65 protein-coding genes (1 of these 65 cut by a window edge) are annotated in these 52,255 nt (G+C 67.2%); 41 read left to right on the forward strand and 24 right to left on the reverse strand.

Translation table 11 applies throughout. The annotated features are described in order from the left end of the window. Positions 1–236: 236 nt before the first annotated feature. The 8 genes from ACSVC7_RS16600 to ACSVC7_RS16635 form a co-directional block, all read right to left on the reverse strand. A complete protein-coding gene (locus ACSVC7_RS16600) occupies positions 237–617 on the reverse strand; it encodes a hypothetical protein (protein WP_448205301.1) in 381 nt (126 codons plus the stop codon). Between the two features lie 14 nt (positions 618–631). Further along, positions 632–1,288 (reverse strand): TraB/TrbI/VirB10 family type IV secretion system protein, encoded by a 657-nt coding sequence (locus tag ACSVC7_RS16605; RefSeq protein ID WP_448205302.1) that lies wholly within the window; start codon positions 1,286–1,288, stop codon positions 632–634. An 85-nt stretch (positions 1,289–1,373) separates the two neighbouring features. Beyond that, positions 1,374–1,979, reverse strand: a complete 606-nt coding sequence (locus tag ACSVC7_RS16610) for a hypothetical protein (RefSeq protein ID WP_448205303.1) — start codon at positions 1,977–1,979, stop codon at positions 1,374–1,376. Positions 1,980–2,050: 71 nt separating this feature from the next. After that, complete coding sequence (locus ACSVC7_RS16615) at positions 2,051–2,350, reverse strand: hypothetical protein (protein WP_448205304.1); 300 nt, start codon at positions 2,348–2,350, stop codon at positions 2,051–2,053. Further along, a complete protein-coding gene (locus ACSVC7_RS16620; RefSeq protein WP_448205305.1) occupies positions 2,347–2,991 on the reverse strand; it encodes a hypothetical protein in 645 nt (214 codons plus the stop codon). Before ACSVC7_RS16620 ends, ACSVC7_RS16615 begins: the two co-directional genes overlap by 4 nt. A 10-nt stretch (positions 2,992–3,001) precedes the next feature. Next, on the reverse strand, positions 3,002–3,988 hold the full coding sequence (locus ACSVC7_RS16625) for a hypothetical protein (RefSeq protein WP_448205306.1): 987 nt from the start codon (positions 3,986–3,988) through the stop codon (positions 3,002–3,004). Positions 3,989–4,132: 144 nt separating this feature from the next. After that, on the reverse strand, positions 4,133–4,846 hold the full coding sequence (locus ACSVC7_RS16630; RefSeq protein ID WP_448205307.1) for a hypothetical protein: 714 nt from the start codon (positions 4,844–4,846) through the stop codon (positions 4,133–4,135). 322 nt (positions 4,847–5,168) lie between these two features. Further along, positions 5,169–5,429 (reverse strand): helix-turn-helix domain-containing protein, encoded by a 261-nt coding sequence (locus ACSVC7_RS16635; protein ID WP_448205308.1) that lies wholly within the window; start codon positions 5,427–5,429, stop codon positions 5,169–5,171. A gap of 160 nt (positions 5,430–5,589) precedes the next feature. Here ACSVC7_RS16635 and ACSVC7_RS16640 point away from each other — a divergent pair, with 160 nt between their 5' ends. The 7 genes from ACSVC7_RS16640 to ACSVC7_RS16670 all read left to right on the forward strand — a co-directional run bounded on the left by ACSVC7_RS16640 (position 5,590) and on the right by ACSVC7_RS16670 (position 13,084). After that, positions 5,590–5,985 (forward strand): hypothetical protein, encoded by a 396-nt coding sequence (locus ACSVC7_RS16640; RefSeq protein WP_448205309.1) that lies wholly within the window; start codon positions 5,590–5,592, stop codon positions 5,983–5,985. A 566-nt stretch (positions 5,986–6,551) separates the two neighbouring features. Then, positions 6,552–8,390, forward strand: a complete 1,839-nt coding sequence (locus tag ACSVC7_RS16645; RefSeq protein WP_448205310.1) for a helicase HerA domain-containing protein — start codon at positions 6,552–6,554, stop codon at positions 8,388–8,390. Beyond that, complete coding sequence (locus tag ACSVC7_RS16650) at positions 8,384–8,776, forward strand: hypothetical protein (protein ID WP_448205311.1); 393 nt, start codon at positions 8,384–8,386, stop codon at positions 8,774–8,776. Before ACSVC7_RS16645 ends, ACSVC7_RS16650 begins: the two co-directional genes overlap by 7 nt. A 400-nt stretch (positions 8,777–9,176) precedes the next feature. Next, positions 9,177–9,308 carry a hypothetical protein gene (locus tag ACSVC7_RS16655; RefSeq protein ID WP_448205312.1) on the forward strand — a complete coding sequence of 44 codons (132 nt, stop codon included), beginning with the start codon at positions 9,177–9,179 and terminating at the stop codon, positions 9,306–9,308. A gap of 121 nt (positions 9,309–9,429) precedes the next feature. After that, positions 9,430–9,963 (forward strand): hypothetical protein, encoded by a 534-nt coding sequence (locus ACSVC7_RS16660; protein ID WP_448205313.1) that lies wholly within the window; start codon positions 9,430–9,432, stop codon positions 9,961–9,963. Then, positions 9,960–10,904, forward strand: a complete 945-nt coding sequence (locus ACSVC7_RS16665) for an ATP-binding protein (RefSeq protein WP_448205314.1) — start codon at positions 9,960–9,962, stop codon at positions 10,902–10,904. The genes ACSVC7_RS16660 and ACSVC7_RS16665 overlap by 4 nt, the downstream gene beginning before the upstream one ends. Next, complete coding sequence (locus tag ACSVC7_RS16670; protein WP_483508428.1) at positions 10,901–13,084, forward strand: helix-turn-helix domain-containing protein; 2,184 nt, start codon at positions 10,901–10,903, stop codon at positions 13,082–13,084. Before ACSVC7_RS16665 ends, ACSVC7_RS16670 begins: the two co-directional genes overlap by 4 nt. A 71-nt stretch (positions 13,085–13,155) precedes the next feature. On the opposite strand, the gene ACSVC7_RS16675 is transcribed toward ACSVC7_RS16670, so the two are convergent. Both ACSVC7_RS16675 and ACSVC7_RS16680 read right to left on the reverse strand, forming a co-directional pair. Continuing rightward, positions 13,156–13,521 (reverse strand): S1 family serine peptidase, encoded by a 366-nt coding sequence (locus ACSVC7_RS16675; protein WP_448205316.1) that lies wholly within the window; start codon positions 13,519–13,521, stop codon positions 13,156–13,158. A 411-nt stretch (positions 13,522–13,932) separates the two neighbouring features. Continuing rightward, complete coding sequence (locus tag ACSVC7_RS16680) at positions 13,933–14,136, reverse strand: hypothetical protein (RefSeq protein ID WP_448205317.1); 204 nt, start codon at positions 14,134–14,136, stop codon at positions 13,933–13,935. An 81-nt stretch (positions 14,137–14,217) separates the two neighbouring features. Between ACSVC7_RS16680 and ACSVC7_RS16685 the strand changes: the two genes are divergently transcribed. Further along, on the forward strand, positions 14,218–15,312 hold the full coding sequence (locus tag ACSVC7_RS16685; RefSeq protein WP_448205318.1) for a hypothetical protein: 1,095 nt from the start codon (positions 14,218–14,220) through the stop codon (positions 15,310–15,312). Between the two features lie 70 nt (positions 15,313–15,382). On the opposite strand, the gene ACSVC7_RS16690 is transcribed toward ACSVC7_RS16685, so the two are convergent. The 6 genes from ACSVC7_RS16690 to ACSVC7_RS16715 all read right to left on the reverse strand — a co-directional run bounded on the left by ACSVC7_RS16690 (position 15,383) and on the right by ACSVC7_RS16715 (position 19,254). After that, positions 15,383–15,736 carry a hypothetical protein gene (locus tag ACSVC7_RS16690; RefSeq protein WP_448205319.1) on the reverse strand — a complete coding sequence of 118 codons (354 nt, stop codon included), beginning with the start codon at positions 15,734–15,736 and terminating at the stop codon, positions 15,383–15,385. Between the two features lie 213 nt (positions 15,737–15,949). After that, the gene (locus ACSVC7_RS16695; protein ID WP_448205320.1) at positions 15,950–16,678 is read right to left on the reverse strand and encodes a hypothetical protein; all 729 of its coding nucleotides are present in this window, start codon (positions 16,676–16,678) and stop codon (positions 15,950–15,952) included. A gap of 40 nt (positions 16,679–16,718) precedes the next feature. After that, on the reverse strand, positions 16,719–17,153 hold the full coding sequence (locus ACSVC7_RS16700; protein WP_448205321.1) for a hypothetical protein: 435 nt from the start codon (positions 17,151–17,153) through the stop codon (positions 16,719–16,721). A gap of 66 nt (positions 17,154–17,219) precedes the next feature. Beyond that, positions 17,220–17,507: a hypothetical protein gene (locus ACSVC7_RS16705; protein WP_448205322.1), complete on the reverse strand. Its 288-nt coding sequence runs from the start codon at positions 17,505–17,507 to the stop codon at positions 17,220–17,222. A gap of 395 nt (positions 17,508–17,902) precedes the next feature. After that, positions 17,903–18,109, reverse strand: a complete 207-nt coding sequence (locus ACSVC7_RS16710; protein WP_448205323.1) for a hypothetical protein — start codon at positions 18,107–18,109, stop codon at positions 17,903–17,905. Between the two features lie 425 nt (positions 18,110–18,534). Then, complete coding sequence (locus ACSVC7_RS16715) at positions 18,535–19,254, reverse strand: hypothetical protein (protein ID WP_448205324.1); 720 nt, start codon at positions 19,252–19,254, stop codon at positions 18,535–18,537. 552 nt (positions 19,255–19,806) lie between these two features. Between ACSVC7_RS16715 and ACSVC7_RS16720 the strand changes: the two genes are divergently transcribed. From ACSVC7_RS16720 to ACSVC7_RS16775, 12 genes are all read left to right on the forward strand, one after another. Then, positions 19,807–21,480, forward strand: coding sequence for a hypothetical protein (locus ACSVC7_RS16720; protein WP_448205325.1), 1,674 nt, complete (start codon positions 19,807–19,809; stop codon positions 21,478–21,480). A 131-nt stretch (positions 21,481–21,611) separates the two neighbouring features. Continuing rightward, positions 21,612–22,292: a hypothetical protein gene (locus ACSVC7_RS16725; RefSeq protein WP_448205326.1), complete on the forward strand. Its 681-nt coding sequence runs from the start codon at positions 21,612–21,614 to the stop codon at positions 22,290–22,292. Positions 22,293–22,604: 312 nt separating this feature from the next. Next, the gene (locus tag ACSVC7_RS16730; RefSeq protein ID WP_448205327.1) at positions 22,605–22,937 is read left to right on the forward strand and encodes a hypothetical protein; all 333 of its coding nucleotides are present in this window, start codon (positions 22,605–22,607) and stop codon (positions 22,935–22,937) included. A gap of 27 nt (positions 22,938–22,964) precedes the next feature. Continuing rightward, positions 22,965–23,207 carry a hypothetical protein gene (locus tag ACSVC7_RS16735; protein ID WP_448205328.1) on the forward strand — a complete coding sequence of 81 codons (243 nt, stop codon included), beginning with the start codon at positions 22,965–22,967 and terminating at the stop codon, positions 23,205–23,207. Further along, positions 23,197–25,092 (forward strand): helix-turn-helix domain-containing protein, encoded by a 1,896-nt coding sequence (locus tag ACSVC7_RS16740; RefSeq protein ID WP_448205329.1) that lies wholly within the window; start codon positions 23,197–23,199, stop codon positions 25,090–25,092. The genes ACSVC7_RS16735 and ACSVC7_RS16740 overlap by 11 nt, the downstream gene beginning before the upstream one ends. Beyond that, the gene (locus ACSVC7_RS16745) at positions 25,089–25,319 is read left to right on the forward strand and encodes a hypothetical protein (protein ID WP_448205330.1); all 231 of its coding nucleotides are present in this window, start codon (positions 25,089–25,091) and stop codon (positions 25,317–25,319) included. The genes ACSVC7_RS16740 and ACSVC7_RS16745 overlap by 4 nt, the downstream gene beginning before the upstream one ends. A gap of 351 nt (positions 25,320–25,670) precedes the next feature. Further along, the gene (locus tag ACSVC7_RS16750; RefSeq protein ID WP_448205331.1) at positions 25,671–26,159 is read left to right on the forward strand and encodes a hypothetical protein; all 489 of its coding nucleotides are present in this window, start codon (positions 25,671–25,673) and stop codon (positions 26,157–26,159) included. Positions 26,160–26,163: 4 nt separating this feature from the next. Beyond that, positions 26,164–26,433 carry a hypothetical protein gene (locus tag ACSVC7_RS16755; RefSeq protein ID WP_448205332.1) on the forward strand — a complete coding sequence of 90 codons (270 nt, stop codon included), beginning with the start codon at positions 26,164–26,166 and terminating at the stop codon, positions 26,431–26,433. Next, the gene (locus tag ACSVC7_RS16760; RefSeq protein ID WP_448205333.1) at positions 26,430–26,990 is read left to right on the forward strand and encodes a hypothetical protein; all 561 of its coding nucleotides are present in this window, start codon (positions 26,430–26,432) and stop codon (positions 26,988–26,990) included. Before ACSVC7_RS16755 ends, ACSVC7_RS16760 begins: the two co-directional genes overlap by 4 nt. Before the next feature lie 100 nt (positions 26,991–27,090). After that, the gene (locus ACSVC7_RS16765; protein ID WP_448205334.1) at positions 27,091–27,489 is read left to right on the forward strand and encodes a hypothetical protein; all 399 of its coding nucleotides are present in this window, start codon (positions 27,091–27,093) and stop codon (positions 27,487–27,489) included. A gap of 149 nt (positions 27,490–27,638) precedes the next feature. Further along, entirely contained in the window at positions 27,639–28,178 is a 540-nt protein-coding gene (locus ACSVC7_RS16770) for a ribbon-helix-helix domain-containing protein (RefSeq protein WP_448205335.1), read from the forward strand. A gap of 43 nt (positions 28,179–28,221) precedes the next feature. Continuing rightward, positions 28,222–29,010 carry a hypothetical protein gene (locus tag ACSVC7_RS16775; RefSeq protein ID WP_448205336.1) on the forward strand — a complete coding sequence of 263 codons (789 nt, stop codon included), beginning with the start codon at positions 28,222–28,224 and terminating at the stop codon, positions 29,008–29,010. Positions 29,011–29,044: 34 nt separating this feature from the next. Here the strand turns inward: ACSVC7_RS16775 and ACSVC7_RS16780 are convergent, their stop codons facing one another. Next, positions 29,045–30,805 carry a hypothetical protein gene (locus tag ACSVC7_RS16780; RefSeq protein WP_448205337.1) on the reverse strand — a complete coding sequence of 587 codons (1,761 nt, stop codon included), beginning with the start codon at positions 30,803–30,805 and terminating at the stop codon, positions 29,045–29,047. A 344-nt stretch (positions 30,806–31,149) separates the two neighbouring features. Here ACSVC7_RS16780 and ACSVC7_RS16785 point away from each other — a divergent pair, with 344 nt between their 5' ends. The 6 genes from ACSVC7_RS16785 (at position 31,150) to ACSVC7_RS16810 (ending at position 35,239) form a co-directional block, all read left to right on the forward strand. Then, the gene (locus tag ACSVC7_RS16785) at positions 31,150–32,079 is read left to right on the forward strand and encodes a hypothetical protein (protein WP_448205338.1); all 930 of its coding nucleotides are present in this window, start codon (positions 31,150–31,152) and stop codon (positions 32,077–32,079) included. After that, positions 32,079–32,471, forward strand: coding sequence for a DUF4314 domain-containing protein (locus ACSVC7_RS16790; RefSeq protein ID WP_448205339.1), 393 nt, complete (start codon positions 32,079–32,081; stop codon positions 32,469–32,471). Before ACSVC7_RS16785 ends, ACSVC7_RS16790 begins: the two co-directional genes overlap by 1 nt. A gap of 98 nt (positions 32,472–32,569) precedes the next feature. After that, complete coding sequence (locus tag ACSVC7_RS16795) at positions 32,570–32,848, forward strand: hypothetical protein (protein ID WP_448205340.1); 279 nt, start codon at positions 32,570–32,572, stop codon at positions 32,846–32,848. Between the two features lie 76 nt (positions 32,849–32,924). Further along, positions 32,925–33,347, forward strand: a complete 423-nt coding sequence (locus ACSVC7_RS16800; protein ID WP_448205341.1) for a hypothetical protein — start codon at positions 32,925–32,927, stop codon at positions 33,345–33,347. Between the two features lie 127 nt (positions 33,348–33,474). Next, positions 33,475–33,966 carry a hypothetical protein gene (locus tag ACSVC7_RS16805; RefSeq protein WP_448205342.1) on the forward strand — a complete coding sequence of 164 codons (492 nt, stop codon included), beginning with the start codon at positions 33,475–33,477 and terminating at the stop codon, positions 33,964–33,966. A gap of 61 nt (positions 33,967–34,027) precedes the next feature. Further along, a complete protein-coding gene (locus ACSVC7_RS16810) occupies positions 34,028–35,239 on the forward strand; it encodes a DNA methyltransferase (protein ID WP_448205343.1) in 1,212 nt (403 codons plus the stop codon). Positions 35,240–35,248: 9 nt separating this feature from the next. Here the strand turns inward: ACSVC7_RS16810 and ACSVC7_RS16815 are convergent, their stop codons facing one another. Both ACSVC7_RS16815 and ACSVC7_RS16820 read right to left on the reverse strand, forming a co-directional pair. After that, the gene (locus tag ACSVC7_RS16815) at positions 35,249–35,518 is read right to left on the reverse strand and encodes a hypothetical protein (RefSeq protein WP_448205344.1); all 270 of its coding nucleotides are present in this window, start codon (positions 35,516–35,518) and stop codon (positions 35,249–35,251) included. After that, positions 35,506–35,712: a hypothetical protein gene (locus tag ACSVC7_RS16820; protein WP_448205345.1), complete on the reverse strand. Its 207-nt coding sequence runs from the start codon at positions 35,710–35,712 to the stop codon at positions 35,506–35,508. The genes ACSVC7_RS16815 and ACSVC7_RS16820 overlap by 13 nt, the downstream gene beginning before the upstream one ends. Before the next feature lie 486 nt (positions 35,713–36,198). Here ACSVC7_RS16820 and ACSVC7_RS16825 point away from each other — a divergent pair, with 486 nt between their 5' ends. Genes ACSVC7_RS16825 through ACSVC7_RS16835 form a run of 3 tightly spaced genes read left to right on the forward strand, consistent with a single transcriptional unit; the run spans position 36,199 to position 39,621 of the window. Beyond that, positions 36,199–37,773, forward strand: a complete 1,575-nt coding sequence (locus ACSVC7_RS16825) for a DNA cytosine methyltransferase (RefSeq protein WP_483508435.1) — start codon at positions 36,199–36,201, stop codon at positions 37,771–37,773. Next, complete coding sequence (locus ACSVC7_RS16830) at positions 37,686–38,675, forward strand: DNA cytosine methyltransferase (protein ID WP_448205347.1); 990 nt, start codon at positions 37,686–37,688, stop codon at positions 38,673–38,675. The genes ACSVC7_RS16825 and ACSVC7_RS16830 overlap by 88 nt, the downstream gene beginning before the upstream one ends. 37 nt (positions 38,676–38,712) lie before the next feature. After that, positions 38,713–39,621 (forward strand): hypothetical protein, encoded by a 909-nt coding sequence (locus ACSVC7_RS16835; RefSeq protein ID WP_448205348.1) that lies wholly within the window; start codon positions 38,713–38,715, stop codon positions 39,619–39,621. A 38-nt stretch (positions 39,622–39,659) separates the two neighbouring features. Here ACSVC7_RS16835 and ACSVC7_RS16840 read toward each other — a convergent pair whose 3' ends face one another. From ACSVC7_RS16840 to ACSVC7_RS16855, 4 genes are all read right to left on the reverse strand, one after another. Then, positions 39,660–40,571 carry a TIR domain-containing protein gene (locus tag ACSVC7_RS16840; RefSeq protein WP_448205349.1) on the reverse strand — a complete coding sequence of 304 codons (912 nt, stop codon included), beginning with the start codon at positions 40,569–40,571 and terminating at the stop codon, positions 39,660–39,662. Further along, positions 40,568–41,431 (reverse strand): E2 domain-containing protein, encoded by an 864-nt coding sequence (locus ACSVC7_RS16845; RefSeq protein ID WP_448205350.1) that lies wholly within the window; start codon positions 41,429–41,431, stop codon positions 40,568–40,570. Before ACSVC7_RS16845 ends, ACSVC7_RS16840 begins: the two co-directional genes overlap by 4 nt. Beyond that, on the reverse strand, positions 41,428–42,930 hold the full coding sequence (locus ACSVC7_RS16850) for an adenylate/guanylate cyclase domain-containing protein (RefSeq protein WP_483508437.1): 1,503 nt from the start codon (positions 42,928–42,930) through the stop codon (positions 41,428–41,430). Before ACSVC7_RS16850 ends, ACSVC7_RS16845 begins: the two co-directional genes overlap by 4 nt. 488 nt (positions 42,931–43,418) lie before the next feature. After that, the gene (locus ACSVC7_RS16855; RefSeq protein WP_448205352.1) at positions 43,419–43,640 is read right to left on the reverse strand and encodes a hypothetical protein; all 222 of its coding nucleotides are present in this window, start codon (positions 43,638–43,640) and stop codon (positions 43,419–43,421) included. A gap of 110 nt (positions 43,641–43,750) precedes the next feature. Between ACSVC7_RS16855 and ACSVC7_RS16860 the strand changes: the two genes are divergently transcribed. Together ACSVC7_RS16860 and ACSVC7_RS16865 are read left to right on the forward strand one after the other, a co-directional pair. Then, on the forward strand, positions 43,751–43,975 hold the full coding sequence (locus ACSVC7_RS16860; RefSeq protein WP_448205353.1) for a hypothetical protein: 225 nt from the start codon (positions 43,751–43,753) through the stop codon (positions 43,973–43,975). 124 nt (positions 43,976–44,099) lie between these two features. Beyond that, the gene (locus ACSVC7_RS16865) at positions 44,100–44,447 is read left to right on the forward strand and encodes a hypothetical protein (RefSeq protein WP_448205354.1); all 348 of its coding nucleotides are present in this window, start codon (positions 44,100–44,102) and stop codon (positions 44,445–44,447) included. Between the two features lie 240 nt (positions 44,448–44,687). Here ACSVC7_RS16865 and ACSVC7_RS16870 read toward each other — a convergent pair whose 3' ends face one another. Then, the gene (locus ACSVC7_RS16870; protein WP_448205355.1) at positions 44,688–45,797 is read right to left on the reverse strand and encodes an ATP-dependent Clp protease proteolytic subunit; all 1,110 of its coding nucleotides are present in this window, start codon (positions 45,795–45,797) and stop codon (positions 44,688–44,690) included. Positions 45,798–46,198: 401 nt separating this feature from the next. Here ACSVC7_RS16870 and ACSVC7_RS16875 point away from each other — a divergent pair, with 401 nt between their 5' ends. The 10 genes from ACSVC7_RS16875 to ACSVC7_RS16920 all read left to right on the forward strand — a co-directional run. Next, positions 46,199–46,567 carry a hypothetical protein gene (locus tag ACSVC7_RS16875; RefSeq protein ID WP_483508440.1) on the forward strand — a complete coding sequence of 123 codons (369 nt, stop codon included), beginning with the start codon at positions 46,199–46,201 and terminating at the stop codon, positions 46,565–46,567. After that, entirely contained in the window at positions 46,567–47,100 is a 534-nt protein-coding gene (locus tag ACSVC7_RS16880) for a hypothetical protein (RefSeq protein ID WP_448205357.1), read from the forward strand. The genes ACSVC7_RS16875 and ACSVC7_RS16880 overlap by 1 nt, the downstream gene beginning before the upstream one ends. Beyond that, positions 47,100–47,528, forward strand: a complete 429-nt coding sequence (locus tag ACSVC7_RS16885) for a hypothetical protein (RefSeq protein ID WP_448205358.1) — start codon at positions 47,100–47,102, stop codon at positions 47,526–47,528. The genes ACSVC7_RS16880 and ACSVC7_RS16885 overlap by 1 nt, the downstream gene beginning before the upstream one ends. A gap of 304 nt (positions 47,529–47,832) precedes the next feature. Next, positions 47,833–48,138 (forward strand): DUF7688 family protein, encoded by a 306-nt coding sequence (locus ACSVC7_RS16890; protein WP_448205359.1) that lies wholly within the window; start codon positions 47,833–47,835, stop codon positions 48,136–48,138. A 78-nt stretch (positions 48,139–48,216) separates the two neighbouring features. Next, the gene (locus ACSVC7_RS16895; RefSeq protein WP_448205360.1) at positions 48,217–48,876 is read left to right on the forward strand and encodes a hypothetical protein; all 660 of its coding nucleotides are present in this window, start codon (positions 48,217–48,219) and stop codon (positions 48,874–48,876) included. 37 nt (positions 48,877–48,913) lie between these two features. After that, entirely contained in the window at positions 48,914–49,414 is a 501-nt protein-coding gene (locus ACSVC7_RS16900) for a hypothetical protein (protein ID WP_448205361.1), read from the forward strand. Between the two features lie 53 nt (positions 49,415–49,467). After that, entirely contained in the window at positions 49,468–50,061 is a 594-nt protein-coding gene (locus ACSVC7_RS16905) for a hypothetical protein (RefSeq protein ID WP_448205362.1), read from the forward strand. Between the two features lie 62 nt (positions 50,062–50,123). After that, positions 50,124–50,807: a hypothetical protein gene (locus ACSVC7_RS16910; RefSeq protein WP_448205363.1), complete on the forward strand. Its 684-nt coding sequence runs from the start codon at positions 50,124–50,126 to the stop codon at positions 50,805–50,807. Continuing rightward, the gene (locus ACSVC7_RS16915) at positions 50,800–51,681 is read left to right on the forward strand and encodes a Mom family adenine methylcarbamoylation protein (RefSeq protein WP_448205364.1); all 882 of its coding nucleotides are present in this window, start codon (positions 50,800–50,802) and stop codon (positions 51,679–51,681) included. Before ACSVC7_RS16910 ends, ACSVC7_RS16915 begins: the two co-directional genes overlap by 8 nt. A 204-nt stretch (positions 51,682–51,885) precedes the next feature. After that, positions 51,886–52,255, forward strand: the 5' portion of a protein-coding gene (locus ACSVC7_RS16920) for a hypothetical protein (protein ID WP_448205365.1). The gene runs 593 nt beyond the window's last position; 370 of the gene's 963 nt are visible here — the first part of the coding sequence; it begins with the start codon at positions 51,886–51,888; the stop codon falls past the right edge of the window.

The raw sequence follows: 52,255 nt of genomic DNA on the forward strand, positions 1-52,255 counted from the left end.
GACGATTCCCCGAGACGCGCAAGGAAGCTTCCCCGGTATGAGACTAATTTACGCAGTATGACGGTATTTTATCCGGCATGAAGCTATATTCTGCGCAGACATCTGGATGCAGGCGATGGCGCGTTCGGCGGGGTGCAGGGCGCTCAGCATAGTGGGTACTCCAACCGGTGATGCGCCAAGCTTAAGCGGGGCCGCTTATCGCGTCAAATCATAAGCGGCCCCGCTTATTGGGTGAGTCAGTCTGTCGCAGGCGCTGCCGCAAGCTCCAGCCGGCTGGCGCGTTCACGAAGGTGCGCCGCGTCAAGTCGGCACACCTCGACGGTGGCCCGGACCGAGTGCGGCCAGAGAACCCAGACCAGCAGCAACGTGATCGCCATGCCCACATGGCGCGGGAGGTACTCCACGCTTTCGGCTACAAGCGGCAGGATGGCCGCAGCGAGCGCGATGCCAAGCAGGAGGCGTAGTTTCCTGACGTCCCCCCCAAACTTGGCGCGCAGACGTTCGTAGCGGCGATTTCCCAGCGGGAAGAAGCGGCTCATATGGTCCGCATGACCATCCAAATCGTCGGCCGTTTTCCGGCACTTGGCGATCTCTGCCGCGGTGTCCCGTACGGACATTGCGAGCCTCCCTTCTAGAAGTCGGCCTTTGGCAGGGTGCGGTCGGAGCCGGTCAGCACCTCAAGCCGGCGCTTGGCGTTGGCGATGGTGGCACGCCAGTCACCGCCGGTGAGGGCGGCCTGCCGTTCGCCGCCGGTCCATCCGGGGAGCGTCGTGGTCCGCGTCACGATGAGGTCCACCCTCGCCCCGGCGGGCAGCTCCACGGAGCGCGGCGACGACGGGTTGCCACGCATGCCGCTCTTGCCGTCGACGCCCGTCGCGAAGCCCGACAGATTGGCGTCGACCACCTCGCCGTCGGACTTCGCGCAGGTGATCGACTGGGCCTGCATATAGACGCGGCGTTGCTCGACGTTGCCGAACCCGGCCAGGATCACGTTGCAGTCCAGCAGGTCCAGCGGACCAGCGACGACCTTAGCCGCGACCGGCAACGGGTTCGTCCTGTCGGCATCGGAGGTCTCGACGGCGTGCTGCAGGACGACCGGGAGCAGGGTGCCGGCGGGGAGGGTGACGCCCTTGGCCGGCTTCTCGGCGTTCGTTGCCGCCCAGGACGGCGGGACAACGTTGCTCAACCCAGCGGCGACCGCTATCTGGCCGGGCTCGGTGGCGGCGGTCGACGCGCAGCCGCAGAGAGCGAGCAGGGCGGCGACGGTGGCAACTTTGCGTAAGGACATCAGGCCATCTTCCTTGCGAATGGAGGTTGTAGTCGTTGGGGCTGCTTTGCGTTCTGCGACGGCGGTACGGGCCTTCGCGCCCCTGTCATTTTTGTTTGGTGCCCCCGCCGCCTTTCCCGCTGGCGTTTTCGCTCCAGGGGTCCTCGATCGTGTCGAGCCGAGTGGTCGCGCCGGAGCCCGCCGGCAACGCGGGAGACTTGTCGTCCAGGACGATGACCTCCTGAATCCGGTTGCCGGCGAACAGGTCGTAGGCATCGCTGACCGCAATGCGCGTTGCCGCCGTCGTCACCAGCGTCTGTCCCGAGACGACGATTTCCTCACACTGCTTGACGCTGACTTCACCGAAATGGTCGCCGAGTTGGACGCACAGCGTGGGTGCGCTGGTCACCCCAGCCACGAGGAGTCGGGCTTCGACACCGTTATCGAGAAGCAGCTGGATCTGCGAAACCGTACCGGCCGCCGGGGCTCGGAGTGCCACCGTCTGGCGATCCTGGGACATGACCACGGTGGCGGCGGCGTCCGCGACCACCGAGCGGACGTGCTTGCCCATCGGAGCGGTGATGGTCACCGGCTTGCCCGGCGCGGCAATCACGGTCTGCGCGTTGGCGACGGCCGGACCGGTCACGAGCAGCAACGCGAGCGCGGTTCCGAAACAGTAGCGGCCACCCTTTGGCCGGAGCGAATGCGGCATCGTCAGTTCCCCTATGGTTTGTCCCCCGCGTGTCGGCGCGGTGGTTTCACGGCCTGAGAAGGTTTCCGCCCCTACGCCGACGGCATCGCGCCGGCGCCGGCCACCATGAGGCCGATGCCAGCCAGGGCGATCAGATTGGCGGTCCGCGACTGGTCCGGCCATCGCAGCCAGACCGCCCCGCCGGCGCTCGTGACCACGGCGCCGGCGGCCAGCAGCCCGGTCACCAGCGACTGCCCGAAGGGCAGGGTGAGCCCGGCGATGAAGGCGCCGGTCAGGCCGAGCAGCAGGAGGAGCGAGGCCGGCAGCAGGGCGCTCGCGGTCGGCGTGGCGGGGGAAAGCCCCCGGCTTGCGGAACGCAGCAGGCTTTTCATCGGGACGGCCCCTCGGCGATGGAGCTGGTGTTTCCGCAGGACGTCACGAGCGCCTGCAGCGTGCGCGCCTCGCGCGGATCGACGGCCAGGTCGTACTTGCGCTTGACCGCGAGGTAGCGCTCGACGTAGGCGCAGCGCGCGGCGTTGTTGGACGGCTGCCAGCCTGCGATGTCCTTGCCGCCCTTGGCGTCGATCACCCGCTTCGCGACCACGGCCACGTTGTAGGTGTCGTTGTAGGCGGCTTTCTTCGCGGCCGGCGACCACCGCCAACCGCCCGACCCGTGCATTTCCTGAATGGACACGATGTGGTCGATGTCGATGTCGGCCGGGTTGGTGAGCGAGGCCCCGGTGTAGGGGTCGGTCCAGCGGCCGGCGATCACCGTGCACCGGTCCGGACTGAACACGGCCGGGACCTCGCTGGTCTGCGCGAGAAGCTGATCCCGCATGCTGGAGCATTTCGAGAGCTGCTCCCAGCCGCCCCAGGCGCCGCTGTTGTAGCCGTCCCGGTGCTCGGCCTCGACGCGCGGCAGCCAGCCCGGCGCGGCCGTCGGCGCACGGCTCGACCATTGTTGCGCGTCCGCGGCGGACGCGATGCCCATCAGCGACAGAGCAGCCGCCAGGGCGGCGATGGCGCGCGGCATGGTGGACCTCCTAAAGCGGTGGCAGGTACGGCCGGTCGGTCTCCGGCGCGATCTCGTAATCGACCAGGCGCTCGCCCGAGCGGCCCTCGCCGGCCAAGGCGAACAGGCGCCCCTTGACCGCGACGATGCGCGAGAAGGCCCAGCGCGAGGCATAGGTGACGTAGCCGTCGGCGGTGAGGCAGCGCAGCAGCTCGCGCTCCAGCGGGTGCAGGAACTGCTCCTTGCACGGGCGCACGGCGCTGTCGCCGCGCTTGGTCGGCGGGTTGTGGTCGACGCACAGGACGAAGTCACGCGGCGACGGCGTGGACCAGGCGGCCGGGAACCCCAGGATGGCGTCGCGGCGGGCATCGGCGGGCGCCTCGAGGATGCGGCCGAACACCAGCGTCACGTAGAGGTGTTCCGGATCGCGGTAGGGCAGGGGAGATCCGATCCGGCTCAGCCGGTAGGTCGGGATGTTGCCCTCGCAGGCATCCACGCACTCGACGGACCGGTTCACCCGCCGGGCGAAGGCCTGCAGTTGCCCCAGGATGTAGTGCTGAACCGCCGCCTTCGCGGCGCGCGGGGTCGGCTGGGCGCTTCCGAGCGCGTCCTTGGGCAGATTGATCAGGGTCGTCCGATCCGGAGCCGCATCGGGCGCGGTCAGGCCGTCGAGCAGGCGTAGCGAACCTTCGAGTAGCGTCGCGGCGCCGACCCCGCCAGGGCTGAGCGGGTTCTGGCCGAGCGCCGCCGCCCCGGTCACCCCGGCGACGGTGGCGACGCCGGACGGCCCGCTGCCGCTGCGCCGGGCCTCCGCGCCGTCGTGCCGGGCGAGCAGAACGGCCCGTTCGCCCGGCGCCAGGAGGAAGCGGGCCATGTACTCGGCGCCCTGGAGGTCCTGTTCGCTGGCGACGGCCCGCACCAGCGGCGGTCCCTCGCCCACGATCATGCTTTGACACGCACCGAGCAGGCTCGCGCCGAGCGCGGCCATGATGAGGGATGCCGGTCGGAAGAATTTCATGGGTCTGCCCGCTCCAAGCCTGTCCTGGTCGGCGGGGCGCAACCGCCACTCCGACCTTGGGACTATCGCAAAGCCAGCGCGCGAAATCCCCCGCTCCAGATGCCCGCTACGGTAAGCTTTCCCGGCCAAATCCGCGCCAGACCGTTACATGACCCCGGCGAGCGCGCGGAGGTCCGCGTCGAGCGGCACCGACCAGCGCGGGGCCAGCCGTCCCAGGTGCCCGGTCGGCGCCCAGGCCGGGTCGTCGCGGCGGTCGGGCGGATCGCCGAGCGGGGTCAGCACCAGCTTGCCGCCGTGCCACAGCTCGTCGAGGATGTCGCGCAGAGTTGCCGCCACGGTCCGGCCCGGCGCGGCCAGACGCAGGCGCCGCGACACGTCACGCAGCACCACGCAGCCGTACGTCGTCGCGGTCGGGGTGGTCAGGAAGGGCTGGTCCCAGTGCACCGGCTTGATCGTCACGTCGCCCCACAGCGGGCCGTCCGGCAGATGCACGTCGCAGACCACGCGCTGCACCGTGAGGGTAAAGCGTCCCGGATCGCCCCAGCGCGGCTCGACGCCATCGGCGCGGCGCCAGCGGTCCAGCATCTGGCGTTTGCCGCCACCTTCCACCAGCTGGCCATAGCAGCCGCCGTTCAGATCGATCGCCAGATCGTCGAGGCGCTTGAGGGCGATACGCATGTCGCTGGTCGATCCGGCGAGCATGGCCTTGTGCAGATCGTCCCGCAGATCGTCGGCGCGGCTCAACAGGCGTTCGGTGTGCTGCATGGTCATGGCGGTAATTTGCTCCGCAGTCGGGCCTTCGCTGGCGGACAGGGGCAAGCGCGAGAACAGCGAGTATTGGCGGGCTGACCCAGACATGATGCCTCCTCCGTGTTGCGGAGAGTGTAGTGGGCGGCCTTTGATGCTCGCTAGTTTTTATGTCACTGCCCTTTTCTTTTAAGTTTTGGATCGATTTATCTTCCGTTGTCTTATCCGTATTGTCTTTGGCGGGCGGTGTTTGGATGACGTTCTCCGTGGATCGCCAGCGTCACGAATGAACACGCTCTATACGCTCGGGACCGGATCGTGCGCTGGGCGTGCTGCCCGCGTGCTCGCATTGGCTGCCGCCCAAGTGAGCCGCGCCCTGGCCAGGCTGTCGCCGAATGGTGTGGGGTTGCCCCGTGCCAGTTGCCGGAGCCGGCTACCGGTGGGCCTTCTTCGGTTTCGGTCGCACGAGAACGCCGATCCGGCCATCCCGTCTGGACACGAACTCAATGCTTTCGTCTACAAGCGCGTCGGTGATCGCTGTTTCGCTGTCGGCCGATACGGGCGGCGTGCCCTTTTCGAAGGCCTTCAATGTGCGAACACTCAAATGAGCCAGCTCGGCGAGCTGGTCCTGGGTCAGATCGAGCAGCGCTCGGGCGGCGCGGCAGAGAGTCGGGGTGAGGGTGGTCTGCGGCATTCCGCGAGCATACGCGCAGTCGCACTTTTTGTGCAACTTTCCCATTGACCGCTCGCGCTTTTTGTGCGAGTGTACCGCCCTGAGAAGAGATGCGCGGGCTCCGCACCACAAGCTTCGACCCAGCATCTCCTCCCCGAAACCGTCTCCCAGGACTTCCCTCATGGCCCTTAATCCCACGCTCGACGCCGACCTGATCCGCCTGCTGAACGGGATCGACGCACACCTGACGAAGGTCACCTCGCCGTCGTCAGCGCCCGTGCCGGCGCTTCTCGCGGACACCCGCCTGATGCGCGACCGTCTGGTACGTGCCACCGAGCCGGACACGAACCGCAGCATCGACACGTGGCACAAGAACCTGTTCGAACGGCTGGCCAGCATCCGCGAGCGCATTGTCCGGTCCGGCGACTCGTTTTACGAGGCCGACGACACTGTGGACAGCGCCCTCATGGTGGTCGAACTGTTGAAAGCGCGAAACGACGCCGCCGCCCTGCTGGGCGTGATCGACACCATGATCGCCAACTATCTCCCCGACGATCCGTCCGAGGCGGCCGCGTGATAAAGCCCGCCTTACCCCGCGTCGAGCGCGAGCCTCCTGCGACCCCCCCCCCCAGGGCTTGGCGCTCGGCTGCAGCTGAGGCTTGCACGACCGGCTCTGGAATATGCCCGTGACGGCCGCTGGCACAACCTGTGCTCATGGTCTGATCGTGCGGGCGAGTCGCCGATCTGGCCTTGGCTGCACCGCACTATCGGAGCCGGGATCGCCGCAACAAAAGGGTGGGTGGAGATTGACGACACATGGGTCCGGCTCATGCCGGAAGGTCGTGCCGTTCTGGATCACCTCATCACGAAATGAGTGCCGCCATGGACCGACGCATCGCGTTGCTCGCCGATCTGCTGAGCGAGATCATCACCGAAGAGGTTGCTCAGTAGCTTGGGGATGGAACCGGCAAGGCCGAGGAATACCGGCGTAGGCTGGACGAGATCATGTCGTTCAACGACGACCTATAACCGGCAATACTTCTCCGGGCGGTGCAGAGCGCCACCGGAACCGCTACGCCCCGCCGGGAGGCATTGTGTCCCGGTTCACCGAAGCCCCTCGCCCCTCCAGGCCGCGAGCCTTGGGTGATCCTCGTTGATTTCCGCCAAATCGAAAGACGCCATATGATCGTTCGCTGGACAGAAGCGCGTCGTAAGCTGCTCCGCGATCTCTGGCTTGTTGACACCCCCCGTCGTGAGATTGCCGCTGCCATTGGCGCTGGGTGCACGCCCGATGCCGTCGATGCCCAGGCGCGACTCATGAAGCTGCCAACCCGTGCAGAACTGCGCGCCGGCGACCGTGGTCGGGCCGTGCCTGCGGAATCCGCCGGTCGGACGTCCCCGAAAGATCAACAGTCCGCCCGCTCGGGCAAGCCTGCACCGGTTCAAACCATATCCGATCTGGACCCGCAGCGAATCTTCCGCCCTACCGATCCAGACTTTCCGACAACGCCCGCCATCCAGGAGCGCCTGCGCATGGAGGGGCGGGTTGTTTTCGAGCCACCGCCCGCGGAACGCAAAGCGGACGCGCTTCGATCTGCAAGCGCCGTTTCTGTGGCAGCACGTCTTCCGATCAGCGTGGGCGTCGCGTCCATCGCTTCTGAGGCCGTGTTACTCACCGACGACACGCGAAATGAAGGACTGAGCGGAGGCGAAACTGGGACCGTTTACGATCACCGTGCCGCAGAAGCGCCGGTGCACGCCACAGCGGCGGACAAAGCTGCTCCCGTCCAGACGATCGAGGCGACCAAACCGCAGGCCACCACGACAGGTTCCTTGGAACTGGGGTGTGATGCTGATGGGCGGAAGGTCACGATCGACCTTCCAGAGTTGATCGCCGGACGTCTCCTGGTGACGGGCAACTCCGGCGCCGGGAAGAGCTGGCTCTTGCGCCGTTTGCTCGAGCAGACTTGGGGCCTTGTCCAGCAGGTGGTGGTAGATCCCGAGGGAGAGTTCGTCACCCTCGCCGAAGGCCTAGGCCATGTGGTCATGGCGCCGCGGCGGGACGCTGCTACCGGTTACCTGTTCGACGCAGGACTGCGTTTGCGCGAGCACCGCGTGTCTGCCGTCCTGGACCTCTCGGAGCTTGACCGAAACGATCAGGTCGACGCCGCCGCCTCACTTTTGAACGGCTTGCTCATGGCACCGCGTGAGCATTGGCATGCAGTGCTCGTCGCCGTGGACGAGGCGCATCTCTTCGCGCCGCACGGACCAACGGGTGACGTCGATGACGACGTGCGAAAGGCAAGTCTGGCGGCCATGGCCGACCTCATGGCCCGCGGGCGAAAGCGTGGACTGTGTGGTATCCCGGCGACCCAGCGCTTGGCTCGGCTGGCGAAAGTCGTTGCTGCCGAACCGACCAATTTCCTCGTAGGGCGCACGCTTCTCGACCTCGATGTCGCGCGGGCGGCTGAACTGCTCGGCTGGGAGCGCAAATCCGCCGAACGGCTGCGCGACCTTCGGCCAGGCAGTTTCGTGGCCTTTGGTCCGTCGCTGGCGGTACGCGCCACGGTGGTGAGGATTGGTGAAGTATCGACCACGCACCTCGGTGCGACCCCCGCCTTGACCCCACCGCCCGCCTGCCCGCCGGATAAGGCCCTTGAGTTGGTGCTTCCACCCCCCACCAAAGGGGCGGAGCCAGCTGGCTCGCTCGATCCCGCACCCACCAGCCTCGTCCATCTCAGCGTGCAAAGGCTGCCCTCAGACGCGGCCCTTGCCGCCGCTGGACCATCGGTCCGCGAGCGCTTTGACATCCTCCGGCCATTGCTCGAGCGCGAGACTGCTCCCGCCACACTGGTCGACAAGCAGGCTGCTATAGCCGGCGTCGCTGCCTCGACAATCCAGCGATGGCTCCGCCAGTATCGGCAGCGTGGCCTCGATGCCCTGACGGATCACCGACGCCGAGCCCCGGCCCCACCATGCTGACCGCCTCGTGGTTCAGCTATGCGGGTCCCGGCCGGATCGGCTTCTCCCGGTCGGCGCCACCACGAGTGCAGCCAGGATATACCATTTACGCGCCCTTAGTGCCCGGCCCGTGGTTCAAGGCCGTCGATTACGACACCTACCGCCGCCGCTACTACAACCAACTGCGGGCGCTCGACGCTCGGCGTGTGTGGGAGGACCTGCACCAGTTCGCCGCCGGCGCCGAGCCAGTGCTGCTCTGCTGGGAGCAGGCCGGCGCCGGTCGATGGTGTCACTGGGCGATGGTCGCCGCGTGGCTTGGTGACCGGCTCGGCGTGCCCATTGAGGAAGTCGGGCATCCTGGGCGGGTCGGCCGCCACCATCCGCTGTTGCGTCCACAGCGCGCCTGACCGGTGGTGTCTGTGGTTCCGCTGGTACGGCAAGCGAACGGGGCGCATGGCCTGCATCCGGATGCTCTCCGGCTTGAGAGCATCAGGGAATGCTATCACGGCTCTTGACCGGGAAGGGGGCGGCCCTTTTGCGCGCCGCAGAGTTCCCTTCGGCCAGAGAAGGTCCTGGTCCTGTCTGTGAGCCGTAGGCAAATCGCGTAGGCCCGCGCGGATAGGAAGAGGGCAGGGGGTCTTGCAAGCTTCACCGGGCAGGCGCCAGTCGCGCTTTTTGCGCAAGTTCTCGGTTGATCGCTCTCACTTTTTGTGCGAGTGTACCGTTGCAGCAAGCAAGCCGGTTCCGCCCGTCCGCAGCAACATAATGGCCGGCCCAACACTTCCCATCTCATCACTGGAGGGGTCCATGAACCCGTTCTTCATTGGTTTTATCACCGGCGGCGCCGCGGTCGGCCTCGCGCTCCTCACCGTCATCTTTCGCCAGGCCGATGGGTGGAAGCGGACGGCGCGCGCCGACGAGGATTGCATCGGGCGCTGATGCGGCGGGGCCGCTCCAGGGTGGGGCGGCCCGCACCCGGCGGAATTGCCACATCTACCACCCGCTCTGAGCGGGACGCCGAAATGGCACGACACTGAGGAAATTCGCCAAAGAGGCATCAATGAGCGATGAGAGGTTGTTTGCGCCGGGAGATCCTGATTACCCGGCGACGCCCGCGCTGCGCGATCGCCTCGCGCGTATGGGAAAGTTGGCTCCGCCGTCGAATGCGTCGGGCCGGGCGCCCGGAGACCGTCAGGGGGCGACTGGCGCCGCTGTGCCCCACGCGGACAATCCGCGAAGTTTCACGCCCGCTGACAAGGCGTTGATCCGGAAGGTGCACGGCTATATGTCCGCCGAGCAGTTGCTATCGCTGCTCAACGATCGCTTGGTGAGCGACCGCGGTACCGGGGTGCAGCGTTATACCATGCAGCAGCTGTATGCCGAAATCGCCGATGTCGCGGGTGCTGCCCCTACTGATGGAGGGTACGACTGGGCGGGTCTGCGCAAGCTTCTCGCCGCGGCGCGCGCTTCCGGTGTCCTGGACCAGGTCGACGAGCAGATCATCGAGGATTTCGCCGTCGTGTTCTCCCTCAACGCAAAGCAGCTACTGACCCTGAAGGACATCGTTCTTGGGGCGAAGGAGGAACGGCCATGAGCCACAGCGTTATTCGGCGTGAGGAGATGCTGGGGGCGTTTCTCGATCTGGGCGGTGCTCCGCTCGACCTGGCGGAATACGCCACCACCGGACTGCGCATCGTCACCGTGGGGCCGAGCGGCATCGGCAAGACCAACGCGGGCCTCCTTGTGGCCGAACAGCTGTCCGAACAGGGCTGGGTCAGCGTCCTCGTGGACCCGGAAGGCGAAATCGAATCCCTGTACGGAGAGGCGGTCGACGGTCCGGAGCGTCTGCGCGAAACACTGATCCGCCGCGACCGGCAGATCGTCGTCGTGTCCGCCAAGGATGCCACCGAGTTCATTCCCTACGGCCGCACGATTCTCGAGGTCGCCGACGAACATCGTAAACCGGTATTCCTGATGGTCGACGAGGGTCAGGTTTTCAGTGCGCCGCGTAAGCGGAGGGAGGATGTCGGCGAGGCCTCCGACATCATCAACGAGATCGCCGGCCGTGGCCGCAAGCGGGCTCTGGACCTGTTTCTCACCGCGCACCGCTTCACCGGGTCGTTGCACCGCGCGATCTTCGGGCTGAAGAACCTGTCGCTGATCGGCTGCCAAGAGGACCCGACCGCCTGGGCCGCGCTCGCCCCGCAGTTCCGGGCTTCGCGCATCGACTACAATGACCTCGCCGCCCTGGCGCCGGGCGAGTTCATCTGCTTCAGCCGGCGTGGCGTCGAGAAGGTCCGGATGCCAATGGCGGCAGCCTTGAAGGCGGTCGCGGCGGCGGCAAAAACCGCCAAGCCGTCGCTGCCGGCGACTTTCAGCCAGTGGGACCGCGCCATGCGCGACATCCCGACTCACCGACTTAAGGCGCTGACGGATCCCGTCGTTCATCTGCTTGGCGCCATCGCCGGGCTACCGCCCCAGCAGATGCTGTCCGGTGCGCGTGCCCTTCGCGACGAACTCGAAGTTCGGCCATGACGGATCGTGCGCGCCTGGCCACCCGCGCTTCAACCGCCGACGAAGGCGGTTGGGAGCGGTTCGTACTGGCCCACGGATGGCGGGCGCCGCTTTACCAGCTCGCGGCCGTCGTCGGCCGACCGGCTGAAGACGTTGAGCGTGTGCGTCGAACCGGCGCCTGCGCCCGTCTGGCGCATCCCAAGGGGTTTGTCGAACTCTTCACGCTCTGGCATGGCCGCCCGCCGGCAGAGGCGGACTGGCCCGCCCCATGCAAGCGCGGCGGGCAGGGATATGAATGGCTCGCGCCGGAGGTCGGGCTCCTGGCGAGCTTGGTCGGAACCCTTGGTGTCGTAGAGATTGCCCAGGTACTGACGGCACGGCTTCGGCAGCTGACTGGCGACGCATCGGCGGAGCGCTCCGCCACTGCCGTTCAGGTCCGCATCAACGCCATCGGCTTGCAGACGAAAGACGTTCTCGGCGGCATCACCGCTACGGAAGCCGGCCACGAGATCGGCTCCCTGGCGATCGTCCAGCAAGCGATCGCAAAAGGCCACCTGACCGCGAACCGCGTCGGCCGCCTGCTGGTGATCCCATACGACGCCTGGGCGGCTTGGAAGGCGACGCGCGTTCCACCGCCCGACGGCTACGTGCAACTGAGCACGCTGCGGGAGCAACTCGCCATCCGCAGCGACAAGCTGTCGGAGTTCGCGCGGCTCGGTTACATCCCGACCGCCATCCGCTGCAACCCCGATGGTGCGAAGGCCGGCTCGACCCAATTCGGCACTTGGTACGTCGACCCCAGGGTGGCCGAGACGCTCATTGCGGACCGCCAAGCCGGGCGTCCCATGCCGTGGCACGGCAAGCCGATCGCAGAGAACTTGCGAGCCGCCTTCGGCCTTTGGATGCAGCGCAGGCACCCGGCCTGCTGCAAGACCTGCACGGAAATTTGGGGAGCGCACGGCCCTCCGCAGACCTTCGAGGACTACTCACGGCGCTACCCACCTCTTGCCCACGGCGCCAAGCGGCATCTGACCCGTATGTGGGACCCGGGCCTGACCGTTCAGGAACTGGCCGCGCAGTCCGGACGGCCCGAAGCGTTGGTCAGGCGCGCGATTGAAAACGGCGCGCTGATGGCCACGCGTCAGGGCCGGCATCAGTACGTGTCGCGAACGGACGCAAGTCGCTGGATGGCCCGGCGGTGCCCGACGGGCGATGGTGAGGCCTCCTGGATTTCGCTGGAAACAGCGTCCAAGCTCTACCAGTTCACCATGCCGGAGTTGGAAGGATTCATCGATCGCGGCGAGATGCTGTCGAAAACGGGCAGCCACGGCGCTGCTCGTGGCGTGGTCTATGTGCCGCGCCAGCAGTGCGCCACGTTGCGCGAGACGATCGGTTACACCGAGGCCCAGGCCGCGCAGCGCATCGGCGTGAGCGTGCGTGAGTTGCGCAAGCTGCTGAAGGGTGTTGACTGGCGTAAGGCCGAGCGCATCCCGCTGGTGACGGTGCAGGCGGTTATCAAGCGCCTCCAGTCCCGCGCCGGATACAGTCTTGAGGAAGCCGCGGCCATTCTCGGCGTGACGGAGGAATGGGTCCGTGATCGCATCCGGGACGGCACCATCAAGGTGCTGCGGGCGAAGTGGAACGATCAACGCACCTACATCTCGGAGCCGATGCTGCGCCGCCTGGAGGAGGCGAGGGGCCAGCCGGTCACTGAGTGCGAACCGCTTGATGATGACTGGCTATCCGCCGGCGCCGCCGCCCTTGATGCCGGTGTTTCAGTCTCGACGGTCTACAACTGGACCGCCGCCGGAGACCTCGAGCGACGTCAGTCCGGCAACCACTGGGTCTATCAGCGCGAGACGGTGCGCGCCCGTGCCCGGCGGTATTGGGAGACGGTGCGGCTCCACCGTGCGGCTCTACCGACATGGTTGCAGGCAGAGCGCCGCAGGGGAGCCGGTGAGACGTCGCCACCCCAGACGCTCGTGGTGTCGCCGGTCCAAGCGTCGGCCGAGGCCGACGCTCCTCCGCCTGTGTGCGGGGGAAACGGCGTCGCGGACGTTGACGCCGCGATCGCCGCGTTGACCCACAAAGAAGGGCTGGTGATCGTTCGCCTAAAGGGAAACCGTTACCTGGTCGATGGCATCCGCTCATGGTCGGAGCAGCAACTTCTCGACCATGCGCGACAAGTGCGCGTCTTCTAAGTTCGCGTTGTGTGACGGGACGAAAGCCGGACCCGCCGTCCTGGGCATCGCTCGCGCCTCCGGCGCGCTCCTCACGCCATCGCTAAATTTCGGATGAACGCCGCCGGTACGATGCGCGCGTAGGGTCCCGTCGTTCCAATCATCATCCCGACGAACTTCCCAGAATCGGTAAAAACCGGTCCGCCGGAATGCCCTTCCAGAACATCGAGATTGGCCTCATACATCAGGCCATTTTTGCGTTCGAAGGTTCCCATCGCACAGTCAGGCGTGGCGTAAGGCCAAGTCTCGTGTTTATGAGGGAAGCCGTATCCAACGATGGCCTCCCCCGGCTTGGGGTCCTTCTGCCGCCCGGTGCAGTCGATGATGTCCACGTTGTCGAGGAAGGACTGATCCAGCGTCGGCAGTTTGTCGTGTCGGAAGACAATGACGTCGGCCATCTTCCCAGAATCCTGGTCATGGACGAACTTGAACGCCGGGACTCTGCTTGCCGAAGAGTCGAAGAGTCGAACGGTACGTGTTTCGCTGCGATTGAACAACGTTATGTAGTCGGGCCAAGTATGGAAGTCCGCGCGCGGCTGCCTTTTGATGGGCATATGGGCGGCGGTCACCAAACAGAGGCCGCACACCGGAACGCGGATCAGGAACACTGTGCCAATCGCAAAGGTTGCTCCGCCATCTGTTGACGCGCACGTGGCGACGCATGGAGAATTTTTCTGCATAAGGTGAATTATGGAAATTTAAGGTTGATGTTGGTTAACTCAGAGCTAGCTATGGTCGCGAACGACGGATGGTATGCCGCTTTTTGTTCGCCGTCCACAAGGGATCTTCACCGCGTCGCCCCGCCGTCGCTACGGCTGCGGATCCTCACCCGCCGCCTTGCGCCGCTTCTTCTCGCGCGTCAGCCACCAGCGCAGGCCCTCCTCGATGACCTGGGTGCGGGTGGGGCCGGTTTTGCCCTTTGGATCGGTGAAGGCATCGACCTCGGCGATCAGCGCCTTGTCGAGCCGCGTCGGCACCATCACGGTGTCGGGTCTGGTCTTCGGTCTGCCCATTTCCGCTATACAAAACCATTGCGCCCTGAGGCGGGTTTCAGTAGATTACGGCTATACAAAACACTTCGCAAGAGGTTCGCCGTGACCATCGAAAACGCCGCATGCGACGCCCGCCAGACGCAGGATGACGCTGGCGCGAAGACGGCCGGCGCCGCTGGCGCAACCCTGTCCCTGTTCGCGCCGGGCAGCCTCCCGTTCGCCCCTTCGCCCGCGCTGGTCGCCACCGCTCAGCGCTCCGCTCCGCTCCCGGAGCAGCGCGGCGTGATCGGCCAACTCGCCACGGCCTATGGCGTCGGCACGAAGACCGAGGAGAACGGGGCCATGGCGGAGCAGCACTTCGCCCGCTATCCCAGCGACCGCCTGTTGCCCATGCCGGCGCCGGATGCCATCCATCCCGACTGGCCCGCCGAGGAGATCGCCGACATCGTGAAGATGTCGGAGCGTCTGGCGCGCGCCGGCGACGCTTCGACGGCCAACCTGTGGCGGTCCCTGCTGGAGGAGCCGCGCCGGAGCGCCTTCTTCAACGCCGCCACGCGCGGCCGCCTCGTCCGGTCGGCGGAGCGCCGGGCGGCCATCCGCGCCGGGCTGCCGGTCGATCCGGGGCTTACGTTCAAACTGACGTCGCCCGACCTCGCCTCCGTGCGGCCCGAACCCACGACGCAAGCCTGCGGGCGAGGCAAGCGCCGCGTGCGGCTGTCGGCCGGCCTGCTGTCTCTTGCCGCTCTGATGCGGGCCGGGCACGCTGTCGTGTCCGTGCACTGGAGTAACCCATACACGCAGCCGCCGTGCGGGCTCCCCCGCACCGTCTGGCAGGTCGCTGTGCCATTCGGCACCGACACCAAGGCCGTGCTGGAGGCCTGCGGCCCCGATTTTGAGATTGGCAGCGGCTGGACCGTGGGGATCTCCATCCAGACCCCTCCGGGGGCAAAGTGGTCAGACGAGGCCAAGGGCCGCGTGCGCCGCCGCAACCTGAAGACCCGCCTCGATAAGAAGGTGCCCTTGCTGGCTGATCTGCTGTACCAGGAGCAGCTCGCGCACCGCCCTGACTACTTCGCCGGCAAGCCGCTGCGCGCCGAACCGGTCGCACCGACGGCTCAGGAAGTGACAGCGCCCGCGGACGAAGCGTCGTCGCTGCTGGGGCACAACGGCGGCCCGGCGCTCGACCCGCTCGAATAGGCGGACAACAGCGTCCTTTCGCGGCCAAGGGGCTCTGCCTTCAGCGCGGCCCCGCTTCGGAAATCGCCAATCAGGTCGATGCGCCGAGCGGCAGCTCCGGCGTCAACGTGTCGTGCGGATCGCGGCCCCGCTGCCGGTCGATCTCGGTGACGCGGCCGACCGGGTCGCGTAGCGTGCGGTCGGCGGTCGGCGCTAGTGTGCCCGCTGGTGAACTGGCAGGCCGGGCGCGGCGCTTGGGCGTTTTCTGGCCAGAGAGCAAGGCTGCAAGGGATTCCGGCTTCAGCTCCCCTGATGCCAGCGCCGCCGCGATCTGCCGCAGTGGCGCCTTCCCCTCTTCCGGGACCCACAGCGTGACCGGGCGCAACCCTTGCTCCCGTTTCCGAGCGGCGAAGCCGGCCTGTCGGCGTGATGCGGTGCGGTCCATCTGCGCGCCTTGCCGTTAGAACTCACGCTTTCAATTTAGCATGGCGCATGTGGAGCGTCAGCACTGACGGGACTGGAACGTGGCGGTTTCGGTCCGGGGCTGATGTTCTTGGTCTGGCTGGCCCCGTATCGCACCCGTTCTGGACATCCGGTGTCGCAAGCGGATTGTGCTTCGCGAGGTGCCATCAAGAGATGCGCGGTGACCGTCGCCCGGTCAGATGTCGGAGCGACATGTAAAGCCTTCGTGGCTCCACACGATCTCGTTCTCGCGCAGCCGGACGAGCGCCTTCTCAACCTGAGGCCAGAGATCTGCTTCCACCGGCTCGTCGTCACAGGCGTCCCGATACGTGTTTGCCAGCAGATCCCAACTGTACGCGCGTAGCCGATTGACGCCGCCATACGTCACGAAGCCAGCGTTGTGTTGGCAGGACGTGCCGATGATATGCTTTTCCCATAGCCAGTTGCCGGGAGCGTTCGGGTTCAACGTGTAGCCCTGCGCCATCAGGCGCTCCGCGATGTCCCTCGCGGCTTGGTCTTCGACGTAGTCCGGACGAGCCGCGACCATGTCATCCAGGGTCTTGTAATCGGGGTTGCTGTTGAGGGGCCGCTGTACCTTGAACTGGACGGCGATCAATTCGTCTGGCGTCAGCGGCCGGGAAGGACGACAGACCCGTCCGGGCTCAACTGCCTCCCGCACACCAGGGCTGCGCAAAGCCACGCATTGGATCGCTCCGGTCGTCCAGTGGTTCCAGGCGGCTAGCGGATCCGAGTAGACGTAGTCGTCGGACACCTCAAACAGTATGGCTCCGGAAGGTGCGGGGACGATCTTCGACAATTCGGCCAAGGCCAATTGCGTGCTTTCGAATGATCCGAGCGACTTCGCAAGCGGTGAGGGCGTTTCTTCGGCATCCGGGCCGTAAATTTCCATGAGAAGGAACGGCATCTGACGTCTTGTTGCTTTCAGTGTCTCAGACGGACGGGGTTCACAGGAACGGCTCACGAGCGCGCGGCGGCGCCACGACGTTCACCGCCCGCTCCAGCGCGGCAGCCAGCTGATGGATGCCGGCTTCCATGCCAAGCAGGGCCGCTTCGATCTCGCGCGCGCCGGCGCCGGCGGGCAGGACCACACTGTTGCGTCCCCAGGTGACATGGACCTTTCCGTCCGCGCGCGTAACCTGCAACCCGCTGTCCGCGATGCACCCCTCAGGCTTCTCCGGGCCGAACTCCTTCAGCACTTCCGCCGGCGGGTAGCCGAGGCGCAACGCCTCCTCCCGGCTGAGCGGCCAGCGGCCCCGCAGACGCGCGACGTGCTCGGCAAGCGTCAGGGTGGTGCGAGGCCGGCGTGCCGCCAGTCGTGCGTCCAGTGCAGCGACCAGTTCGGCGGGCATTCCGGAGACGGGCAGAGCGCGGGAGAGCATGGTTGAGGCCTCGCGTTCAGGAGAGGGGTTCGACGTGGCGTGGTCGGGCGTGTGGCAGGGACGGCGTCACAAGCCGATGAGCGCCGCGCCCAGCTCGTGCAGCGCCTCGCGCGCCACCGGCACCAGCGGGGCCACCGCCCCCTGCCCCGCGTCGGTCTGCGTGCAGTACCACGCCAGAACGCCAAGCGTGGCAGCACCATAGGCGGCTTGGCCGAGCCGATCGCCCAGGGCCCTCACAGCGTGGATCAGTGCGTGGGTGGACGAGCGCCGGGCAGTTGCGGGCTGCCGATTTGGCTCGGCCATGGGAGCGGCTTGGTGGTGCAGCTGACGGACCGGAATGATCCTGGTAGGCATGCAGACCTCCTCAGGGGAATTACCGAGACGGAGCGTGTCGCCAAAACACCGGAATGGCCGCGATGAAAACGCATGGCGTCCAAAACATCACATGGCTGGTCAAGCGGCACAGGGGGTGTTCGACTATTGCTGTGAACACGGCTTCCTCCGCAACGGCCGCACGCATTGACGCTGTCATCGCGTCGATGTTGAGCGACGCAACAAGGGCCAGACCGCAGTGCAAGCCCAGCAGAAGGAGCCAAGCCGACGTGGATAGGAACCGCGGTGGCAAACGCATGACCGGCACCCTTTTCGTCTTATAGGTCAGCACCCGTTGCCGAAGCGGCTGCGGATTGCGGCCTTCAACCGCTTCGGCAGCATGATGGCCATGTCGTGCAATCCTTCGATCTTGAGGCTCACGCGACGGTGGAGTGGAGGGAGGCGGACAGGCCAGCAAGGGCCGCTCTTGCCCGCGCCTCGCGCTCCTGTTCCCGCTGCCGCTCCTGGTTCATGCGCTCCTCTTCGGCCTTAGCCTCCTTGTAAGCGTCGATGGCGTCGCGGATGTCCATGCCCGACACCTCGTAGCCTTCGGCGCGAAAAGTATCGGCGATCTCGAAGTGCATGGCGCCGGCCTCGTGGGCGGTGATTACCTCGACGATGCGGCTCCGCAGCACCGTATAGGCGCTGGGTTCGCGGATCGACGCGGGCGAATTGGGCTCCGCCCCCCCGCTCCAGGGCGGTCGTTGTGAGGCAGGCGGCCGCAGCTACGAACAGGACGCCGGCGGCCGGCCCATAGCCGACGTTCGAAGCGAGGAAGCCACCGGCGAGGCAGGCCGTCCCGGCAATGTTCGTCAATTTACCCATTGCGGCAATTCCCTTCATGGAAGCGATTTGCAAGGATCGGTTTTCGGAAAAGCGGTCGATGCGGCGGCACTATCGCAGATGTTGCAAAGCCGAATCCCGGCGTCCAGATGCGCTCTGGAGTAATCTTTCTCGACCAAATCCGCGCCATCGTGTTGTCCGGACAGGCGCGGCGTCCTCACGGCGCCTACCGGGGGCGCAGCCAGGGGGCTGGCGGGTGCCGCCGGCGAGGGTCCGTCTCGGGAAGCTCCGTACCGCCGCGCCAGCCGGCGAGTGGCGGCACATCGACCATTTCCGCACGGTCGCGCGCACCGAGGTCAACGCTTTCGGCCAGCTTCTGCCGGAACACCGCTTCGAGGTCGCCAAGCAACCGGCTGCGGCGGTCGCTGTCGGGCTCCGACGAACCGGCGTAGTACCCGGCCACGACGACGATGTCGTTCGCCAGCTCGGCGGGGCTGGTGCCGAGGGTGCGCGCCAGGGCGCGCAGATAGCCGCCGGCCCCGCGGAACACCGCGCACAGCGGAGCCTCCGCGCCGTGCCGCCAGCGCCCCTCCCCGTCCCGGTACAGACCCGCGTGCGCGTCGATCGTGCCGGCGGGAAGCTGGAAGCCGGTCAGGCGCACTTCCTCGACCGCGCGCACGGCCTTGGCGCGCAGAACCTTCACCAGTTCGTCGGCCAGCAGCGCGCGGTTGGCGTCCACGTCGTACTCGGAGCCGATATAATAGGCGGCGAGCTGCGTGAGCACGCTCGCCATGTCCGTCGGGCCGGTGCCGGTGCTTTCCGCGATGGCCCGGCAATGCGCGGCGATCCGGTGGACTCGCCGCCCCTGGGGCGTGTCGTTCCCGAAAAGCACGACCCCGGCGGTTCCGTCGAGGACGACGCTGTCAGGTGGTACGGCGGTGTGCATGCGCATAATCCCTCCATTTGCAGTTCGGTGTGAGCGTTGTCCCCCAGTTACCAGGGCTATCCCCGGCCAGCGGGCGGGCGGGCGCATCAGTGTCCCGCCCCGAGCGTCAGACGGGGCTCGGGGTGTTCATCGCGGCGGCGGCGGCCCAGAGCGCGGCGTCCTAGGGCGCCGTGGGCGGAGGTGCCCGGCGTGCGGTGGGCTTTCTGGTGCTTTTTCGAGGGGTGGGTTTGGCCGGCGTGGTTGCCATTCTGGGTTACTCAGGTATGCGGCTCTTCATGCATGCCGTGGCATGTCCTGTTTAGATTTTCTCCCTCTGCGCGTGCAAAGGTTTTTTGCGATACGAACGCCGCGCAATTATCGCCCGCCATCCACGCGTGACACGACGTGTCGCGTGGGCACCGCCATAATCCGCGGCTTGCGGCAAATACAGTATGACGTACTCGTTTTAATCGTCGCGCTTTCTTCGCTTTTCTCTTTCCCTGTGCGGTGCTGTGCGCAAAATCGTCCCAGGTCACGCCGAACACTCGGCCGCTAAACCAGAGGATCAGTGCAATGAACGCTCTTTCCCACAGCGTCCGCGCCTGCGTCGATGCTTCTCACCTTCTTTCGACGGCTGATCGGTACTTCAACGCCACCATCGACACCGTGATCGCCGAGCTGCTTCAGAACGCCCGGCGCGCTGGTGCCGCCGCCGTCGCCTTCCGCGTCACCGACGACAACCTCACCATCGAGGACGACGGCTGCGGCATCGACAATCCGGAGAAGCTGCTGACGCTGGCCGGCTCGGGCTGGGACGAGAGCATCGCCCGCTCGGAAGACCCCGCCGGAGCCGGGTTCTTCTCGCTGGCGCACCGCGAGCGCGTCACGGTGCGGTCCCGCGCGTTCGAGATGGAGCTGGACCCGGCGGCCTTCGGCGGGCAGCGCGAGGTGCCCGTGCTGGCGGCGCCGGAGCGCCAGGGCACCGAGATCACCCTTTCGCTGCGGGCCGGAGAACGGGCGCAAGCGGAGCACGCGGTGCGGTCGCAGGCCCGGTTCGCCCCGCTGCCGGTGACGCTCAACGGCGCGCCGGTCGAGCAGCAGCCCTTCCTGGCCGGGGCGGCGCACGTCAAGAACTGGCGGGGCTTGCGGATCGGGGTGTTCGCGGATCGTGTGCACCGTCCGGGGCGCACCCTGTACGGCACGACGGAGATCAACTTCCACGGCCTGACCGTCCCGGTGAAGCTGCCCGACGTGGAGGACGCCGCCGCGCCCGGCGGCAAATGGGTGGTCTTCGTGGACGTGGACGACGCGCCGGAGCTGGCGCTTGTCCTGCCGGCCCGCCGCGAGGTCGTGGAAAACGCTTTCCTCGACGAGCTGCGCAATGCGTGCCGCGTGGCGATCTTCGAGTGCGTCGCCGCCAGGCCGAAGCATCGGCTGCCCTTCCAGCGGTGGCAGCAGGCCCGTGAACTCGGCATCGACGTGCCCGAGGCGGAGCCGTGCCTGCCCCTGTGGCAGCCGGGGACCGCGGATCGGGACGCCTACGAGCCGCTGCGCGAAGGCCGGTCGCTGGCGGAGGTGGCCGACCCCATCCTGGTCGATGTGGGCGAGGTGTGCCTGGAGCAAGCGTTGGCGGGCGCTGCCGGTGCCGCGTTCGACCGCATGTATGAGGCACGCCCGGCCTACGCCGGCTATTCCTGGTACCCGACCAGGCGCATCGACGACTTCGGCATCACCGTCACCGCCGTCGCGGGGGAGCGCGCCGTCACGCTGACCGACACGGAGGCCCCCGACCTCGACACGCTGGTGGACCGCATCGACGTGTCCGTGTCGGTGATGGCCGAAGGCGATGAGCCGGTCGAGACGCTGACCGGGACCATCCCGGCCTTTGCGTTCGAGGCGGACAGCATCGAGTTCACCGCTTGGTGGGTGGCGCGGGACGCCGGCCAGGGAGCCGCGCACACGATCCTGATGAACATGACGTTCAACCCGTCGGATGACGCCGACGCCGACAGCTACGACACGCAGCGGGATGACTACCGGAGCACCGTGTCGTGGCACCTGACCCGCCTGCTGACCGGGGACGGCGAGGCGTTCAAGCAGGCCATCGCCACCGCCATCGAGCGGCTGTACTTGCGCACGCCGGACGGCGGCCCCGCCAAGTTCGTGCTCGCCTTCGACGGCGAGGGGCGCTTCACGGGCGTCGAGCCGCTGGTGGAGGCCGCGGCGGGCGAGGCGGCGGTCTCCTGACCGTCGCGCGGTGCCGTGCCGCCCCATCCCGAGGCCCAGGCGCGGCGCCGGGCCTCGGGCGCTGCGTATTGACGGCGGCGGATGCGGACACGAAGATCGCGCCACCAATCGTAGGCGATACAGAGGTTGCCGTGTCCCGTATTGACTTGAATGCCCACCAAGCGCAACTCGCCGCCGACCTGCGGGCGTGGCAGCGCGAGACGGCGGACGTGCTGAACGATCTCATCAAGGTTCAGGACGAGATCGCGGCGGCGCGCCCTCTGCCCGGTTCCGACAAGGATCGAGCGCTTCAGGCACGCCTTTACCATTGCGAGCAGCACTTCCAGGCGGTCGATCAAGCGCGAGCCAACATCGAGCAGGCCCTCCAGCGCGTCACCTCGATGATCAGCCAGGGTGGCGGGGCTCCCCGCCGCTTCCCGGCCCCGGCGCCCACCCCCGCGCAGCTCAAGGCGCGCGATATCTTCGTGGCCGGTTTCGCGCTCCTGCGCACCATCGCTCCAACGCTGCCCGGCCACCTGTACGGCGATGCCGGGGAGGTGCTGGGCTGCCACGATCCCAGACAATGGAATCCGGTCGAGGTCGAAGCCCTGCTCAACGTGATCGGGCATCTGTCCAACGGCCTGGAGAACTTCGGCGATCTCGTGGCCGCCGACAACCCGGTCGCCCTGGAACGGGATACGGCCTGGATCGTGGAGCGCATGGAGCGCATCGCGGTGCCGGAGCGTGTGCTCGGCATGGCCGTCTGGCAGCGCTTCTGCGAGGTGATCGGGCGTCCTCTGGGGAACCCCCTCGCCGTCCAGGCGACCGCGTAGCGCGCCGCCAGCTCCGTTTCGACGGTCCCGAGCCGGCTGGCCGTTCGTCTCCGACCACCGCACCTTACGGAACGCCTCAAACGCTTCGTCGGCCGTCATCCGCAGGATCGCCTTGGCGCTGAGCGTCCGGGCGGCGGCGGAGAGGAGAAAGTGTTGGGCCATGACGGGCGTCCCCATCGGGTGGTGATGGACGCAGATTATTGGCGTGACGCCAACTACGCCAGATCTAATATTGGTGTGACGCCAACTTCCTCCGTTGACGGGTTGGCGTGAGTGCAATATGATGCCTATATCAAGACGATGGAGACAATGATGGCCACCCTGATCACCAGCCAGCACTATCTGAACGACGACATCGTTGAGGAAAAGCGCGGCGCTCGTGATTACGTGGTCACCCTTTCTCCCGAGTTCGAGTATGCCGGTGATCGGTATCAGGTCATCATCGACGGCACCCACTCGTTCGCCGCCGCTCTGTTGGACGGCATTGAGCCCGAATTCGAAGTTGCCGGCCGCGAGAACGATACCGTCATCCTGCTGGATCGCGGCGACATCGAAGGCTTTCTGGAAGCTCAGTGGAACGATGGCGACTACCACCATTTCTGCAAAGAGTTTGTCGAGGCCGGCATCGCCCGCACTGTCTGGTAATCACCGCACACCACAAGGGGGCTCCCCATGAGCACACAACAAACCGAACGGTGGTACGCTTTCCGCGCCTACAACAGCCAGACCTTGTACGGCTGGGGCACTGCGGCGGAGGCCGCGCGCTACGTCGACGCCATCAACGTTGGCAAGGAAATCAACCTCTACGGCATCGACGAACTGTCGGCCGAGCAGATTGAGGATCTGGGACTGGAGAAGCGCGACGACGTTTTCAGCCTGGAGGACGAGCTGCGGGGTTCGCGCCGTGAACACTGATGCGAACCCGCTTTGGGCGCATCAGAAAGAAGCTGTAGCGGCGGCCTTAAACGAACTGAACCGGAGTGGCCGGACGCAGTTGCGCATGGCCTGTGGCACCGGAAAGACCAGGGTTGGTCTTGAGGTGGTCCGTGAGGTTCTTCCGGATGGCCTGAGCGTGTGGCTGTGCCCGACCATCGAACTGATGGCTCAGACTGCAATTAGGGCACGTGAACTGCTTGGCTCTTCGGTGACGCGCGTGATTGTCGGAGGGGCTGGGGAGATCGACGGTATTACCACCTGCCAAACCGCCGCTGATGTTCTCGAAGCCCTACCGCCAGCAGGAGTGATCTTCTCGACGTACTCCTCTCAGGCGGATGTCGGTGCTGCGCTTCGCCGCACCGGACGGCACGCGGCGTTGATCGTCGCCGACGAAGCGCACAAGGCCGCAGGGCCGGCAGACAAACTCTTTGCTTGGTGGCAAAGCGACAACAATCTCCAAGCTGACCGCCGCCTTTCCATGACCGCCACCCCACGCATAGTGCGCGGTGGCGTCGAAGGCATGGACATTCTGTCCATGGACGACTTCGAGGCTTTCGGCCCTGTCGCCTTCGCCTACTCTTTCGCGCAAGCTCTTGCCGATGGCGTCATCTGCGACATCGATGCCCTCATCCCAGTGATCGAGGGGGCTGATACCTTGTCTGCGCGCGTCGATGCACTTTGCCGTGTCATCGACGAACACGGATTGCGCAAAGTGATGTCGTTTCATGCGACAGTTGCAGAGGCTCAGGCGTTCTCTGACCGTCTGAAACACATCGGCCGTCACGCGCTGCATGCCAACGGCCGGTCAACGCGTGAAGATGTTCAGGCGGCGCGTGAAGCCCTTGCCGGCACGAAACCTGTTGTCGTGACCAACGCTAGGCTGTTCTCCGAAGGCATCGACATCCCCTCCCTGGATGGAGTTTTCTTCGCCTCGATCAAGCGCAGCGTTGTTGATATCACGCAGCAGATCGGCCGGGCTGTTCGTAAGGCTCCGGGGAAGGAGCGCGGTTACCTAATCCTGCCGCCGGTCGCCAAAGTGGTCGCGGAGGATCTGGGACGCGGGCAGATGGCCCCTCTGTGGCGGATTGTGTCGAGCGTGCTGGAAATTCAGCAGCCAATGGATGAGCGGTGGGATTACGGCCAGCCCCATATCAAGCTGAAGGTCGTCGGAGGGTCGGAAGCCGATGCGGTCGCAGCCGAGACTGGACTATCGCGTCTGGTCGAAATACGCCGGATCGGGCTAGCCGATTATGGCTTTGTGAAGACGGCCGACAGGGTCGCCCAGTTTATCGAGCGAGGCGGGCGAGCGTTCTCGGCGTCGTCCCCGTACCGAACGTGGCTTTCTGAAGCCGCTCGTTCCGCGAAGGAGGGGCGACTGAATGAGGTTCGGCTCTCGGCTTACGGTCGTGTGCGCGCAGCCATCATTAAGGTCCATGGCGAAAAGCGACAGCGCATGGAAGCGTACGTCGAGGCCGTTGAGAATGGCGATCCACCTGATGAAACGCTGTCAGCCTCGTTGAAGCGTCTCGGTCGGAACCCAGCGTTCTCGGATCTAGCAGAGCGTCTCGCCCTGGCGCAAAAGGAGCGACGGGTGGCCGGACGAGGCCGAATGGTCAAGTTCCTGGAAGCATACGAAGCCGGCGAACCGACGACCATAGACCCTAGCGCCTACGCCACCTTGTTCAAGGGAAACGCCTATCACGACCTCCTGCCGCGATTCCGCGTCGAGTTCGAGCGTCGACAGGCGGCCAAGGAAGCCTTAAAGGCCCGCGCAGTTGAGTTGAAGAGGAAAGGCATGGGAACGATGGCGATAGCGCAGGAGCTTGATGTGACCCCCGCAACCGTTCGTCGGTGGACCGCATGACCACCTTGCGCGATCTAAGGAAGAAAACCGGCCTTACCCAGGCTGGATTTGCCTTCTTTGCCACTGGAGAGGGCGAGTCTGGTAACGCCACTGTCTCCAAATGGGAAAGCGGTAAGCTGAACGCCAGTCGATCCACCGTGGCCCTATACATCATGGCATCCATGCTGACGCCCGAACAGATGGAAGAGGCCCGGCGCAGAATGGATGAGATGCTTCCGCCGGCATGACCGGACCCACCACGCTCACCAAGGCCCGCCCTCACCCGGCGGGCCTTTCGTTTGCGTATGGTCGGGCTTGGTGAATCTGCTACCTAATACCGGGCTTTTCTTGTGCCTGCTCAGCGTGCCGGGCACCGCGGCACGCGGGCGGCCTTGCGAACACCCTGGTTCGCACTTCTTGTCCTGAACGGATGTTTTTTGTCCGTTGCGTATGAAGCGCGTAAATAACTGACATGAAAAGCGACTTCCGATAAAAAGATTAAACGCTTTTCGGCACCTCTTTACTTGTTGTTGCTCTGGCCCTTCCGCGCAATCCTTCCCAAGCCCAAGCGGCGAGCCAAGCAACGCAAGGAGGCGAGCGTGCCGGACACCACCATCAATGTCGTCGTCGAGTATGGGATGTCCATGCAGGCGTACGGTTCCAGCACCCTCGCCATTGCGGTGCCCGGCGACGCCGACGAGAACACGGTGGCCGAGCTTGTGCGCGCCGCCGTGCGGAAGGCGCACGACGCCGGCACCCTGATCGCCGGGTGGAAGCCCGCCCCCGACACCGCCGACGACTACCGCGTCGTGAGCCTGCGCGTGGCCGAGGATGGCCCGGTGATCGATCCGGACGGCTTCCCTTTGGACGAGTCCGGGAACCGCTATCTCACCAAGGCGGAGCGCGCCGTGTTCGACGCGCCGGACGGCCGCGCCCTGCTCCGGGCCGCGCCGCAGATGCGCGAGACGCTCGACCTGCTGGTGGCGCTGCTGGGCAACTGGAAGCGCGAGGCCCTGGTCGCGCACGGCCTGGACGATCTCTTCGACCGCGCCACCGCCGCGCTGCCGAACGCAACGGCCAAGGAGTGACACCATGAGCCTCGCTTCGAACGCCACCGCTCCGGGTGCCGCCAAGGTGTCCCTTCCGAACGGCACCCTGGCCGGCTGGGACGAGCAGCTGCGCCTGATCGGAGCGATGCCGCTCGACGGCAGCGGCGACGACCCGACCGGCGTCCTCAACAGCTATCGGTGCGACTGCGGGGCCGAGTGGACCGACACCTGGGACTGCGCGGTGGACGACGACTGCCCGGCCTGCGGCGCCCGCCACATCAGCCCTTACCTCAGCGAGGACCTGGACCCATGAACACCGTCCCCGAGACCGGCCCGGACGAGGTCGTGTCCAAAATGGATTTCGACGCGGTGGTCGCCGCGCTCGCGGTGCTGACCCCGGTCGCGCAAATGCTGCACACCCTGCTGTATCAGGCCGGCTCCACGACGGCCAAGCAACCGCCGTCGCTGGTGGAGGCGAAGGAGCTGCTCGCGCGGATCGGCGCCAAGGTCGAGTGGCTGCTACCACCGGCCGGCTACCGCTGGCAGGACGTGACGGTCAGTCCGACGAATGTCGTCGCGGTGCCGCTCGCTGGTGCGGAGGCCCTGCCTTCCAGCGCCGGCGCCGGATCGCTGCCGGGCAAGATCGCCAAGACGATCCTCACCGTCACCATCCTGCATCCCGTCGACGAGAGCCCCGAGGGCAAGCCGCTGGACGCCATCGGCCGTGAACTCGACGACGGCGGTTGGATCGGCCAGATCGCCAGCGCCTCGGTGACCGCCGTTTCCGACGACCGAGTGCGCGACGAACTGATCGCGCTTGGCAACGACGGCACGTTCTTCGACACGCTCCTGGACAGGCAGGACGGCTGACGCGCCACTGGCCAGCGTTCTCCCAACCGTCCCCATTCCGGCCTGACGGCGACACTCCAGCGCCCCTCTTCCCCGCTTGCTTTTCGCGGAGGCCACACTCATGCCCATCACGACCTTCGACGCCGCCATCCTCAAGGCGCTCAGGCCCGAAATCGACGCCGCACTGGCGGATCTCGGCCGGAAGCACGGCATCACCTTGCGCGCCGGCAACGCCACCTTCGACGGCGTCATCGCCTCTGTTAAACTCGAACTGGCGGTCGCCGGGACGAGCAAGGAGGCCGAGGCCTTCAAACAGTTTCACAAATCCTATGGGCTGGCGCTGGAGGACCTCGACCGGGAGTTCGTGCTCGACAAGGTGATGTACCGGCTCAAGGGGTTGGCTCCGGGCCGCAAAAACCCCATCGTGTTGGAGCGGCTGAAGGACGGGAAGATTTATCTCTTCACGGCATCCATTGTGCCGCAGCTCAAGGCCGCTCCCCCCTCTGCACCGGAATCCTGAACGATCCCAGGGCACTCCGACCCAGAATCCGAGCCGGTTACGCCGCCCCCGCCTGCCACACGTCACCGGTTCGCGATGTGAACAACGTCACAGTCCGACGGCTTATACCCCGCTATTTCAGAGCGCACCGACCAGAAGGATGGTGAGCGATGACTACGGTTTCGAGTGCATCACTGGCAGCGGCGTGCGCCCGCCCCGACGGAGCTTCGACGGTGCGCCTGCCTGGCCGCGTCACGTCGTTGCGCCTTGAACGCGTGTTCATGGACGGCTTGGCGGCGATTGCCGCTGAAAAGGGCATCTCGATCAGCGCGCTGGTGGCGGAGATTGATTTGGCCCGTCGCGCCGGAGGCAACGCCGACAACCTGTCCCGCGTCATCCGCGCCTACGTGACGCGGCATTTCATCGAGGCCGCTCAGCGGCTCCAGCAGCAGGCTGCCGGGGCATCAACCGCAGAGGCCGCGAGCGCGTCCGAAGTGGCCCAGAACAACTCCCTGGCCGACACGACCGGCGTGCCGGACGGCCAGGATGGTGGTCGGGGGGGCTCGTTAGGCGAACCTCCGGTGACTGTCCAGACCTCGACCGCGCCGCCGCGCAAGGGGCCGTTGTGGACGCCGTCCATGGTGATGCCCGCCGCCACGATCCGTCGCCGCCGGACCACGGCCGTGCGCGCCCAGTCCGACGCCGCGTGACGGTGGCGATGGCGCTGCGGGTTGTGGACTCACCAGCCATGGCATGACGATGGTGATGCTCGCCCTGGACGCTCCGGTGATCCCCGCCGAACTCCCTCTCGCCGAGCGCGAGAGCGCGGCCCTGTTCGCCTTGCTCGGGCTTTGGATGGTGGACGCCTTCGGCCAGGTCGAGCGCATCGTCGGCTTCCGCCGGCAGCGTGGTCGCGGAGCCGGCTGGTTCGTTGCCGTGGAGCGGACGGGCTTGTTCGGTTGGTTGGAGCCGAGGGAAGTCTGGCCCGCCGCCGTCGGGGCGCTCGCCGGCCAGACGGCGGTGGATGCCCAGTGGTCCGAGTACGCGTGGGGAATGATCGCGCACCGGCTCCAGGAGCAGTCGGTGGTGCTGTGCCAGCACCTGGCCGACGCCGTGTGCGTCGCGCGTGCGCGGCGGTACTGGAGCCATCTGTTCGAGGTCACGGGCAGCGGCCCGCTGTGGACGCGCGCTGACGCTCAGGAGGACCGCCTGCGGCGGCGGATCATCCTCCGGCGGGCATGCCGCACCGCCCTGCCGCCGGAGGCCGTCGATCTGCTGCGGCGCTACCTGGAGGCCGGGGCGGTCGAGCCGCGGTTCCAGTCCGCCGAGTATCGCGCCCTGTGCCGGCGCCTCCACGACGAGCGCGATCCGCTCGGACGGTCCGTCTGGCGCTTCGTAATGGCGAACGACCAGGAGGTTTGGCGGTTCGCCCGCCAGTTTTGGTCTCGGTTCGAGGATCGCTTCCAGCGCGCGCGGGAACGGCGTCTTGAGCGCTGGTGCGCGGCGCAGCCAGGCGTCGCCTACTGCCATCCAGCGGGATGACCGGCGCTGGGCGCCGGCGGATCGTCGTCCGCCGTCAGGCGCCAACCGCCTGATGGAAAGCGGCGATCGAGCGTTCAGCCACCATATGCAGATCAAGGCTGGATGTGGCGGGGCCGAAGACGGCGACGGCCCCCAGCGACAGGCTGTACGCCATCTCCGCGGGATTCTCGCAGTCCTCGATCGCCACCCCGGCTTCGAATGCGGAGTGCAGGACCAGAGCGTCTAGGCCCGGTTGCTCGGCGTGGTCTTCGGCGATGGCCAACAAGGCGCCGATCAGTTCGCCGTGCTGGCTGGTGATGGCGAGGGCTGCTCGCAGTCCGGCAACGGTCTGGAACGCCGATCCGGGGCGAAGTGTCGCGTGTATGCCGACCGATACGGTCAATCCAGCTTCACCCCGCTGAACAACGACCACATCGCCACCTTCGGCTTCACGAATGATCGCCGCTTGGGCGCGCAACTCGGTCAGGCCCGACCACCCCATCTCCTCCGCCATTTTCGGCGGCAGGGGGAGAAAGCATGGGCCGCTGGTCCTTTCCTCGCCAATGTCGCGGAGGTCCTTCTCCGCTTTGGCTTCAGCTTCGGCCCGAACGACTTGCATCCAGTTGCGCAGTTCGATCAGCGTGTTCGCCGTAGCATCGCCGACCACCAGCAGCGGCGCCTCGTTCCCCCGCATCTCCGCGGCGAGCTGCTCCGGGAAATCATAGTCAGCATAACAAACCGAAAGGGCGCCTCCCGGTCCCCAGATCAGGAGGTCGTGGAATTCCTCGCCGGCGACCGTCGCAACCAGGTCAAGCATGCAACCGACGACATCCCCGTATTCCTTGCAGATCCGCATCGCCGCCTTGCGGGCTTTGGCCGAGCGGAAGTCCTCCGGTTCGCGGCACGTGTCGTCGTTGAGGAAATCCACCAGCAGCCAAACGCTGTCGTCGATGTTGCGGAAAATTCCGACGGTGGCGGTCTTTTCAAACTTCAGGATTTGCCCGACCAGGGCGTTGAGTGCCCGCGCCCGGTCGGCGAGGTTCCGGATGGCGTGTCCGGCGTGGCCGTATCCAGTGCCGATGAGGCTCGCCACGTTCGACAGCGGCAGCGTTGGCGGGTTGAGCTTGCGAGCGCCAACGGTCGAGGGAGTCGATGGTCTGTCACCAGCGGCCGCATAGCGGTCGAGCACCATGGTCAGGCTCGGGTATCGGCTCCGCTCGGTTGGGATCGGGGCGGGGTTCTCGCCAGGCTCCTCGCCGAGAGCGGCCATCGCGTCATCAAACGCTTCCATGTCGGGTGCGGCCGCGGGCTGGCCGTGGTCCTTCTGCTGCGCCTGCGTGTAGGCCCACAGCATGGCGAGCAGGAGGGCGGATTCGCGATCCGACATGCCCTGTTGCTGAGCGAAGTTGAGTGTGCCCAGCACCACGACCGCTGCGGCGGTGGTGGGGGGAAGCTTATGCTCCTGTCGAATGAGCATGTAAGCATCCGCGACCCGCTGAAACGCGGCGCTTTCCTGGGCGAGCGCGAGCGGGACAGCGAAGTCTTCGCGAGTGGCTTCGGCGTCTGGAGAGTCAGCGGCCAGCACGAACTCGCCGAGCATTTGGTGCCAGCGTGCGAGGCCCGTGTCCTCCATGACGTACCGCCGCTCACCTGTCGGCAGCTCAGCCGCGCCCTCACCATAACTCGCTGCCATGTAGTCGAGGGCGCGGGCGAGCAGAGCGTAGGTCATAGCCTCTGCCGGCAGGTCATCGTCTTCAATGCAGATGGACTGCTTGGCTTCTTCGACGTCGGATCGGGACAGGAAGGGCGGAATCATGGCCGGGGTCCGGGCTCAAGGATGGTCGTGTCATTCCACACCTGGTTCAAATTCAGCGCAATGCGGCGAAAGGGTGAATTTAGCATGCAAATGATCGCGCGGCTTTCCGTGGTCAGGCCCTGGTTAGGCCGCGCGCCGCCCTGTTGGACATGTTCGTGTCTGGTTGGGATTTAATTTAGTGCGGTCTGCGGCAGTTCCGGTGCTGCGGCTCCACGTTAAACGCGATTAATCGTCTAATTAAACGTTCTCGTCTGGCGTCATTCTTGTTGTTGATCGTGGATCACTGCGAGACGATAGCGCTCAGTTCCACAGCGCAACCGCGCTCATCAAAGCAAGAGGCTAGAATGGTTGACGCGAATTCTTTCGCTTCGGCGGCGTCTCGCCTGACCGCTACTTTCGTCCGGCAGGTCTGGATCGGGGACAACGCCCATGAGCTTGGGCGGGACATCATCGACGTGACCGACAAGGTGCTTCGCCTCACCGCCGCCGACATCAAGGCGTTGCCGGCCAGCCCCGACAACGACCATCTGGCCGAGGATACGGACGTCGGCAGGTCCCACGACGGGCCGTTCGAGGTGGAGGTGGACGAGGCGGACCTGTGCGACTTCTTCGGCATCCGGTGCCTGGAGGACCTGACCGACGCCACCGTGGCGGCCCGCCGCACGGCCGTGGCCGCGGCTGCCACGCGGACCGCCCGGAGCATCGACATCGAGCAGCTTCTGAAGGACGTCGCCGGCCGGCAGGGTTGGAACGAGGCCAGCCAGATCGCGGTACTCACCGACTTCCTTGACGATCTGGTGGTTGTCGGGAAGATCTCCACCGGCGACTTTGCCGACTGGCTCGATGAGATCGTGGCCGAGGAAAACGGCGAGGCGGCGGGCGTCGACATCGCCGCGATCACGCGCGAGGCCCTCGCCGGCCGGCGTGTGCCGTCCGCCGCGCCCACGGGCGCCGAACCGGCCGCGCCGGCGGCCGACCCCATCCAGGCGCTGATCGAGGAGTTCGGCGGCGAGCGTGGGGTCTGGGGCGAGCACCCCGACTACCCGCGGTCGGACTGGCGCTGCGAGGTCGCGAATGATGACACCAATCTCGGGTACTGGCCGTGGGTGGCCCACGAAATCGAGGTGAAGGAGAGCGAGGCCGAGGAGGGCGACGACGTTTGCCGAACCTGCGGCGGCCGCGGTGCGGCTGGCGGTGACAGCTACGACGGCGAGTGCCCCTCCTGTGCCGACCGAACCGCTGAGGATCGGGATTTCGCCACGGAGCGCGCGTGATGACCAGCGGCTTCAAAATCGGTGATCGCGTCTGGCAGAAGTTTGCCAGCCCCGATCACGTCGGCGCCGTCGACGCCATCGACCCCGACCGCGGCAATCCGTACACCGTGCGCTTTGACAACGGGGTGACCGGCGATTCCCGTGCGCACCACCTCCGTCGCGCCGAGGGGGAGCAAGAGGCTCAGCGGCTTCCCGAGGTCGGTCAGCGCATCCGTCTGGTCCGCATGGGCCCGGACCCCTGCCCTATCGAGGCCGGCGCCACCGGCACCGTTCGGTCCGTCAGCATGTTCAAATACGGCCCGCCGGGGCACGTCCAGATCGGCGTCGACTGGGACAACGGCCGGACGCTGATGCTGGCCCTGCCGGAAGACCGGTACGAGATCCTCGACTAGCGCCACGGAGCGTGTCGGCCAAGGACGCGCTCCCTCCCCCGCTCCCCACCAAAGATCAATCGCCGCCGGCCCCATCGCCGGCGGGATGGAGGTTCGACATGCACAAACCCCGCAAACCCCGCCTGGCCGGACTCTTCGTCATTGCGATCGGCCGCCCTGGACCTGCCCGCTTGTACGCCAGCGGCGTCACCGTCGAACGCACCCTGAGCGCGACCGCCGATCCCGCCCAGGCATCGACCGGCTCTCGGTCCGAAACCGCCAGCGTCCTGGCTCACTGGCGCACAGTCATGGGGCGGGAGGACATCTTCGCCGTGCCGCTGGCACGGGCGCTTCCCCCCGACCATCCGTGGCAGAAGCCTCAGCCGGCTTGCGCTTGAGCGCCCCGGTCTTCGTGCAACGCCGGAGCCGCTGGAACGCATCCCAAACGGACGGCCCCGCATCAGGAGGTGGTTCATGCCCAACATCGCGCACACCTACATCGAGTTCCGCGGTCCGGCGGCTCTGGTCCCGGCCATGGGTGACATCGCGCTGCCCGGCGGGCGGTGGGGGAACGAAATCGACTTGGTGAAGCTCGCCGGAGGCCCGTTCCCCCCGTACGGCATCGTTGATGGGATGCACGTCGCCAGCGGACCGGGGCATCTTCGTGTCGCCCTCCGGGCGGTCCACGACGACGACGCATTCCAGATTGCCGAGGTGGCCTCGCGACGCCGGCCGGACATCGAAGTGGTCGCGCTGCACGTCCCGACCGAAGGCTGCCGGACGCGTGTCGTTTTCAAATCCGGCGTCGAGATCGCTCGATCCCTGGAGGGTTCCACCGAGAACGCCTGGGACGCCCTGTCGCCGCATGACAATGGCGCTGATCTTTGCCTGTTGTGATGTCTGTTGTGTATTTATTCTCTGGTTCTTGTCGCATCCGTAAACGTTGGCGTGGTGGATATTGGTCATTGTGCAAGTGCCAGCATCGCGTAGCCTGTCCATAGAACTTCGCCATCTGGAGAGTTACATGGTCACGACGCCGGACACTCTGCGCCGTTTTACTACCAGCGACGGCTATCATGTTTTCTTTCTCGATGGCGTGTGGCGGGACGGCCTGTGCGCGGCGGCGACCGACATGACCTTCGATGGCACCGTTGAAGGTCCGGTTTCCGACTTCGACGAAGGCCCCCTGCCGGGCGTGCTTGACCTCGTGCAGCCCGTCCTGCGCGTCGAATGGATCGACGGGCCGCGCACCGGCCAAGTGGCGCGGGTGCCGATGATCGGCCTGCCCGACATGCTCCAGGTGGGCGGGGTGAGCAGCACCGGGTGGCGGCTTGCCCGAGGACACGCGCCGGATTGGGTCGCTGAATGCCTGGAATACGGCATCAACGAAGGCGCGGACCTCCAGGGTTCGCGGCGCCTTGCGGACACCGCCGACGACGAGGGCGACGGCGCGGGCGCCCTGCTGAACCTCGCCTATCGGGTCGAGTTCCTGCCGGTGCCGACCACGACTCCCTGACCTCCAACCGCCCCAGCGCCATCGCGCGCGGTCCCCTGCTGCCTGTTGAGGAGTGCTGCCTGTGTCCACCCCCATCACGAAACACATCGGCCAGGGCGAGCTTTTCCTGCCGCTGCTGCACGTCCTGGAGGACGCCCCGAAGGGGCTGGCGGCGGCGGATGCGGTGGCGGCTGTCGCCGACCGCCTGAACCTGCCGGAAGAGCGCCGCCGGGAGACGGTGGAGCTTGCCTCCGGCACCTACCGCGCGCTGGACCGGGACGTGCGATGGGCGCGCCAGAAGGCCGTCCTCACCGGACTGGTGGACGGCTCGGTGCGCAACCTGTGGCGCCTGACGCCCAAGGGGAAGCGGGACCTGTGCTGCGCCATGCCGGGCGTGGTGATCACCGTGTTCGAAACGGCCAACGGTGCTGCCTTGTGGGCGGAGGCCGAGAGCGCCTTCGGGCACATCGCCGATGGCTCGCTGGGCCTGATCTTCACGTCCCCGCCGTATCCGATCCTGCGTGGCAAAGACTACCAAGACACCACCGACGTCGGCTCTTACCTGGACTGGCTGACCGGCCTCGCGCGGGAATTCAAGCGCAGCTTGGCCCCGGACGGCTCCCTGATCTTGAACCTGGGCGATGCTTGGCAGTCGGGCAGCCCGACCCTCAGCGTGTACCAGGAGCGCCTGATCCTGAAGCTCGTGGACGATCTCGGGTTCCACTTGGCCCAGCGTTGCCAGTGGCACAACCCGGCGGCGCTGCCTTCGCCGGCGCAGTGGGTTACGGTTAAGCGGGTCCGGTTGAGCCAGAAGGTCGAAACCCTGTGGTGGCTGTCGCCGTCGGCCAACCCCAAGGCCGACAACCGGCGCTGCCTCCAGCCCTACAGCGAGGCGATGGTCAAGCGCTTGGCGCAGGGCGGCGAAAAGGGCGCGTCGCGGCCCTCCGGCCACGTGCTGGCGGCCGGGGCCTTCGGCGCCGACCACGGCGGCAGCATCATGCCCAACATCGTGATCGCGCCGAACACCGCGTCCAACTCGGCGTACCACCGGTACTGCCGCGACCAGAACCTGCCGATTCACCCCGCCCGGTTCCCCGCGGCCATCGTCGAGCCCTTCGTCAAGCTGACCACCGACCCCGGTGACGTGGTGTGTGATCCGTTCAGCGGGAGCGGGGTCACGGCGGCTGTGGCGGAGCGCCTCGGCCGGCGCTGGATCGCCGTCGAGAAGAGCCTGACTTACCTGCGTGGCGCGGTCGGCCGGTTCGATCCGGGGGCGCTCAGCGTGGCGGCGTAGCGCGCGCCGTCACGCCTTCGGCCCCCGCCCCGGATTGCCCGGCACGTCGCGCTGCGCGCCCCAATCCGGGCGCGCGTACACCCGCGTGCCGCAGCCCGTGCAGCGCCCGATGATCGCCGGAACCGGCATGTCCGGCCCGAAGCGGCGGATCAGGTCCTCGACGGACAGCGACGCCGCACGGCCGCAGGCGATGCAGTGGAACAGCACCGGGAGACCGTGGTGAGCGTCGCGCAGATGCGCCAGCGTCGCGGCGCCCTCCAGCGACCTCACTCGTCCCATTCGGGCTGGCCCTCCGGCGGGGGCGGGGGCTCCGGCGGCGGCTCCTCCGCTGCCGGCAGCCACCACGCGTCGGGGATCACGACGACCTGGCTGCCGTCGGGGGCCACCACGATCACGCCGTCGTTGGAGGCGTTGATGCGCGCCATCCAGCCGGGCAGATCGGCGGCGAACTCCTCGGCGGGCACCGTCCTCAAGGCTGGTGCTGGCCAGCGGCGCGCGGCGGGTGTGGGGGGTGGTCCGGCCAGGAGGGCGTGATCCACTTCGGGGCGGTGGGCGCGTCGGACATCTGTGTTCTCCGTGGATCGTATTCGCGGCGGCGTCGCTGCATGTTCACCTCTTGTTCGCGTCCGCGCAACAGGAAAGCGGCAGGCTCCGGATGAGCCGGTCGGAACGTTCAGGCAGCGGAGGCGTCGGTTTCGCGGCAAGGCGCCAGTATCCTCGCGTCTTCCGTTGCCCAGCGGTCCGCTTCGTATCCTGTTGTTTTCCGTTGTCCGAAATGGATGGCAATAATCCCATCCACAAACGATAAGCGGGGCCGCTTTCTCGCTTTATGGTCCGACACACAATGCTACGCTGCCGATGTCGAATACATCGATCAGCACAAGAGGCGCGTCGTGGACAACATCCGGCACATCGCTCATCTCACCATCTCGGAGAACCGGGGGCGTCCGCGACTTTGGGTGGACGGTAAGAGGCTCGCCGACATCGGCGCTGTGCGGGGCAGCCGCTTCGACCTCACCACCGACCCGGCGGGCCAGCAGATCGTGATCGACATCACCGAGACCGGCGCGCGCAAGGTGTCGGGCAAGCCTGACGGCCGCCCGGTGATCGACGTGGTTGGTCAGCAGGTCGGCGCGGTGTTCCCGGCAGGAACCCAGGTGCAGGTCGTGTTCCAACCCGGCCGCATCACCGTCTCGGTCCGGCCCCGCGATGGTGCCGCGGCCGAGCGCGCCGCCCGGCTTGCCCGCAAACTCGCCAACGGTGATCCGCTGGACGTCGGCGCGCTGTCCTTCGGCATGGGGGTGCTCGACGCCGCGATCGCCGAGGGCCTGCACGCTGCCGGCATCAAGACGCACCTGCGCTGGGCGGTGGACATCGACGGCGACGCCCTGGAGCACGCGGCGACGCGCAACCCGGTGTGGCGCCCGGACACAATCTCCGTGGCGGCGGACATGGCCCAGGTCGACCCGGCGCTTCTGCCGCGGGTCGACGCCATTGTCGCGGGGTTGCCTTGTGTCAGCCACAGTCGGGCGGGGCGGGCCAAGCAGCGCAGCCAGGACCGGGGGCTGACGCACCCGGAGGGGCATGAGGCCGGATCCCTGTTCGTGGACCTCATCCGCTTCGTCGTGGCGATGAACCCGGCCGTGGTGGTGCTGGAGAATGTGACGCAGTTCCTGAACTCCGCCGCCTACGCCTGTTTGAAAGTGGTCCTTGGCAAGCTGCAATTCTCCGTCACCGAGACCACCCTCGAAGCCACCGACTTCGGCTGCAACGAGCGGCGGGAACGAATGGTGATGGTGGCCAACACCGGAGCGCCCATCGACCTCACCGGGCTCGCCCCGAACATCCCGCCTGCGCCGCTCGCCGCGGTGCTGGAGGACATCCCGGCGTCCGACCCGCGGTGGCGCTCCCATGCGCATCACGTGGCGAAGCAGGAGCGCGGCGCGGACAAGGGCCAGAACTTCAAGCTGCAGCTCGTACGGTCGACGGACCGCGTCGTCGGGACCATCGGGGCCGGGTATGCCCGTGACCGCACGACCGAGCCCCACATCCAATCCGCCGAGGACCCGACCCGCTCCCGTCTGCTCACGGTGAAAGAGCATGCCCGGATCAAGCGGGTGCCGGAGGCCCTGGTGGAAGGGCTCGGGCACACGTTCGGCCACAAGCTGCTCGGGCAAGGGATTGCGTTCACGCCGTTCGTGGCCGTCGGTCGCCGCCTCGGCAGCGCGCTGAAGGGGCGCACGCTCCACCGGTCGACGGCGCGCGTCGCGGTCACCGCCCGGCCCGTGCCCCAGGTCCAACTCCCGCCGCCGGCCGTCGCGCAGACCGTCATGGCGCGCCGCGCCCGTGCAACTCCCCCTCTTCTGAACGGCGCGGAGGCCTGCCCCGGCCTCTTCCCCCCCGCCGTCCCAGCCTCACACCAACCGCTTGCCCGGAGTGCCCGCCCATGCAGAGCGTCCTGCCCTTCGCCGTCACCGCGCAAAAGCCCGCCCGGCGCCGTCGGGCCGCACCGATCCGGCGCCGCGCCCAAGTGACCGAATCGTGGCCGCTCGACGGGCGAATAAATGTCGTGCTTTTCGCGGGACTAGGCGGGGCCTGCCAAGGCCTGGAGCGCGCCGGGCTGCCGGTGCACGTCGCGGTCAACCACGATAAGGTAGCCATCGCCGCGCATCGCGCGCTGAACCCACACACCCGTCACTTCCAGGGTGACATCTTCGACGCGGATCCCGTAGCATGTGTTTCAGGGCGGGAAGTTCATGTGCTATGGGCAAGCCCTGATTGCAGGGACCACAGCTCCGCCAAAGGTGGTGCCCCTCTCAGCGCGCGCGTTCGCTCGCTTCCCTGGCAGGTCTGCCGCTGGGCGGCCAAAACCAATCCTTCCATCATATTTGTCGAAAATGTCAGAGAAATCAGGGGTTGGGGAAGGCTCGTCGCGAAGCGGGACCCGGCCACGGGGCGCGTGATCAAGCGGGACAAGACCGTGGCCGCCCCTGGCGAGCGTGTGCCCGTTCAGGACCAGATGCTGGTGCGTGATCCCAAGCGGACCGGGCAGACCTTCCGCCGCTGGGTCGAACACCTGCGCGCCCTCGGGTACGAGTACGAGGACCGCGATCTGTGCTGCGCCGAACACGGCGTTCCGACCAGCCGCCGCCGCTTCTTCGCGGTGGCGCGCCGGGATGGCCTGCCCATCCGCTGGCCGGAGGTGACCCACGCGCCCCAGGCCGAGGCGCCGGCGCGCGGCATGCCGGCGTGGCGCGGTGCGGCGGAGATCGTCGACTGGACGCTTCCCCTGCCGTCGATCTTCGACCGCCCGAAGCCGCTGGCCGAGGCGACGCAGAAGCGGATCGCGGTGGGCCTGCGCCGCTTCGTCCTCAATCACGCCCTCCCCGTTCCTGATCCACCTGACGCACGGCGGCCGCGAGCACTCCGTCGCTGATCCGATTCCGACCATCACCAGCGCGCACCGGGGCGAAATGGCCGTCGTCGGCCCGACCATCGTGCCGGTCTGCCATTCCGCCGGGGACCGGGTGCCGCACGACGGACGCCTGCCGCTCCCCACCATCACCACGGCCAAGGGCGGGGAACTCGCCGTTGCCGCCGCGCGCGTTGCGCCCTATCCCGCCGCGGCCGCCTTTATCGAGGAGCACCAGACCGGTTCCGTCGGTCAGGCCGCGTCGCAGCCGCTCGGCACGCAGACGCAGAAGGACCACCACGCCGTCGTCGCGGCCTGGATGGTCCAGCACAACACGGGCGTCATCGGCCACCACCCGCTGGAGCCGACCTCGACCCTGACGACGCTCGGCACCCAGCAGCAGGTGGCCGCGGCCTACATCACTGAGTTTCGCGGATCCTCGCTGGACGGGCAGCGGATCACCGAGCCCGTGGCGACCCTGTGCACCGGGGGCAACCGGGGCGGTGGGCACTCCGGCGTGACCGCCGCCTTCCTGGCGGAATGCCCAGCCGGGGAAGAGCGGCGCGCGGAGGCCGCGGCCCCCGGCGGCTCCGCTGCGGCCGACGATCCCACGCTGTCCACCGAGCAGCTCGCCCGCGCTCGGGAGATCGCCGTGTTCCTGCGCCGCTACGGATGCTGGTCCGGCGGGGATCTCGTGACGCTCACGATCGGTGGCACGACCTGGCTCGTCGTCGACATCGGCATGCGCATGTTGACCGCTGCCGAGGCGGCGGCGGCCCACGAATTGAAGCTCCCGGTGGAGATCGAGGTGGACGGCAAGCGCCGTCCCCTCACCAAGACCGAGGCGATGCGCCTGATCGGCAACTCGGTGCCGCAGCGGATGGCCTATCTGATCGCCCGCTGCAACGTGCACCATGCCCTGGACGGGCTCGCGCAGAGGGAAGCGGCGGGAGCCGTGATGGTGGCTTAACGACGACACTCCAGCGCTGAGCCGCCCGCGATGCCCGCTCAGTTGTTCGGACCGAGCTTCCGAATGTGCTGAATCATCCTGTTGCATGCCGGGGCCATCAGCGCCGCCGCGTCTTCGCCGGGTTCGTAACGGTAGGGAATGGTCGTGATGCCGGCGTAGTCGCTGGGGAGCTTCACCTTTTCATCGCGCGGCTCCATGAGAATGGCCCGCGCACGCCCCAGTCGGCCGATGAACATGCCGAGTTCGAACACGACGTTGTCCCGCGGCGCCGGCCACTTGGTGTCGCGACTCACGGTCATGTCGTCCGGGTGGGCAATCGCGATCGCGAAATCCGATTGGTCAAGCTGGTCCTCAAGGCTCTGCAGCGTATAGCTGGCCACCTTGAACACCCCGTCCGTCCAGAGCGTGGGCGTCACCGGTTCATGTTCGAACGCGTTCTGGATGGTGCGCGCGATGGGTAGCGCCTCGGCGGACGAGATGATGAAGACCTTGATCTTGTCGCGATACGCGCTGATCAGCGCGTTGCGCTGACGAAGGCGTGCTGCGAGCACTTGGCCGATGCGGCGCCAGAGCACCGGAAACGCATCGCCGAGTTGGGTCAGTTGCGGTTCGGTCAGCTTGGCAACGACGCTCGCCTCCTTCGCCTTGACGGTGGCCGCGCGCCGCTGGATCGGCTCGATGGCGGCCATCTCGCCGACGTGGTCACCTGGTCCGCGGGTCGCAACCTCGCGCCCGTTCACGATCACCGAAAAGGTCCCGCCCAGGATCAGGAAGATGTCGGTGTCGTCCGCTTCCTGTTCGATGATGACGGTGTTGGGCTGGATGTCCTGCAGCTCCACCATGTCGGCGAGTATGGCGGCCATTTCCTGAGTGCCCGCCACCAGCTTCTGACGGCAAAGCATTTCGACGAGGCGGCGCTTGCCGTCCTCTCCTTCAAAACGTTCCTTCAAGACTCACCTTTGGGGTTGTCGTGGCGCGGTTCACCGTTCGCCTTGAACGGGCAAGCGTCCATGGTTCCGCAGCAGGTGAAGCCTCCGGCCTTCAGGGCGGCGATGTATCCCGCCTCGGTTCGCTGCAGGTCGTGAACGTGCCCGATCACGTCGATAAGAAAGTCCATGTGGTCGGAGCAGTCGCGCCGGCTGACCGGACGGCCCTTCCGCGTCCGCCCGCAGGGGCAGGCCTTTCGCAGGTTCACCAGCGCCGTTGGCCGGTTCTTCGCCTTGGCGACGACGCGCCGTCCGTTGAGCAGCAACGCCAGGCCTTTGCGGTCGACCGTGATCTCCCGGCGCCTGACGGCGCACGCGAGGGCCGGAGACACCAGCGCGGCTTTCAGTTCTGCCAGTTGCTGGTGGAGCGCGGCCTTGCCGTGCGCCCAGCCGAATTCGGCCGGCCAGCGGCGGGTAACGTTGGTGCGCAGCTGCTGCCTCAGATACGCCACCAGCGCGTCGAGCCACTGGCGCGCCCCGTCCTCCGTGGAAGCGTCGATCGGCGCGCCGTCCCGCCAGTAGAGGCAAAACGTGCCGTCCTCGTTGATGTGCCGTTCCGGGCAGGCCGACGGGAGGCGGCGGTTGGAGGAGCCGGGGGCCTCGCGGGCCACCAGGTCACCGACGCGCGTCTCGACCGCGATGTCGAACGGCACCAGCCTCCCGGAGGCCATGGGAATGCTGATGCGCAGCGCCGCCCGCCCCGGCGACATGGACAGCACCTCGTGCCCATCGGCCAGGGCGGTGCGGCAGAGCCGGCTGATCTGAGGGCTGCGCACCAGCGCGTCCAGGCTTCCGGCCGTCTCGGGTGCGGCAGCGGTGCTCACCAGTGGCGGTCCGAGTGCGGCCGGGCGTCGGCTTCCTCTGCCCGGCGGATATAGGCCGGGGCAACCTCCATCGCGGCTTTGACCACCGCCTTGGCCGTGCTGTCGCCGGCGTCGTCGAGCGCCTCCACCGCATCGTCGTACGTCAGGCCGGCGCGGCGACGATCTTCCCCGAACAGTTCCTGGACGCCGGCCGTCGCCGCGGCGTAGGCCGCTTCGCCCAGAGCCGTTTGGCTGCCGTCGCAGCCGGACTGTTCGCGCTCGGCCCGGAAGGTGGCGCGGCCGATGGAGCAGCGGTTGCGCGCGCCGCGCACGCCGAGACGGGTCAGCGATGCCGGGCCAAGGTCAATGCCGATGGCCAACCCAAGCTCGTCGATGCCCTCGACTTTCTCCTTGGCAAGGTCGAAGCTGGAGCGCATGGCCGCGGCACAGAGCACCGCAGTGGAAACGCTCGCCTCCCGGTCGGTCACCTTGGCGCCTTCCGCCAGGACGCCGTGCACGCAATCCCCAATGAACCGTACCTTCAAGCCGCCGAAGTCGCTGTGGAGCACGCTGTCCAGTTCGGACCGCAGCACATGGAGCGCACGCACCACCGCCTCCGGATCGTCCTGCAGGTTCTTCGCCACGTAGGCCGTGAAGCCATCAATGTCCGCGTAGATGCTGCAGCTGTCGATATGGCGGGAGCCGCCAGGGCCGACGGTATCGAAGGTTTCGTCGAAGTCGCGCAGCGGTGGCGTCGGCCGCGTGAACTCGAACTCCTTGAGGGGGTGGCTTGCCAGCTCCTCCTCCCAGGTGTCGAGGCAACTTTCCTTGGTGATGCCGATGTCCGCAGCCTCCTCCGCACCGGCGATCTCGGCGTCGGTCAGCGGGGTGTTCTTCGGATCCTCGACCTCCTCGTAGCCGGCCACGGCGCGTGCGTTCGGGGTGACGAAAATGCCGGGCGTGGCGCCCGCGGCGAATTTGGCCGCCAAGTTGGCCGGGTTGCCCAGGAACAGCGGTTCACGGCTGCCCCGCCGTCCGTTGTTGACCGCAAGCGCCAGACCACTGTCGATGCCGACGCGCACCACGGCCGCCGGCAGCACGTCGTTGGGGTCGGACACTTCGGCCAGCAGGTCGACGATCAGGCTGGCGATGGCCACCGCCTTGTGAATGCGCTTTGCTTCGTCGTTCAGTGGATGCGTGACAACGGCGTGGAGGCGCTGGTTGTGGAAGTCGACCTTCACGGCGCCAGCCCCGTTCAGGATGGCTTCCACGGCGCGCTGGTGGAGGTTGAGGAAGCGGAGCACGCGGCGGTGCTTCTGCTCGGTTTCGCTGTCAGTGCCCAGCAGCGATTCGGCGTTCAGCAGGTCGATGTAGAGGTGGACCGCGTTCACCCGATACGCGTCGGTGACCTTGATGCCGTCGAGGCTCATCTCCCGCGTGAAGTCCTTGACGGTCACTTTGTCCACCGCCGCCAGAGCCTTCCCGATCCGGTCAGCGGCCTTGCTTTCCTTCCATGCCACGTGCGTCACTCCGTCAAACGTTGGTCGCGTCCAGTCGGCGCGCGCCACCACCCTGGCTGGCGCGCACCTCGCCCGCGGCTTCCGGTTCGGCGGTCGTGCCCTTGGGTTCCGCAATTACGAGGTGTTTCATAGATACAATAGACTTTTGGAGAATCAAGGGACAGCAGGTGGTAACCTAAAAGAGTTAACCCGATGCGCGGCGCACCGGCTTTGCTCGCCACTGGTGTGGGGGCGGCCACCTCTTCACGGCAGCGCGGCGGGGTGGCTGCCTCTTTGCTGGGGGCGCACGCCGAGGCAGGCGGCGGATGCGGTGATACGCCCCAAAGCCCCGATCGTTTGCAGCCTGCCCAGGCTCATCCCTCCGCCAGACTGATTTCCACGCCCGGTCCAAGTGGCTGGCCGAAACCGTGCATTCGGCCAAGGTGCCGGGCTCAGGAGCTTGCCGGGGCGGCTTGGTGCGCGTCGTCGCGAATGCGCTGAGGCCCTGTTTACCAAGCCGGACGCTTGTTGAATGCCAGGGCGCTCATCTGGCCGGCGATGCGGCCCGGATCGTCGATGAACGGGCTGTATGCGACGATCCCCTCGGATACAAAGCTGCCGCCCGCCCGCCGACGTGGCTCCGTCTTGGTATCGGCGGGGTTGCCCATCAACCACGTGTAGAACTTCACGAGGGCGCCCACGATGAAGGCCAGCACAACCAATCCCGCCATGTTCGCCTCCAGCGTCTGCCAACGCCGACATTGTAGCGCACTTGCGCTACGATAGCAAACAGAAGCGTAGTGCGCTTGCGCTACGCGTTGCATAAGGGTATGCTCGCCTCATGACCCAGGATCGAGCCAGAAAGATCTTGAGCCTCTTCGGCTGGGGGCCATCCGAGACCGCGCGGCGGTTCAACCGAGTTGCCGGGACGCGGTACACGCGGCAGCACGTCAATGAGCAGGTGAATGGGGCGCGCGGCGTGTCGATGCCGCTGGCCGTCTTTCTGCGGATGGCGGTGCGCGTGGCGGTATTGGAACGACGCCGGGGCGCGGCCAAGGGATCGTAACCGGCAGGAAAAATATGTCGCCGCCGACGGCTCTAGTGCACGTCGAGAACCTGCAATTTTGCCACCGTGCAGGTGGCCCGCCGTATCACTGCGATGCGGCCCTTCCCTTCAGGAGTGATAGACCATGGGCACCGATAGCACGAGCGAAAAGCTTTTCAGTGTCGGTTGGACCGGCGGCCCCTCTGCCGTCTCCGTCTCCGTTTATACCGACCACGCCAAGGTGACGCGCTGGAATGACAGCCGGGCGAAGAATCTCCCGCTGACCACCGAGCAAGTCTCCGCGCTTCAGAAGATTTGGCAGGAGACGCAGAGCCAGGGCGACACGGCGTGCGCGACGGCGGTCGCCCTGGAGGCGAACCGGCTGACGAGCTACGCCATCGGCTCCTTTTCTTCGGAGGCGGGTGGTGACATCGGCGATTGGCACACCCGCCAGATGGAGAGCATCGAGGAGGCTGCCCGCTGGAGCCGTTGACCTAGACATCGCCATTCCCGGCGCTCGCCGCTCAGCGGCGCGCGACCGGGAACAGAAACACGGGCGTTCGAACTGAGCCTGCCGCTCAGACAACCACCGGTTCTGGAGGAAGCAAGACCGGCCAGGGGCGAGTGACGCTCGCCTGTCTGGCCGGTCGGGTCTCGTGCGTCGGTTTCGGTTTGCGACGAACGGTGTTGCCGTCCGCCCTGGATCAGTATGCGAAGGGCGTGAGGCTGCCGCTCATTTCGACGCTTGCACCTTGTCGTTCGGGTCCGTCCAGCGGCACCGCAGCTCGGTGGGAACGGCCGGAGGCTCGCTCAGGCCGCGTTCGGCCTTCAGCAGCGCCGGGAACGACGTGTTGATGTCAGCGCCGGAGAGCCAGCAGTCGCGGCGGTTCCACCAGTGCCAGACTCCCTCGCGCTCGGCGAACTGGTCCAGGCTTGGCGAGCTTTCCTGGATGCCCTTACGGGCTTCGGACGTCCAGAGCGCGGAGCGGACGCGCGACTGCAGGTATAGGCTGCCGTGGAACAGGATGGTGGTGGTCGCCGAGCTGGTGAGCACCCCCAGCGTTTCCTCGTGGATCATCAGGCGGGCGGAGTCTGGAAGCTTGCGCTCCTGCCCGGCGAGCCAGAGAGGCACGCAGGCCGAGGCGCAGACACCGTCGTCCCTCACTTCCGTGACGATGGTCCGGTCAGGCGGAAGGCCCTTCAGCAGGTCGATCATGTCCTTCATGGCCATGACCATGCCGCCTTCGCTGTCGAGTTCGATGCGAAGGGGTTCGCTCGACGGCGTGGTCGCCAGAATCTTCACCAGAGCGCGCGAGAAGCTCTTCTTGGTTTCGGTCGTGATCATGCCCTTGACAACCAGGGTTGACCCGCTCGGCTCGGGGACGATCGCCTCGTCAGGGGGCGCGCTGGTGTCGAAGAGGCCTGCCGCGTGGGCGAGGAGGACTGCAGCGACGGCGGTGCCGATCACCGTGCGGGCGGTGATCCCGTGCCACATGCGGCGAAACTCCGCCTCGTCGAAGCGGTACTTGGCGGACTCCGCGTCGAAGTTGCGCTGGACGGCGGCCCGGTCCAGCTTGCACAGGAGCGCCGCCACGGCCCAGTACCCGAGGGCGGCGAGACCCACCGCGATGACCACCGCCAGGCCCACGGCGGCAGTGGGGGAGGTTTCGCCATTCATGTCCCTCAGCATGGTGACGACGCCAGCGAAGAACAGGGCCAAAGGCACCGGAACGGCGAGATAGAGGATCGGCAGCGCGGGGCGCAGGACCGGGGCCAAAGCCAGCAGTCCCATCTCCACGACGATGGTCACGCAGTACAACGCGAGAGGCAAGGCGGGGAGCACGAAAATCTCCTTTTCGATGTAGCCGGGTTGGCGACGCTCTGATTGAGATGCGTGAGGGCACCCTACCACCTTCGGAGCGGGTATTCCTTGATTCTGCGTTTTTTCCCCGCGCGCTCCGGCCAGGACGGGGTTCGGGTCGCCCCGGTCCACCCGACCTCATCGTCCGCTTGCGACCGCGTTGCGTCATGCCGGTTCGCGCCATGGCGCGGAAGGGATCAGGTCCGCGCGTGATGTTTTTCTCTTCTGATCTCACGAGTAAAGACCCGCACTGACAGCGCGCCGATGTTCCAGTTCCTGGAATTAAACGCTCGCAGTCTTCCGGTTTGTTCTTGTTGGTGCTGTGGTGTCGGCTCACGTTGTCTTCACCGACGCACACCACAGGCCAATAGCCCGGAGGACACATGGACACCCACAGAACTGTCGCGGTCCGCAAGCCGGTTGGTTGCTTGCCCGTAGCCAACGACACCATCGCCCACCACCCGCTGACCGGGGAACCCCGCAACTCCGAGCGCGGCGAGTGGGTGCGCACAGGCCTGGACAGCTTCGCCCGCACCACCTTCGGCGGGCGGACCTTCACCGGCATGGTCGAGCAGCACGGCCTGGAGGGGGACGCGCCGACCGTCATCCAGGACTTCATCACCGATGGGCTCCACATGGCGATGGCGATCGGCATGACCGAGGACGCCGCCGTGGAGATGGCCGAGCGCGCCATCCGCATGTTCGCGGACGAGGTCGTGCAGGAGCAGGATGCCACCGAGGAGGCCGCGTGATGCCCGACTTCCCCTTTCTCACCACCATCACCGCGCCCGACGCCGCCACCGCCAAGGCGCTCCGCGACCAGATCGCGGCCTTCGTCGCCACCACGCTGCTCAAGCCCGCCGGGGCGAGCGTCAGCGTCTGCGCCGTGTCCCAGGACCCCGCCCGCGACGCGCTGATCCGCGAGACGGCGCAGGAGATGGCCTGCGTTTGCGAGGGCGAGCTGGAGATCAACGACTGCTCCATCGTCAGCGAGGGGTCCGACAACGGGGCCTACGTGCAGTCCTGGCTGTGGGTGCCCTTCCGGGGCACCGACCTGGACAAGGACGTGATCGCCGCCGTCGACGCCGCGCTGGAGCACGCCCGGGCCCACGACTACCGCCCCGGCCCCGACGACGACGACATGATCGACACCATGCTCGTCGCGGCCTGCGAGGCGCACGGCCTGGACCTTTCCGAGCGCCAGTGCCAGCGGGCCGTCGCCCAGCTGCGCGATCGCGTCGACGAGCTGGACGAGCAGCCCGCTGCGCTGCGCGAGGCGGCGTGATGCTGACCGCCGCCAACGGCCAACCGCTCGTCCTCTGGACGCCGCTCCTCGACGCGATCGGCGTGTCCGGCGTGGTGTACCGCAAGGACGCCGCGCCGGACGGCGCGCACCTGTACCGCGCCGTCGCGCCCGATGACCGGCCCATCGAGGAGAACCACGACGCCATCGACGACGGCCGCTGGTGCGACTCCACCGCCCAGGACCTGCGCGCCGATGTCGAAATGCGCGAGGCCGTGCGCCTGATCCTGGCAGGGCTGCGCGACGCCCTTGGACCCGACGCGGCGGCCGCCGCCGACCGTGACATGGCCAGCTTCCCGCCACTGCCCGAGACGTGGCGTCCCGATCCCCTCACGGCGCTGCAGCTCGGCCGGGCGCTGCGGGACCCGCCGGAGGAAGCGGAGGCCGCGCCTTATCCGTGGGGCGGCTGACGCCCCACGACCCGGCCAGGGTAAGTGTTCCGGCGCCGTCGGCCGGTCCGGCCTCGCGCGCGGATCGGCCCGCAGCGTCTGGGCGGTTCGTGTTCTCAATGGACAGAGTTCGCGCGACTATCCCGCCTTGCTCGTCACTAACGGACCCTAGCTGGTAATCCGATACTATAAACAAACGCCAATAAAGACCGGCTTTATTGTTGTCGAGGCTTTGGTTCTCTTTAAAATGGGCAACAACACAGCGCGCCAAACCCACCCCGGCGAGGCCAGCGCGACCGCCAGCCCGACACAAAAGGCCCCGGCCATGACCGACAGCCGCTACCAAATTCTCGTCAACGGCAAGCCCGCTCTCTTCGGTGACGCCGGGTCCGTGGGCGTCGTCTTCAACAACCTGACGGGCGTCAACTTCCAGGACGCGCCGTGCCAGTTCGGCGGCCACGCCGCGTACCTGCGCTACATGGGCCACGCGATGCTGGACGACGAAAACGGCCTGGTCGCGGGCACCGAGCTGGCCGTCCGCGCGCCGGACGGCGCCACGGTTGCGCGCCACGTGCTGGGCGACCCCGCGCCCGCCCGCTTGCGGCTCAGCGCGCTCGCGCTCGCCTCCTGATCCAACCGCTTCTGACAGGTGATCGTCATGGCCGAGAAGCCGCTTGCGCCCGTCCATTCCTGACCGGAGTTCGCCGCCATGTCCCACCGCATCGTCTTCCGCCATCTCGCCGTGCGTGTCGCCGTCGGCGCTTTCCCTGCCCTGCCGCGTCCCTTCGGCACGCGCCATGAGGACGTCGTGCTGCTGCTGGAGGAGGGCGGCGACAACAACGTCATCCACCAGGACGGGCGGGTGAGCCGCTCCTGGAGCGTGCTCGCCGCCGGAGCTGCGTGGGAGGTGATGCGCGACGCGGTGCGGTTCGCCGCCGCGTGCGAGGGCGGCGGGATGAAGCTGCGCGGCCGCGACACCAAGGCCGAGGCCTACATCGCCGCCGTGCGCCGCGCCGTCGCGGGGGCGGTGCCGCACACGGAGGTGGTGCAGGCCGGCGCCGCGATCACCGGGCGGTTCACCCTGCGCGACGCGGTGGCGGCCACTCTGTCCGCCTATTATCGGGATGCGCTCGCCCTGCTGCGCGCCCACAAGCCGGGCACGGAGCGCGACGGCCCCGATGGTCTGGAACGCGCCTGCGTGTTCAACCTTCTCGACCCGGCCGACCTGCAGCTTTTCCTCTGCACCCGCCATCTGGACGGCGCGCGCGCCGCCGCCAGCCCGTCCCTCACGGTGGACTGGTGGAACCAGACCGAACCGCGCGACGTGGACCGGCTGTTCTGCGGCCCCGACGTGCGCCTCTTTGCCTGATCCCTTCCCTCAACGACCGCGTGACAGGAGATCGTCCATGGCTGCTCCCTCCACCCGCCTGTCCTTCACCATCCCCTGGCCCGAGGGCGTTTCGCGCCACGCCATCGCGCTTGCCCGCGCCGTCGACGCCATCGGCTTCGGCCAGGTGGACCCGGACGACGACCGCGACGCCGCCGAGTGGATCACGTTCAACGGCAGCAGCGACGCGGTCTTCACCGCCGCCCGCGCGATCCACGCCGAGGTGGGCACCGACACCGGCTGCGCCTGGTCCCTCGACGAGGCCGGGCGGCTGTGGGTCCGCGACGGACAGGGGCGCGCGGCGGTCGACGCGGTGGTGGGCGTGATCCGGGCCACGCTGCGCACCTTCGGCCGCAACGACCATGTCGGCTTTGCCTGGGCCGACACCAGCCCTCGCCCGAGCGCCGACACCTTCGGCGGCGGCGCCACGGTGGTCACCCGCCACGCGGTGAACACCTTCTGCACCGCGCAGTGGCTGCAGCAGCAGCTCTGCCCCCAGCCCGCGCAAGCGGCGGCGTAAGCCGCCCCTCCCCGTCCCGCCCATCGCTCCCGCCGCTTCACCGGATCGCTTCCATGACCACGCCCATCCCTTTCGTTGATTTGACGCCGATCGTCATGCAGGCCGGTCCCGGCCAGCCGTACGACGGGTACAAGAAGGCGACGGACTGGCTGATCCGGTGGCACGGCGGGACCGATTGGGACACGGTGTTCGTCGAGCGCGACACGGTCACGCTGGCCCAGGTCGGAAAATGCTCCGTGAGGGTCTCGCTGGCGCTGACCCGAAACGGCCTCTGGCTGAGCGGCAGCGACTACAACGCGCACCTGGTCAGCTGCCTCGACGGCGTCAGCGTCTGGGCGCGGCGGGGCTACCGGTCGCGCGAGGACGCGATCCGGGCCGAGGCGGCGCGGTGCGCCGAGGTCTTCGCCACGGAGGCCAAGTCGCAGAGCAGCCTCGCCACGTCCGGCACGCGCCGCGACTGCGCGCGCATGGCCGAGTTGCTGACCGCCATCGCCTATCCCGAGCAGACGGCTTTGTTCGATGCCTTTGCGCCCGCCGACACCGCGACGGCGCTCCCGGCCCAGGCAGCGCCCACGACGGTCGCCCCGGCGGTCGCCGCGAAGGCGATGACCGCCGCGCCCACGCCCGTCCAGCTCAGCATGTTCTGACGCCTGCCGTCTTCCGGTGGCTCCCCCCTTCCTTTCATTCCATTGCATACGGGGCTCTTGCTATGACTCTCGACTTCTACACGGCCAACGCCGCCGAACGCCCGCACGTCTCGATTTACGAGACCGGCACCGACAAGGTGCTCTGCGAGGTGCCGATCCACGACACCGGAAACGACGCGGCGGACGTGCGCGCGGCGGAGCGGATCGCGGAGCGCGTCCTGGACGCTCTGAAGGACTTCGACCGCTCTTCGTCCGCCGATGGGGGCGATGCCCCGGCCTTCGTGCCCCCGTCCGACCTCACGAACGTTTCCAACCGGTTCTCGGTCGCTTTCACCACCCAACTCGTCTTCGACCGTCCGCTCAGCCAGGCCGAGCAGAAGCACGTCCTCGACAAGCTCCGCTTCGCCCTGCAGACGCAGTTCGACGGCGCTGCGGGCCTCCTGCCGGCCGACAGCGCGGCCGATCTGACCGGCTGGTCCGTCGCCCCGGCGCCGGCCAGGGTGCCGGTGTTCGTCGGCCTCTACGACCATCGCCACGGCACCACCGTCGAGGTGCACGCCACGCGCGAGGCGGCGGAAGCCGAGAAGGCCGCGACCGCACGCACCTGGTGGGCGGAGCGCACCGATCGCTCGGCTCCCGACGATCACACCAGCCTGACCGACCAGGAGGTGATCGTCGCCTACTTCGACGGCCACCCGTCGGAAACCTATGTCATCGAGGAGCGGCAGGTGCCCCTCCATGCGTGACCAGCTGACCCTGGACCTCACGCCGCCGCCCGCCGCCCGTGCGTGTCAGCGCTGGACGGCGGGCCGCGCCTCCTACCGCTCGGCGGGCGAGCCCATCGACCCGCGCCGATACGGCGTGGAGGAGATCGATGAGGGCGCCGCCCGCGCCTTTGTGATGCAGCACCATTACAGCGGCAGCTATCCGGCCGCGCTCTTCCGCGTGGGGTTGTTCCGCACGGCGCCGTTCCGCCGCGCCGAGCTGGTCGGTACGGCCGTCTTCTCGGTGCCGATGAACCCCAACGCGGTGGCGGCGCACGCCGGCACCAGCGCGGGGTGCGAGCTTGGCCGATTTGTGCTGGTGGATGAGGTGGAGGCGAACGGCGAGAGCCATTTTCTGGCGCGCGCATTCGATCTGCTGGCGGCCCTGCGGGACGGCGGCGGCGCCCAGCGCTTCCGGGCCGTGCTCTCCTACAGCGATCCGGTGCCGCGCTCCAGCGTCGACGGGGCGGTCACCCTGCCAGGGCATGTAGGCGTGGTGTATCAGGCATCAAACGCCCGTTACGTCGGGCGCAGCGAGCCGCGCACCCACATCCTGGACCAAGCCGGGCGGATCATCAGCCCGCGCGCCCTCACCAAGCTGCGCAAGGACGAGCGCGGGGCCGCCTACGCTTACGAGCGGCTGCGCGTGGCCGGCGCCCCGCCCCGGCTTCCCTTCGAGTCCGGCCGGGATTACGTCCGGCGCGCCCTGGCCGAAGGCCCCTTCCGGCGCCTGAAGCATAACGGCAATCACACCTACGTCTTCGCGGTGGGGGACCGCCGGACCCGCTGGGACACCAGCCGGACCTTCGCGCCAGCGCTCCCCTATCCGAAGAAAGGCCTGCCGGTCGCAGAGTGAGGCAAGGTCGCCGTCGTCTCCGGTCCGCTGATTATTCGAAAAGCGGGGCCGCTTTTCTGCTCTTAGCATTAAGCGGGACCGGTTATATTCGCGCATGTGCTGCAGCGCCTTGCGCGCACTGCCGCCCCACCCTACGCTTCCCCTCGGCCTTGGATGACCGCGCCGCGCGTGATGCGCGCTGTCATTCTGACGCTGGAGCTGCCCATGACCGCCCCGAACACCTGTTCGTCTGACGAAGTCCGGCCTCACGCGGCGCTCGACGTCGCTCGCAAGGCTTTGGCGACGATCCTGCCGTCCATGGCGACTTTCGCCGGCCGCCCGACCTCCGGCACGGTTCTTGTGCGCAGCCTCCGTGGCCAGCCGTGGGACGGGTATTACACGCGCGTCGCCGGCCACAGCGTCGCGGTCCAGAAGTTCGGCCCCACGCTCATCGTCGGGCGATCGCCCGCCCCGTGGCAGCAGGACGCGGACCTGGTTCTCCGTGGCGCCGAGCTGCTCGCGGAGTTGCGCGCGGTCTTTGGGATCCCTGTCCCGTCCCGGGCCGACGAAGACTCCGCCGCACCGCCGACGAGCC

This window comes from Azospirillum mesophilum, assembly GCF_053470405.2.

Bases quoted from the DNA above. Each gene is read 5' to 3' on its own strand.
- ACSVC7_RS16600 (WP_448205301.1), bottom strand. From the start codon at position 617: ATGTCCGTACGGGACACCGCGGCAGAGATCGCCAAGTGCCGGAAAACG.
- ACSVC7_RS16605 (WP_448205302.1), bottom strand. From the start codon at position 1,288: ATGTCCTTACGCAAAGTTGCCACCGTCGCCGCCCTGCTCGCTCTCTGC.
- ACSVC7_RS16610 (WP_448205303.1), bottom strand. From the start codon at position 1,979: ATGCCGCATTCGCTCCGGCCAAAGGGTGGCCGCTACTGTTTCGGAACC.
- ACSVC7_RS16615 (WP_448205304.1), bottom strand. From the start codon at position 2,350: ATGAAAAGCCTGCTGCGTTCCGCAAGCCGGGGGCTTTCCCCCGCCACG.
- ACSVC7_RS16620 (WP_448205305.1), bottom strand. From the start codon at position 2,991: ATGCCGCGCGCCATCGCCGCCCTGGCGGCTGCTCTGTCGCTGATGGGC.
- ACSVC7_RS16625 (WP_448205306.1), bottom strand. From the start codon at position 3,988: ATGAAATTCTTCCGACCGGCATCCCTCATCATGGCCGCGCTCGGCGCG.
- ACSVC7_RS16630 (WP_448205307.1), bottom strand. From the start codon at position 4,846: ATGTCTGGGTCAGCCCGCCAATACTCGCTGTTCTCGCGCTTGCCCCTG.
- ACSVC7_RS16635 (WP_448205308.1), bottom strand. From the start codon at position 5,429: ATGCCGCAGACCACCCTCACCCCGACTCTCTGCCGCGCCGCCCGAGCG.
- ACSVC7_RS16640 (WP_448205309.1), top strand. From the start codon at position 5,590: ATGGCCCTTAATCCCACGCTCGACGCCGACCTGATCCGCCTGCTGAAC.
- ACSVC7_RS16650 (WP_448205311.1), top strand. From the start codon at position 8,384: ATGCTGACCGCCTCGTGGTTCAGCTATGCGGGTCCCGGCCGGATCGGC.
- ACSVC7_RS16655 (WP_448205312.1), top strand. From the start codon at position 9,177: ATGAACCCGTTCTTCATTGGTTTTATCACCGGCGGCGCCGCGGTCGGC.
- ACSVC7_RS16660 (WP_448205313.1), top strand. From the start codon at position 9,430: ATGAGCGATGAGAGGTTGTTTGCGCCGGGAGATCCTGATTACCCGGCG.
- ACSVC7_RS16665 (WP_448205314.1), top strand. From the start codon at position 9,960: ATGAGCCACAGCGTTATTCGGCGTGAGGAGATGCTGGGGGCGTTTCTC.
- ACSVC7_RS16670 (WP_483508428.1), top strand. From the start codon at position 10,901: ATGACGGATCGTGCGCGCCTGGCCACCCGCGCTTCAACCGCCGACGAA.
- ACSVC7_RS16675 (WP_448205316.1), bottom strand. From the start codon at position 13,521: ATGGCCGACGTCATTGTCTTCCGACACGACAAACTGCCGACGCTGGAT.
- ACSVC7_RS16680 (WP_448205317.1), bottom strand. From the start codon at position 14,136: ATGGGCAGACCGAAGACCAGACCCGACACCGTGATGGTGCCGACGCGG.
- ACSVC7_RS16690 (WP_448205319.1), bottom strand. From the start codon at position 15,736: ATGGACCGCACCGCATCACGCCGACAGGCCGGCTTCGCCGCTCGGAAA.
- ACSVC7_RS16695 (WP_448205320.1), bottom strand. From the start codon at position 16,678: ATGCCGTTCCTTCTCATGGAAATTTACGGCCCGGATGCCGAAGAAACG.
- ACSVC7_RS16700 (WP_448205321.1), bottom strand. From the start codon at position 17,153: ATGCTCTCCCGCGCTCTGCCCGTCTCCGGAATGCCCGCCGAACTGGTC.
- ACSVC7_RS16705 (WP_448205322.1), bottom strand. From the start codon at position 17,507: ATGCCTACCAGGATCATTCCGGTCCGTCAGCTGCACCACCAAGCCGCT.
- ACSVC7_RS16710 (WP_448205323.1), bottom strand. From the start codon at position 18,109: ATGCACTTCGAGATCGCCGATACTTTTCGCGCCGAAGGCTACGAGGTG.
- ACSVC7_RS16715 (WP_448205324.1), bottom strand. From the start codon at position 19,254: ATGCACACCGCCGTACCACCTGACAGCGTCGTCCTCGACGGAACCGCC.
- ACSVC7_RS16720 (WP_448205325.1), top strand. From the start codon at position 19,807: ATGAACGCTCTTTCCCACAGCGTCCGCGCCTGCGTCGATGCTTCTCAC.
- ACSVC7_RS16730 (WP_448205327.1), top strand. From the start codon at position 22,605: ATGGCCACCCTGATCACCAGCCAGCACTATCTGAACGACGACATCGTT.
- ACSVC7_RS16735 (WP_448205328.1), top strand. From the start codon at position 22,965: ATGAGCACACAACAAACCGAACGGTGGTACGCTTTCCGCGCCTACAAC.
- ACSVC7_RS16745 (WP_448205330.1), top strand. From the start codon at position 25,089: ATGACCACCTTGCGCGATCTAAGGAAGAAAACCGGCCTTACCCAGGCT.
- ACSVC7_RS16755 (WP_448205332.1), top strand. From the start codon at position 26,164: ATGAGCCTCGCTTCGAACGCCACCGCTCCGGGTGCCGCCAAGGTGTCC.
- ACSVC7_RS16760 (WP_448205333.1), top strand. From the start codon at position 26,430: ATGAACACCGTCCCCGAGACCGGCCCGGACGAGGTCGTGTCCAAAATG.
- ACSVC7_RS16765 (WP_448205334.1), top strand. From the start codon at position 27,091: ATGCCCATCACGACCTTCGACGCCGCCATCCTCAAGGCGCTCAGGCCC.
- ACSVC7_RS16770 (WP_448205335.1), top strand. From the start codon at position 27,639: ATGACTACGGTTTCGAGTGCATCACTGGCAGCGGCGTGCGCCCGCCCC.
- ACSVC7_RS16775 (WP_448205336.1), top strand. From the start codon at position 28,222: ATGACGATGGTGATGCTCGCCCTGGACGCTCCGGTGATCCCCGCCGAA.
- ACSVC7_RS16780 (WP_448205337.1), bottom strand. From the start codon at position 30,805: ATGATTCCGCCCTTCCTGTCCCGATCCGACGTCGAAGAAGCCAAGCAG.
- ACSVC7_RS16785 (WP_448205338.1), top strand. From the start codon at position 31,150: ATGGTTGACGCGAATTCTTTCGCTTCGGCGGCGTCTCGCCTGACCGCT.
- ACSVC7_RS16790 (WP_448205339.1), top strand. From the start codon at position 32,079: ATGACCAGCGGCTTCAAAATCGGTGATCGCGTCTGGCAGAAGTTTGCC.
- ACSVC7_RS16795 (WP_448205340.1), top strand. From the start codon at position 32,570: ATGCACAAACCCCGCAAACCCCGCCTGGCCGGACTCTTCGTCATTGCG.
- ACSVC7_RS16800 (WP_448205341.1), top strand. From the start codon at position 32,925: ATGCCCAACATCGCGCACACCTACATCGAGTTCCGCGGTCCGGCGGCT.
- ACSVC7_RS16805 (WP_448205342.1), top strand. From the start codon at position 33,475: ATGGTCACGACGCCGGACACTCTGCGCCGTTTTACTACCAGCGACGGC.
- ACSVC7_RS16815 (WP_448205344.1), bottom strand. From the start codon at position 35,518: ATGGGACGAGTGAGGTCGCTGGAGGGCGCCGCGACGCTGGCGCATCTG.
- ACSVC7_RS16830 (WP_448205347.1), top strand. From the start codon at position 37,686: ATGCAGAGCGTCCTGCCCTTCGCCGTCACCGCGCAAAAGCCCGCCCGG.
- ACSVC7_RS16835 (WP_448205348.1), top strand. From the start codon at position 38,713: ATGGCCGTCGTCGGCCCGACCATCGTGCCGGTCTGCCATTCCGCCGGG.
- ACSVC7_RS16855 (WP_448205352.1), bottom strand. From the start codon at position 43,640: ATGGCGGGATTGGTTGTGCTGGCCTTCATCGTGGGCGCCCTCGTGAAG.
- ACSVC7_RS16860 (WP_448205353.1), top strand. From the start codon at position 43,751: ATGACCCAGGATCGAGCCAGAAAGATCTTGAGCCTCTTCGGCTGGGGG.
- ACSVC7_RS16865 (WP_448205354.1), top strand. From the start codon at position 44,100: ATGGGCACCGATAGCACGAGCGAAAAGCTTTTCAGTGTCGGTTGGACC.
- ACSVC7_RS16875 (WP_483508440.1), top strand. From the start codon at position 46,199: ATGGACACCCACAGAACTGTCGCGGTCCGCAAGCCGGTTGGTTGCTTG.
- ACSVC7_RS16880 (WP_448205357.1), top strand. From the start codon at position 46,567: ATGCCCGACTTCCCCTTTCTCACCACCATCACCGCGCCCGACGCCGCC.
- ACSVC7_RS16885 (WP_448205358.1), top strand. From the start codon at position 47,100: ATGCTGACCGCCGCCAACGGCCAACCGCTCGTCCTCTGGACGCCGCTC.
- ACSVC7_RS16890 (WP_448205359.1), top strand. From the start codon at position 47,833: ATGACCGACAGCCGCTACCAAATTCTCGTCAACGGCAAGCCCGCTCTC.
- ACSVC7_RS16895 (WP_448205360.1), top strand. From the start codon at position 48,217: ATGTCCCACCGCATCGTCTTCCGCCATCTCGCCGTGCGTGTCGCCGTC.
- ACSVC7_RS16900 (WP_448205361.1), top strand. From the start codon at position 48,914: ATGGCTGCTCCCTCCACCCGCCTGTCCTTCACCATCCCCTGGCCCGAG.
- ACSVC7_RS16905 (WP_448205362.1), top strand. From the start codon at position 49,468: ATGACCACGCCCATCCCTTTCGTTGATTTGACGCCGATCGTCATGCAG.
- ACSVC7_RS16910 (WP_448205363.1), top strand. From the start codon at position 50,124: ATGACTCTCGACTTCTACACGGCCAACGCCGCCGAACGCCCGCACGTC.
- ACSVC7_RS16915 (WP_448205364.1), top strand. From the start codon at position 50,800: ATGCGTGACCAGCTGACCCTGGACCTCACGCCGCCGCCCGCCGCCCGT.